Genomic DNA, 56,433 nt, shown 5'->3' with positions numbered 1-56,433 from the left:
GCATGCAGCTCAAAGGTGGTCTGCGCTGCCAGTTCATTGGCCGCTGGCAAGCTATGGGCAAACACGAACGGATCATCGCTGGAGTGGATGATCAGCGTCGGCGTGCGGTTCTCACCCAGAAAATACCGGCTGGAAGCGCGCTGGTAGTAATCCTTGGCATCGCGAAAGCCATTGAGCGGTGCGGTCACCCGGCCGTCGAAATCCCAGAAAGTACGCAGATTTTCCAGCGGACCCAGGCGCTCCAGCGCGGCCAGCCCTTCGTGGTGGCCGTGATGCTGGAAGTGGCGCTGCTTGTCCTTCACATACGCGAGCATGGCGCGCATGAAATGCGCCTGGTACACCCGGGAAAAGCCCAGGCCGATGCGATCGGCGCACTGGTCCAGGCGAAACGGCACCGACACCGCCACTGCCGCCTGCAACTGGCTGGCCGAGCCGGCTTCGCCCAGGTGCTTGAGCAGCACATTGCCACCCAGCGAATAACCTACGGCATATAGCGGCGCTTGCGGGCGCTGGGCGCGCAGGTGATCAATGGCTTCGGCCAGGTCTTCGCTGGCACCGGAATGGTAGCTGCGTGGCAGCAGGTTGGGTTCGCCCGAGCAGCCGCGCCAGTTCAGCGCCACGCTGGCCCATCCACGGTCGGCCAGGGCCTGTTGCATGCCGATGACGTACGGCGAGCTGGACGAGCCGGTGAGCCCGTGCAGTACCAGCACCACCGGGGTTGTCGCTTCATGGGGGCCGTGCCAGTCGAGGTCGAGGAAATCGCCATCAGCCAGCCACAGACGTTCGCGCTGGCGGCTCAGGGCCGCTGACTTGCGCCATAGCGGCCCCCAGAGCGTCTGCATGTGCGGATTGCCCAGCCCCAGGGCGGGTTTGAAGGGGCTGGGGGTTGAGGCAAACATCGTGGCGTACTCGCAGATATGTTTCAGACAAGTGTATGTCCGGTTACTGGCAGTTGCCCGCACCGGTCAGCCAGTCGCAGGCCCGGTCTCTGGCAAGAGGTCCTGGTCGACCGTCGGGCCGACACTGATTTGCACCAGCTTGTCGAGCTTCAGGTGTTTTTTCAACGCGACTTTCAGCTGATCCAGAGTCAGCGCCTGTACCTTGTCGAGAAACGCCTGGCGGCTGTCCAGCGGCAACTGGTTGACCCCGGTGTGGATCAGGATATCGCTGATCTGCTGGTTGCTCACTGAACCCAACAGGTAGCTGCCGTGCAGCTTGTGCTTCGCGTCTTCGACCTCCTGCGCGGTCGGGCCCTGTGCCGCGTAGTCTGCAAGCAATTGCTCGAACAACGCCATGCTGGCATCGCGGTACCTGGCCTCGACCTCAGTGGTAAAGGTCCACAGGCCGCTGGCAGGGTGCTGGATCAGCTTTGATCTGGCGCCATAGGTCAAACCACGTTGGCTGCGCAGTTCATCGAACAGGCGCGAAGTCGCGCCAGGGCCGCCCAGTATCAGATTGGCCAGGGTCAGCGCCGGCGCATCGGCATGGTGCACGCTGATGCCGGGTATGGCAAACAACAACAGCGCCTGGCTGCCCGAATGCTCAAGGTGATAGATCTCCGGCTCGAAAGCAGCGGGCGCTGGTAAAGGTGAGAGTGCCGGCCCCTCGGGCAGTGCTGACGATACTTGAAGCGCAATGGCTTGAGCCTGCTCAAGCGAAAGGTCACCGACCAGGGTGATCAGTGCATTGCCCGCAGCGAACGCTTGCTGGTGGAATGCGCGGATATCGGCAATGGTCAGCGATTTAATTGTCTGCCTGGTGCCGGTGCTGTTCGTCGCATAGGGGTGATTGGCGTAAGCATGCTGGTAAAGCAGGTCGGTGGCCCTGTAGTCCTGGAACTCCTGGCGTTGTATGAGCAGGCTGGTGAGCTGGTCCTTGATCTCTTGCAGCTTGTCATCGGCAAGTTGTGGTTTGCCGAGCACATCTGTCAGCAAGCCGACAGCTTTGCTGCTGTGCTTCTGGCTGCTGAGGCTGCGCAAAGTTACGGCCAGGCTGTCTCGCCCGGCCTGCTTGTGAAATTGTGCGCCGACCGCATCGAAACCTTCGGCAATCTGCAGGGCATCGTACTGGCCTGCGCCCTCATCGAGCATGCCCAGGGTGAGTTGTGCCAGGCCTGCTGCGCCATCATCGCGGGCGCTGCCGGCAGCGAATACAACTTGCAGGTCAAACATCGGCAAATGGTTGTTCTGCACAAACAACACCTGGCTGCCCTGAGGCGTGTGCCACGATTCGATCGGCAATTGAGGGATGCTTGTAAGGGGGGCGGTGGATTTCAGGGACTCCAGCTCAGATGCAGCGCTCTGGGCGTATGCAATGACAGATGTTAGGAGCAGGACGATAGGTAAAAGGTTTCGCGTGAACTTATTCATCATCGGCCTCCTTGGCCTGCAGATAAGCGACCGTGAGCCGTTCGCGGGTGAAGTAGGTGTTGGCGGCCTGCAGTACTTGTTCAGGCGTTATTCGCGCCAGGTCGTCGGCATCATTGTCCAGTTGAGCGGCTGGCAAGCCACTGCCGAGCAGGGCAGCCAAGTCGCCGGCCTGATAGTCGAGGGTGTCGCGGGCGAAGGTGTTTTCTGCCAGCAGCAGTGTTCGCGCCCGGGCAAGTTCGTCAGGTTCGGGAGGCGTCTTTTTCAGAGCCTGCAGTTGTGCCCAGATCGCCGCTTGCAGTTCGTCCAGTGGCCTGGGCTGAACGGTGTTGATTGAAGCCTGGATCTCGAACAGGTTATCGCCCCTGGCCACCGGGTCGTAGCTGACTTCAGGGCGTGATAGCAGTGTTTGCTGGCGCTCCAGCCGGGTGCTGAGGCGGGCGCTCAAGCCTTTGCCCAGCAGGGCCGAAAGCAGGCGCAAGGCATGTACGTCGGTTGCCGACTCTGCACTGGCATAGGTCGGGACGTTGAAGGCCATGACCAGGGTTGGCGTACTGAAATCTTCGTAGACCGTAACCTGACGGGGTCCGGGTGCAGCGGTCTGAAGAGGCTTTTTAATGAACGGCAGGTCTTGGCGGGGGAAACCGGCAAAATACTTTTCAACCTGGAGTTTCACCGCATCACGCCGCACATCGCCAACGATGATCAGCGTGGCATTGTTGGGCGCGTACCAGGTGCGATACCAGGCGCGCAGTTCATCATTGTGCATGCGCTGCAGATCGCTCATCCAGCCGATCACCGGGGTGTGATAGCTGCTTTGCGGGTAGGCAATGGCCTGCAGTTGCCCGAAGAGCCTTCGCAATGGATGGCTATCGACTTTCTCTCGCCGCTCAGCCTTGACCGCTTCGATTTCGCGCGCGAACTCGTGTTCGCTCAGCACTGCGCCTTTGAGCAGGTCGGCATTGAGCTCCAGCGCTACAGCCAGCCGATTACTGGGTAGCGTCTGATGATGCACGGTGAAGTCACGGAGGGTGTAGGCGTTGTCCTGGCCCCCCATGCGTTCGATGATCTGCGAGAACTGATCCGCGGCAGTCTTTGCGCTGCCTCGGTAGAGCAGGTGTTCGAGGGCGTGGGACAAACCGGACTGCCCGGGGTATTCGTGACTCGACCCCACCTTGACCAGCATGTGTGTGGTGACCACGGGCGCCCGGCGGTCTTCGCTGATGACTACGTGCAGGCCGTTGTCGAGGGTGAACTCATGGCGAATGGAGGGTTCGGCCAGGGCCAGGCCTGATAGCAGAAACAGGCCGAGCAGGCCGCTCCAGAGGGAGGTGCGTCGATCCATGACAGTGATCCTTGTGGTTGAAAACAAGGCGCACGATCAGGCAAGCGCAAAGGTGAAAGGCGTTAGATATTTATCGGGCACGACCCGGATGCAGCCGGGTCGTGAATATTGCTCAGCCGCGCTGCCAGAGTGCGTAGTACACCTGGCCGGCCTTTTTCTCGCGGTGCAGGCGCCAGTTGCCGGGCAGTTGCAGGGTCGATGGCGGGGTTTCGCTCTCGGTGTAGATCCAGGCGTTTTCAGCCAGCCACTGACGCTCTTCAAGCAGGGCGCAGGTGGTCGGCAGCAGGCCCTGGTTGAACGGCGGATCGAGGAACACCAGGTCGAAGGCCAGCTTCGGCTCGCCTTGCAAGTAGCGCTGGGCGTCAGTCTGGATCACCTGGCCGCGGGGGCAGCGCAGGGTTTCGAGGTTCTGCCGCAGGCTGGCGATGGCCGCCGGGTTGCTGTCCAGGGCCACGGAATCGCCCGCGCCACGGGACAGCGCTTCGAGGTACAGGGCGCCGCTGCCGGTGTAGGCGTCGAGCACCTTGGCCCCTTCAATGTACGGGGCAAGCCAGTTGAACAGGGTCTCGCGGACCCGGTCCGGGGTCGGGCGCAGGCCCGGCGCGTCAGGGAAACCCAGGCGCCGGCTGCGCCATTCGCCGGCAATGATGCGCAGCTGGCCCTGGCCGTGGTGCGGCTTGGCCGATTTTGCGGATGGACTGGCCATTAATGCTCCGGTACGCCAAGCGGCTGCTCGGCGGGTTTGTCAGTGGGCGGCGGCAAGGGTTTTTGCGGCACGCTTGGCCCGGCGGTGACGATGACCATCTTGTCAGCGGCCAGGTGTTTGTTCAGCGCCGCCTTGACCTGTTCAGTGGTCAGTTGCTGGGACTGCTGCATGTAGTCTTCCAGCCAGGTCAGTGGCAGGTTGTAGAAGCCAATGGCACCCAGTTGGCCGACGATGCTGGCGTTGCTGGCATTGGACAGCGGGAAGCTGCCGGCCAGTTCACGCTTGGCGTCGTCCAGTTCCGCCTGGGTCGGACCGCTCTTGAGGTAGTCGGCGAGAATGTCCTGGACCAGCTTGAGGGTGCCTTCGCTGAGCTCGGCACGGGTCTGCAGGTTGATCATGAACGGGCCACGCACCTGCATCGGGCTGAATACCGAGTATACGCCGTAGGTCAGGCCGCGTTTCTCACGCACTTCGCTCATCAGGCGGGTGCCGAAGGTGCCGCCACCGAGGATCTGGTTGCCCAGCGACAGCGCAGGGTAGTCCGGGTCGTTACGGTCGATGCCCAGTTGGGCGAGCATCAGGTGGGTCTGCTTGGACGGGAAGTCGATGTGGGTTGCGCCAGCCTTGGGTTCGCTTGGCTGGGCCACTTTGGCCAGGGCCGGGCCTTTGGGCAGGGCCGAGGACACCTGCGCGGCAATGGCTTCGGCTTCGCTGCGGCTCAGGTCGCCGACCAGGGCGATCACCGTATTGCCAGCGGCGTAGGCCTTGGCGTGGAAGGCGCGCAGTTGCTCCAGGGTGATCGGCGCAATGCTCTTGGCGGTGCCGTCACTCGGGTGGGCATAGGGGTGGCTGCCGTACAGGCGCTCGAACAGCTCGATGCTGGCCAGCTTGCCCGGATTCTGCTTCTGGTATTCGAAGCCGGCCTGCATCTGGTTCTTGATGCGCGCCAGGGCGTCCTGCGGGAAGGTCGGCTTGCCGACCACTTCGGCGAACAGCTTGAGCGCAGGTTCACGCTTGTCGGCCGCGCTCAGGCTGCGTAGCGAGGCCACGGCCATGTCGCGGTAGGCGCCGTTGCCAAAGTCGGCGCCCAGGCCCTCGAAGCCTTCGGCGATGGCGGTAACGTCCTTGCCGGCCACGCCCTCGTTGAGCATGGCGTTGGTCAGGGTAGCCAGGCCCTGGGCATCGCCGTCCTGGCTGCTGCCGGCGGCGAAAGTCAGGCGCAGGTCGAACATCGGTAGCTCGCGGGCTTCGACGAACAGTACGCGGGCGCCTTCGGCGGTGTTCCAGGTCTGGATGTTAAGCTGCCGGCGGCTCGGCGCCTTGCCATCCAGTTCGGCCAGCGATTGCAGGGTGTTGGCTGCCTTGGCTTCGGTGACCGCAGCCGGTTGCGCGGCGTTATCCGATTGCGCAGGTTTGGCCAGAAAGAACGCCAGCAAGCCAATCAGCAACAATAGGCCCAGGCCGATCAGGGTATAGCGGGGTGCGCTGCGTTCACTCATGAGCGTTCTCCTCGGGCAGTACATGGGCAACGCTCAGGCGTTCACGGGTGAAATAGGTGCGGGCGGCGTTCTGGATGTCGGCCGGGGTCACGCTTTTGAGCTCGTCCAGCTCGCTGTCGATCAGTTTCCACGACAGGCCGACGGTTTCCAGTTGGCCGATGGCGGTGGCCTGGCTGCTGATCGAGTCACGGTCGTAGACCAGCCCGGCGATGACCTGGGCACGTACGCGCTCAAGCTCTTCAGCCGACGGCGGGGTGGTTTTCAGCTCGTCGAGCAGCTTCCAGATACCGGTTTCGACGTCGGCCAGGGTCTTGTGCTTTTGCAGGTTCGGCATGGCCGAGATCACGAACAGGCTGTCGCCGCGGGTGAACGGGTTGTAGCTCGACGAAGCCCCGGTCACCAGCTCCTGGCCACGCTCCAGGCGGCTTGGCAGGCGTGCGCTGTAGCCGCCGTCGAGCAATGCCGAGATCAGCCGCAGGGCGTGCACGCTGCGCGGGTCCTTGGCGGTGGCCAGGCCCGGGGTGTTGAAACCGTAGATCAGGCTCGGCAGCTGGGTTTGCACATGCAAGGTGGTTTCCCGCAGGCCCGGCTCGGCCAGTTCGAGTGGCAGTTTGGCCGGTGGCACCGCGCGTTTCGGGATGGCGCCGAAGAAGCGCTGGGCCAGGCCCTTGACCTCATCGGCGGTGACATCGCCAACCACCACCAGGGTGGCGTTGTTCGGCACGTACCAGGATTCGTACCAGTGACGCAGCTCTTCGACCTTCATGCGGTCAAGGTCTGCCATCCAGCCGATGGTCGGCGTGCGGTAGCTGCTGGCCGGAAAAGCCATGGCGCTGAACAGCTCGAAGGCCTTGGCATTGGGCTGGTCGTCGGTGCGCAGGCGGCGCTCTTCCTTGATGACCTCGATCTCGCGGCTGAACTCGTCGGCCGGCAGGCGCAGGCTGGCCATGCGGTCGGCTTCAAGCTCCAGGGCCACCGGCAGGCGGTCGCGGGCTAGTACCTGGTAATAAGCGGTGTAGTCGTCGCTGGTGAAAGCGTTCTCTTCGGCGCCCAGGTCGCGCAGGATGCGCGAGGCTTCGCCGGGGCCGAGCTTCTCGCTGCCCTTGAACATCATGTGTTCCAGGGCATGGGAAAGGCCGGTCTGGCCCGGGGACTCGTAGGTCGAACCGACCTTGTACCAGATCTGCGAAACCACCACCGGCGCCCGGTGATCCTCGCGCACGACCACTTTCAGGCCGTTGTCGAGAATGAATTCGTGGGTGGGTTGCGTATCGGCGGCGAGGGCCGCGAACGGCAGACAAACTGTGCTGAGCAACAGGCCAGCGGCGCGGCGGGCTAGAGCATTCATACGTTGTTTAACCTGTAGGACTGCCCGCTTGGTCTTAGCGTCGGCGGGCTTGGAGGTGCTAGGATACTGATCCGGTTGCCTGAGGACCATGCCTGTCATGGAACCAGCCCGAAGGCTTGGTGACAAAATGCTGCGCAAGAACGAGCCGGATTAAAAGTAGACTGTTCTGCGTTAAAAGAATTTAAGAAGCGCCGCAGTGGCGCATCGCTACCCTGAGATAGCCGTCTTCCATGTTTGGTTCCAACGACGACAAAAAGACGCCGGCCGCGGCTGGTGAAAAGAAAGGCCTGTTCGGCTGGTTGCGCAAAAAACCGCAGCAACCTGTAGCCGAACAGCCGCAAAACCCCATTCCGGCTGAAGCGGAGCAAGCGGCTGCGTTGCCGGTTGAAACGCCGGCTGCCGTTGCCCCGGTCGAGGTGGCTGCAGCACCTGTTGCTGCGCCTGCACCGGTTGCTGTTCCAGAGCCCGCTGCCGTTGCGCCCGTTGCGGCGCCGGTCGAGGTCCAGCCCGCAGCACCCGTCGGCCTGGTGCTGCCCGTGCCAGAAGAGCCGGTTGCCCTGGTCGCCGACCTTGAGCCACACACACCGCCGCCGATTCCGCCGCGTCAGGAGCCTGCTCCCGCGCCAGCGGTTGAGCCAGTGTTCATCGCGCCTGAGCCGGTGGTAGTTGAATCTGAACCGGTCGTCGCGCCTGCACCAGTGGTTGTGCCCGAGCCCGAGCCTGTACCCGTTGCCGCTGCTATCGAAGCGCCAGCCCCGGTTACCGAGCCCGCCCCGGCCGAGCCTGCCGCACCCGTGCGCAGCGAAGATAACAAGGGCGGCTTCTTTGCCCGCCTCAAGCAGGGCCTGTCGAAGACCAGCGCCAGTATCGGCGAAGGCATGGCCAGCCTGTTCCTCGGCAAGAAGGCCATCGATGACGACCTGCTCGATGAAATCGAAACCCGCCTGTTGACCGCCGACGTTGGCGTCGAAGCCACCTCGGTGATTGTCCAGAGCCTGACCCAGAAGGTCGCGCGCAAGCAGCTGGCCGACAGCGATGCCTTGTACAAGTCGCTGCAAGGCGAGCTGGCCGACCTGCTCAAGCCGGTCGAGCAGCCGCTGCGCATCCATAACCAGGCCAAGCCGTTCGTGATTCTTGTGGTCGGCGTCAACGGCGCCGGCAAGACCACCACCATCGGCAAGCTGGCGAAGAAGCTGCAACTTGAAGGCAAGAAAGTCATGCTCGCCGCCGGCGACACCTTCCGCGCCGCAGCGGTCGAGCAGCTGCAGGTCTGGGGCGAACGCAACCAGATCCCGGTCATCGCCCAGCACACCGGCGCCGACTCGGCTTCGGTTATCTTCGATGCCGTGCAAGCTGCCAAGGCCCGCAATATCGATGTGCTGATCGCCGACACCGCCGGTCGCCTGCACACCAAAGACAACCTGATGGAAGAGCTGAAGAAGGTCCGTCGGGTAATCGGCAAGCTCGATGCCGACGCGCCTCATGAGGTGCTGCTGGTGCTCGACGCCGGTACCGGCCAGAACGCCATCAATCAGGCCAAGCACTTCAACCAGAGCGTTGAACTGACCGGCCTGGCCCTGACCAAGCTCGACGGCACCGCCAAGGGTGGGGTGATCTTTGCCCTGGCCAAGCAGTTCGGCTTGCCGATCCGCTATATTGGCGTGGGCGAAGGGATTGACGATCTGCGCACCTTCGAAGCCGAACCCTTCGTGAAAGCACTGTTTGCCGAGCGGGAGCATCCATGATTCGATTCGAACAGGTCGCCAAGCGCTACCCCAATGGTCACGTTGGCCTGCATGAGTTGAGTTTTCGGGTGCGTCGGGGCGAATTCCTGTTCGTTACCGGCCATTCCGGCGCCGGCAAAAGTACTCTGCTGCGCCTGCTGCTGGCCATGGAACGTCCTACCAGCGGCAAGCTGCTGCTGGCCGGGCAGGACCTGGGGCAGATCAGCAACGCGCAGATCCCGTTCCTGCGCCGGCAGATCGGCGTGGTGTTCCAGAATCACCAGTTGCTGTTCGACCGTACCGTATTCAACAACGTCGCCCTGCCGCTGCAGATTCTCGGCCTGTCCAAGGCCGAAGTGGCCAAGCGGGTCGACTCGGCGCTCGAGCGCGTGGCCCTGTCGGACAAGGCCGAGCTGTACCCGGGCGACCTGTCCACCGGCCAGCAGCAACGCGTCGGCATTGCCCGCGCCATCGTCCACCGCCCGGCCTTGCTGCTGGCGGACGAACCCACCGGTAACCTCGACCCGCGCCTGGCCGCGGAAATCATGGGTGTTTTCGAAGATATCAACCGCCTGGGCACCAGCGTGCTGATCGCCAGTCACGACCTGGCGCTGATCGCGCGGATGCGCCATCGCATGCTGACTCTGCAGCGCGGCCGCTTGATCGGCGATGGGGAGGCCGGGCAATGAGTGCGACACGCAGTCCCAAGGTTTCCGAGCGAGTAGCGCCAAAAGCCGCTGACCCTGCGCCGGAAAAGAAAAAGCCCGGTGGCGGTCACGACGATGACGGCCCGGATTTCCGTACCCTGTTGCACGCCTGGCTTGAAAGCCACCGCTCGAGCCTGCTCGACAGCCTGCGGCGCCTGGGCAAGCAGCCGATCGGCAGCTTCTTTACCTGCCTGGTGATGGCTGTGGCCCTGAGCTTGCCCATGGGGCTGTCGTTGCTGCTGAGCAACGTCGAGCGCCTCGGCGGCTCGTGGCAGCGCGCGGCGCAGATTTCCCTGTACTTGAAGCTCGATGCCAGCAGCCATGACGGCGAAGCCCTGCGCGAGCAGATAAAAGCCCTGCCGGGTGTTGCCGAGGCCGAGTATGTCAGCCGCGAGCAGGCCCTCAACGAGTTCCAGCAGCAGTCCGGCCTGGGCGAAGCCCTGCGCGAACTGCCGGAGAACCCGTTGCCTGGCGTAGTGGTTGTGACTCCGGCAGAGGTCGACAAGCCGGCGCTGGAAGCCCTGCGTCAGCGCCTTGCCGAGCTTCCCAAGGTCGAAGCTGCGCAGCTGGACCTGGTGTGGGTCGAGCGCCTGGCGGCGATCCTCAAACTGGGCGACCGCTTTGTCTTCGGCCTGACCGTCTTGCTGGTCTCGGCGCTGCTTTTGGTAATTGGTAACACAATTCGCCTACACATCGAAAACCGTCGTACCGAGATCGAGGTAATCAAGCTGGTCGGTGGTACCGACAACTATGTGCGCCGGCCTTTCCTGTACATGGGCGCCTTGTATGGCCTGGGCGCGGGGGTATTGGCCTGGGGCGTGCTGGCGTTTGGCCTGAACTGGCTGAACGACGCGGTAATCGGGCTTTCCGGGCTGTATGGCAGTGATTTTGCCTTGGCCGGGGTTCCATCAGCCGATGGTCTATCCCTCTTGCTTGGGGCGGTGTTGTTAGGGTATATCGGTGCTTGGATTGCGGTCGCCCGCCACTTGAGCGAGCTTGCACCGCGATAGTGTCTTTTTGCTGGTATTGACTCTTTTTCATTTTTAGGGAACTTGTTTCGCGGTTCCCGGTCAATGTTGGCAGTGCCTATGGCACGAGTTTAGTGAGTCGGAGGTTTTTTCGTATGACCACTTCGTTGCAACCTGCCTATGCCCTGGTTCCCGGCGCAAACCTGGAAGCCTATGTGCACACGGTCAACAGCATTCCATTGCTGACGCCCGAGCAGGAGCGTGAACTGGCCGAGAGTCTCTACTATGAGCAGGATCTTGGGGCGGCTCGGCAGATGGTGCTCGCCCACCTGCGTTTTGTTGTACACATCGCTCGCAGCTATTCCGGCTACGGGCTGGCCCAGGCCGACCTGATTCAGGAAGGCAACGTTGGGCTGATGAAAGCGGTCAAGCGCTTCAACCCGGAAATGGGCGTGCGCCTGGTGTCCTTTGCGGTGCACTGGATCAAGGCCGAGATTCACGAGTTCATCCTGCGTAACTGGCGGATCGTCAAAGTGGCGACCACCAAGGCCCAGCGCAAGCTGTTCTTCAACCTGCGCAGCCAGAAAAAACGCCTGGCCTGGCTGAACAACGATGAAGTTCATCGTGTCGCCGAAAGCCTGGGTGTCGAGCCGCGTGAAGTGCGTGAAATGGAGAGCCGCCTGACCGGTCAGGACATGGCCTTCGACCCGGCCAGTGAAGCCGACGACGACAGTGCATTCCAGTCGCCGGCCAACTACCTGGAAGACCACCGTTACGACCCTGCGCGTCAACTGGAGGATGCCGACTGGAGTGACAACTCCACCAGCAACCTGCACGAAGCCCTGCAAGGCCTGGATGACCGCAGCCGCGATATCCTCTACCAGCGCTGGCTGGCTGAGGAAAAGGCCACCTTGCATGACCTGGCCGAGAAATACAGCGTGTCCGCCGAGCGGATTCGCCAGCTGGAAAAGAATGCGATGAACAAGGTCAAAGCCTTGATCGCAGTCTGATTCGCAAAACGGCAATAACCAAAAAGCCCCGACGTGTCGGGGCTTTTTCATGATTCTCCGCCACCCCTGTCGAGACTGCTATGACCATTTCCTTGTACGCCGCTTCTGTTCCTGTCTTCAAGCAAATGCTCAACGCCCTGAGTGATGTGCTGAACAAGGCCGAAGCTCACGCTACGGCGAAAAACATCGATCCGAGCGTTTTCCTTCAGGCTCGCCTGTATCCGGATATGTTCCCGTTGGTTCGCCAGGTGCAGATCGCTGTTGATTTCGCCAAGGGCGTTTCGGCGCGCCTGGCTGAGGTCGAGCTGCCGAAATACGATGACAGCGAAACCACCTTTGCTGAACTGCAAGCGCTGATCAGCAAGGTTCTGGCTTTCCTGGACGGCATTGCGCCAGCGCAGATCGACGGCAAGGAAGGCATCGAAATCGTCACCCGTCCAGGCACGCCGAAAGAGAAGCGCTTCAGTGGCCAGGCTTATTTGCTGACCTACGGCCTGCCGCAGTTCTTCTTTCACGTCACCACCACCTACGCAATCCTGCGTCACAACGGTGTAGAGGTGGGCAAGCGTGACTACATGGGCGCGTTCTAAAGCGTTTACCCAGTAGCAGGCAAGCAGTAAAAAACCGGCAAGGCGTGCGCTTTGCCGGTTTTTTTATTGGCTCCAGGGCGCCCGACGCGGGCTGTCCAGCTGCGCCAGGTAGCTGTTGCCACCGAGCTGGCGCATCTGCTGACGAATCCAGCCGGCACGTCGCGCCACATAAGTACTGGGCCGGCTGGCGCTCCAGTTCAACGGGCTGGGCAGCACCGCAGCCAGCAGGCTGGCCTGTTGGCGCGAAAGCTGGCTGGCGTCGACGCCGAAGTGGTGCCGGGCAGCCGCCTGGGCGCCAAATACCCCTTCACCCCACTCGGCGCTGTTGAGATAGACCTCAAGAATTCGTTCTTTCGACCACAGCAACTCGATCAGCGCAGTGAACCAGGCTTCCAGGCCTTTGCGCAACCAGCTACGGCCGGCCCAGAGAAACTGGTTCTTGGCCACTTGCTGGCTGAGGGTACTGGCGCCGCGGATGCTGCCGCCGCGTTCGTTATGGGCCAGCGCCGCTTGAATGGCGTTGAGGTCAAAACCCCAGTGGTAGGCAAACTTCTGGTCTTCGCCGGCGATCACCGCCAGCTTGAGCTCATCGGAGATCTGCTCCCACGGCTCCCAGTCCCGTTGCAGGTCGATAGGCTGGCCACCGAACCAGGACTCGACCTTGCGCTCGACCATCAGTGCGGTGCCGGGCGGTGGCACCCAGCGAAACACCAGCACCAGCAGGGCGCTGCCTGCAGCAAACCATAGCAGGGCACGGGTGAGGCGACGGAAAATGGAAGACAGCATAGGCGATGGCTTGGCCGAACCGATGGAGCGGGCCATTATACAGACCCTGTGCTGACTAGGAGGTCTTCCCAATGCTTCGTAGCTTTCTGCTGCTTTCGGCGTTTTTCGGCTTTACCGGCGTAGCCCTGGGCGCCTTTGCTGCCCATGGCCTCAAGGGCCGCTTGAGCAGCGAATACCTGGCAATCTTTCATACCGGCGTGACCTACCAGTTGGTGCATGCCTTGGCCCTGCTCGCGGTAGCGGTGCTGTCGGTGCACCTGCCCGGGCGCCTGATCGGGTGGGCCGGTGGTCTGTTCACCCTGGGGATCCTGCTGTTTTCCGGTAGCCTGTATGTGCTGACCCTGAGCGGCATCGGCAAGCTCGGTATCATCACCCCTTTCGGCGGCCTGGCATTTCTCGGCGGATGGCTGTGCCTGGGCCTTGCAGCCTGGCGCCTGAGCTGACCCGCGAGTCCGGATCGAGACGAATGGCGCGGCCCGGCCTTGGGTTTGCGCCCTGATCAGGGCTAGAATGCGGGCCCCTAAAAATAATGGCGGCCGTGCGCATGCGCATTCAACTGAACGGTGAACCTTTCGAATTGCCCGATGGCGAAAGCGTCGCGGCCCTGCTCAACCGGCTTGACCTGGCGGGTCGCCGGGTGGCGGTCGAACTCAACCTGGATATCGTGCCACGCAGCCAGCACGACGTCACCGCGCTGAATGAAGGCGACCAGGTTGAAGTGGTGCACGCCATTGGCGGTGGCTAGGCCTTCGCGCTTCACCTGCAAGTCCCTCAACCTTCAAGAGGATTACCGATGAGCAACGTTCGTAGCGACAAGCCCTTCACCCTGGCCGGTCGTACCTTCCAGTCGCGCCTGCTGGTCGGCACCGGCAAGTACCGTGACCTGGAAGAAACCCGCCTGGCCATTGAGGCCTCGGGCGCCGAGATCGTCACGGTTGCCGTGCGCCGCACCAACATCGGCCAGAACCCGGGCGAACCGAACCTGCTCGACGTGCTGCCGCCCGATCGCTACACCATCCTGCCGAACACCGCTGGCTGCTATGACGCGGTTGAAGCCGTGCGCACCTGCCGCCTGGCACGTGAACTGCTCGATGGCCATAACCTGGTCAAGCTCGAAGTGCTGGCTGACCAGAAAACCCTGTTCCCCAACGTGATCGAGACCCTCAAGGCCGCCGAGGTACTGGTCAAGGATGGTTTCGACGTGATGGTCTACACCAGCGATGACCCGATCATCGCCCGTCAGCTGGCCGAAGCCGGCTGCATCGCGGTAATGCCGCTGGCCGGCCTGATCGGTACGGGCCTGGGGATCTGCAACCCGTATAACCTGCAGATCATCCTCGAGGAATCGAAAGTCCCGGTACTGGTTGACGCCGGTGTCGGTACTGCTTCGGACGCCACCATCGCCATGGAAATGGGCTGTGAGGCGGTGCTGATGAACTCGGCGATCGCGCACGCACAGCAGCCGATCATGATGGCCGAAGCCATGAAACACGCCATTGTCGCTGGCCGCCTGGCTTACCTTGCCGGGCGTATGCCGAAAAAACTCTATGCCAGCGCCTCGTCGCCGCTGGATGGTCTGATCAAGTAAGAGCCCCTGATGACTGAATCGCAAGAAACGCCGATCACCACCGAAGGCGAAGAGCGCCAACACCGCCGCATCAAGAGTTTCGTGATGCGCGCCGGGCGCATGACTGAAGGCCAGCAGCGCGGCCTGGACCAGGGTGGGCCGCTGTTCATCCTGCCCCTGGCCGAGAGCCCGGTGGACTACGACCAGGTCTTCGGCCGCTCGGCGCCGCGTACCCTGGAGATCGGCTTCGGCATGGGCCACTCCCTGCTGGAAATGGCTGCTGCCGCGCCGGAGCAGGACTTCATCGGTGTTGAAGTGCACCGTCCGGGTGTGGGTGCGCTGCTCAACGGCGTGCTGACCCAGGGCCTGAAGAACCTGCGGGTGTATGACTGCGATGCCATCGAAGTGCTGAACAAGTGCGTGGCTGACAACAGCCTCGACCGGCTGATGCTGTTCTTCCCTGATCCTTGGCACAAAAGCCGTCACCACAAGCGCCGCATCGTCCAGCCGGAGTTCGCGCAGCTTGTGCGCAGCAAGCTCAAGGTGGGCGGCGTGTTCCATATGGCTACCGACTGGGAACCCTATGCCGAATACATGCTGGAAGTGATGAACGTCGCCCCGGGTTATCGCAACCTGGCCGCCGACGGCAAGTGCGTGCCGCGCCCGGCCGAGCGCCCGATCACCAAGTTCGAACGCCGCGGCGAGCGGCTTGGGCATGGGGTGTGGGATCTGAAGTTCGAAAAGCTCGTTTAACAACTCACCGCGCTGGGAGGCCATTGCTGGCCTCCCATTTGGCTCACTGGTTGATCATCATGACATTGTCGATCATCGTGGTACTGCTGACCTGCACTTCAAAGTATTTGATGAAACGCCCAGGGGCACTGTCAAACGTCAGCCACTGATCTGCCAGTGGTACGGCTCTTTCCGCCAGCAATTGGCCACTGTTGTCATACACCCAGACTTTGGTATTTTCGGTTGCACGCGTCAGCGAGAACTTCAGACTGGCACAGATTTCTTTCAAGGTAATACGCGCACGCTGTGGTGTGGGCGCAGGGACGGATTGGTAATGGTAGAGGCAAATGCACTGACCGCTGCGCATATCCCCCAAAGGCTCGTCACCATGAATTTGCGCCATTCCAGGTTGCCCGGCGGGTAAATGAACATCCATATGCGGAGTCCGAATCGTACCTCCGGCGGTTATGGTCGAACTACTGGGTAACGTATTGAACGTTTCAGTAATACTGGGGACTTGTACAACGCTGGTGCTGTCCAGGTAGAAAGCGTTGGTTTTATTCCAGCCCGAGGTACCGATGGTCAACGTGTGAATCGATTGCCTGGCGATAAAATAATGATGTACCTGAACGAAATGCCCATTGCCCACCGCCGCTGAAGTCCCTGAGGGAAGACCCTCCACCCCCAACTGAACCAATGTCGGCCCACTGGTGTGTTGGTGATTTCGTACCAGGGTTGCCATTTTATACGTCGCACCGATAGTGAAGCCACCGACTCTCTTGCGTAGCAGTGCACCAGGCAAATGCTGCGTGACGCCTTGTCGCGGCCCCACGATGTGACCAGCTTCGGGGAAGGCGCCTTCAAGTATCTCCAAGTCGATACCTGCCGCGGTTTTTTCCCAGTTGTTCCAGTTGTCGGTATTAAAAGGTGTGGATTCCAGTGCCTTGATATCCATGGTTATCTCCTCAGAGCGACCTGCCTGGCTGTTTATCAATCCGAAAAAAAGTCAAAATGATCGACCGATGTACGGTTGCGCGTGATGAGCTCGAATCGGCTAATCAGCGCATCACGCGGGGCATTCAGCCGAACCTTGGCATTCAAGGTATTGCTGCCTGGGTCGAAGTTTTCAGAGGCGAGCAGGTTGCCGGCGGCATCATAGGCATTGGCCTGGGCAGGCTGGCGGATATCTGCCCAATCGAACGTCAGTGTTTGGCAGACCCTGGGCAGGTCGAACCGGGTGGTTTGCGGGGGGTAGATATTGCCGGTGTTGTGGCCCAGACAAAGTACCTGACGCTGTGCATAACCGGGATCCTCTTCCCTGGCCTGGTGCAGGGCAATGCTGCCGGGCTGGTCGGAGGCGAGGCTGATACTCATGTGCTCCGTTGAAAAGCCTTCGCCGGGCCAGACGTGTGTGTCTGGATAACTGTCGAAGTTTTCCGTTACAGGGCCGGGTTCGAAAACGCGAATTTGATCGAGGCTGTAGTCAGCGGAGACCGCGTCCGGCGGCGCACTGGACGTTGCCGTCTCGGGGGAGCAGGCATTCAGGTAAGGTGGGCGGTCGTACGTGGATATGGTCAGCGTGTGGGTGGTGTCGGTGGCCACGAAATCAAACGAGAAGGTGACCCAATGCGGTTCGACTATGGCTTGTTCGGGAGCGCGGCCAATCCCCGAAACTTCCAATTCAACACCCGGTCGCCAATAGTCCTCTTCCATGTTTCTGCGAAAGTCGACGCTGAAGCGGTACAGGTTACCGGGAATGAACCCGGAGACTGTCTTGTGCAAAATTCGGCCGGTAATATGGCCATGCGGATTCTCAAAGCGCAGGTAGTAATTACCGTCTTCGTTGAACATTTTGAGTTGCTGGCCATTAGGGCCTAATTCCCAGCCCTGCCAGTCTTCGTCTGCAAACGGAGAAAAGTCCAGATAAGGTAGTAGTGACATATTCTGGTCCCTCAAGAGGCTTGCCTGAAAGTCGAGATCCGCGCGACGCAACAGCTTTATGGCATGGCGCAGGGGGCGTTCGCAGCGGCACAGTTGCCGCTACGAAACTCGAGATCATCTAAGCACTGCTTGAGACCGGGGCGATACTGACAAAAATATCAGGTGCCGACGGGTGGTCAGCGCCGATCAGCAACCACGCCGATGAGCACCAGCACAATCAGCAACACCGGCGCCAACGCATAGTTGTTGAACTGCGCTAGCCCCTTCACCACCCACGGGGTTGCATAGATCAGCGCGGCACCGCTGCCGATCATCACCAGCAAGGCCATGAACGGTACGCGCAAGGCGCCTGCAAGGCCGCCCAGGCGTTGTTCGACCCAGCCTTTGATGTCGGTGCCAAACAGCACCAGCAAACAGCCCACCAAGGCCAGGGAAATCTCCGACAGGTTGCTGCGACTCCAGCGGGAAACGGTCGAGAGCAGGTCGAGTACCAGGTCCATTCGCAATCCTTAGGTCAAGAAATACTGCAGCAGGTCGTTGAGGAACAACTGGCCGCGCGCGGTAGCGACCAGTCGCGTCGGTTCGACCTGCAAAAGCCCTTTTTGTTCGGCTTCACGCCGCGCCGCCGTCAGTTGCTCCAGGGGCAGGCCGGTGCGCTGGCTGAACAGCTCGATGTCTACGCCCTGGGTCAGGCGCAGGGCGTTCATCAGGAACTCGAAGGGCAGTTCGTCCACCGGCAGCAGCTTCTCGCCGGCCTTGAAGGGCTTGGCCGGGTTCAGGTAGTCCTTGGGCAGGCGGGTTTTCCAGGTGCGCAGGATGCGCCCGTCGGGGTGGCTGAGCTTGCCGTGGGCGCCGGCACCGATGCCGATGAAGTCGCCAAAGCTCCAGTAGTTGAGATTGTGCCGCGCGGCGCGACCCGGCTGGGCGTAGGCCGAGACTTCGTACTGGGCGTAGCCGTGGCTGGCCAGCAGGGCCTGGCCGGCTTCCTGGATGTCCCAGAGGATGTCGTCTTCGGGTAGCAGCGGCGGCTGGTTCCAGAACACTGTGTTCGGTTCCAGGGTTAACTGGTACCAGGACAGGTGCGTGGGGTTCAGCGCAATCGCCTGGCGCAGGTCGCCCAGGGCGTCGTCCAGCGACTGGTCGGGCAGGCCATGCATCAGGTCGAGGTTGAAGTTGTCGAAGCCGGCATTGCGCGCCATGTCGGCGGCGCGAATCGCCTCGTCACCGTTGTGGATGCGCCCCAGGGCTTCGAGCTTGGCCTGCTGGAAGCTCTGGATGCCGATCGACAGGCGATTGATGCCCAGTTGCCGGTAGGCCTTGAACTTCTCTTGCTCGAAGGTCCCGGGGTTGGCTTCGAGGGTGATCTCGATGTCGCTGGCAAAGCGGATGCGTTGCTCCACACCCACCAGCAAGCGGCCCAGAGCGCGGGCGCTGAACAGGCTCGGGGTGCCGCCGCCAAAGAAGATCGAGCTGATCGGGCGGCCGTAGACGTTGCCCAGCTCCTGGTCGAGGTCGGCCAGCAGGGCGTCGACGTAGGCTTCTTCCGGCAGCTCGGGGGTGGCGGCGTGGGAGTTGAAGTCGCAGTACGGGCATTTGCGCACGCACCAGGGGATATGGATGTACAGCGCCAGGGGCGGCAGCTGTGGCAGGGCCGCCCGCGGTGCTTGGGAAGTAAAGCCAGCCTCGCCCAGGTGCAGTGGCTGTGCCGGCGAACGATCGGTCATGCCAGGCCCAGACGTTGACGCAACAGGCTCATGGCGCGGGCACGGTGGCTGATCTGGTTCTTGTCGGCAGGGCTCAGTTCGGCGCTCGAGCAATCGCGCTCCGGCACCCAGAACAGCGGGTCATAGCCAAAGCCGTGTTCACCGCTGGCCTGGGTCAGGATGCGCCCGTGCCACAGGCCTTCACAGAGGATTGGCAGCGGGTCGTCGGCATGGCGAACCAAGGCCAGCACGCAGACGAATTGGGCGCCGCGTTGCTCCTGCGGGACGTCCTTGAGTACATCGAGCAACTTGGCATTGTTCGCGGCATCGCCTTTGCCATCGGCATAACGGGCCGAATAGATGCCCGGCGCGCCGCCGAGGAAGTCCACCGCCAGGCCCGAATCGTCGGCCAGCGCCGGCATGCCGGAAATACGCGCGGCATTGCGTGCCTTGAGGATGGCGTTCTCGACGAACGACAGGCCGGTTTCTTCCGGCTCGATGCTGCTGAATTCGCCAATCGAACGCAGTTGCACGGTGTCACCGAGCATGGCCTGCAGTTCCTTGAGTTTGCCGGCGTTATGGCTGGCCAATACGATTTGCTGAAAAGTCATCATTCGCCTGGAAAAAGCTCTTGGTTGAAGCTGATGGTTTCGGTTTTGCCGTCAACTCCAATCTGGATGTTGAAGGTGCGGGTTTCCTGTTGTTCAACAGGGAACTGGGCGATGTAGTAAATCGCGCCTTGTTCGTTGATCTGCTTGAACTTCAGCGGCACCGAGTTGCTGGTCAGGTCCTTGACGGTGCCACTGACCCGGGTGACCAGCGGCTTGCCAGCCTTGATCACCGAGACGTTGATCACGCCCTGGTTCTTGCTGCGCACCAGTTGCGCAGCCTTGGCGATATCCGGTTGCAGGAAGGTCGAGTTGAAGGTGCTGTAGTGCACTGTGGTATCACCGAACACTTCCTGGCGTTCGCCCTTGATGGCATCGGCGGCGACCGCCGTCACACTCAGACAGGCAGTCAGTAAAAAACTCAACAAGCGACCCATGATCGTTCTCCTCCGGTGTGCGGGTTAAACCGCGACCTTGTGTTCGGTAAGGCCGGGGCTGCTGACACGGTAAATGCCGATCTCACCTAGAAGATTAGGCCATAGCTTGCTCGCCCACCCGTGGCGGTGCAAATGGTCGACCGCCAGGCGGTCGAGGACCTGGGCGCGGCGTTCGCTGCACAAGGCCTCGAAGTCTTCGAAGGTACAGAAGTGGATGTTCGGCGTGTTGTACCAGGTATACGGCATGAAGTCGGAAACCGGCATGCGACCTTTGGTCGCCAGGTACCAGCGGCAGCGCCAGTGGCCGAAGTTGGGAAAGGTGATGATGCACTGGCGGCCGACGCGCAGCATTTCGTCGAGAATGCGGTCGGGGTATTCCACGGCCTGCAGGGCCTGGGTCATGACCACCACGTCGAAACTGTTGCTGGCAAAGTTGCCCAGGCCCTTGTCAAGGTCCTGCTCGATGACGTTGACACCCTTGGCCACGCACTGGGCGATGTTGTCGGGGTCGATTTCCAGGCCGTAGCCGGCCACCTGCTTGTGGTCGCGCAGCGACGCCAGCAGTTCACCGGTACCGCAACCGAGGTCGAGTACCCGGCTGCCGGCGGGGATCCAGTCTTGGATGATTTCCAGGTCGGCTCTCATAGGCTCCTCAGCAGACGATGCGGTTCATGTAGTTCGTGAATCCCGTGATGTAGCGCGGGGTCGGGATCAGGAAGGCATCGTGGCCATAGGGCGAGTCGATATCCAGATAGCAGACGTTCTTGCGTGCGGCAATCAGCGCATCGACGATCTCCCGCGAGCGCGCTGGCGAGAAACGCCAGTCGGTGGTGAACGACATCACGCAGTAGTCCGCGGTGACATGCGCCAGAGTCGCCGCCAGATCGCCGCCGTGGCTGGCGGCCGGGTCGAAGTAGTCCAGCGCCTTGGTCATCAGCAGGTAGGTGTTGGCGTCGAAACGCCCGGAGAATTCCTCTCCCTGATAGCGCAGGTAGCTTTCGACCTGGAACTCGACGCTGTGGAAGTCGTAGTTGAGCTTGTCGCTTTTCAGCTCGCGGCCGAATTTCTCGCCCATGGAGTCATCGGACAGGTAGGTGATGTGCCCGACCATGCGCGCCAGCATCAGGCCGCGCTTGGGGATCACGCCCTGATCCTGGAACGAGCCGCCGTGGAATTCCGGGTCGGTGAGGATGGCCTGGCGCGCCACCTCGTTGAAGGCGATGTTCTGCGCCGAGAGCTTGGGTGCCGAGGCGATGTCCAGGCAATGACGCACGCGATCAGGGTAGGTGATGGTCCACTGCAGCGCCTGCATGCCACCCAGGCTGCCACCGACGACCGCGGCCCATTGCTGGATGCCCAGGCGGTCGGCCAGGCGCGCCTGGCTGTGCACCCAGTCTTCCACGGTCAGTACCGGGAAGTCGGCGCCGTAGGGCTTGCCGGTGAGCGGGTTGATGCTGCTGGGGCCGGTGCTGCCGTTGCAACCGCCAAGGTTGTTGAGGCTGACTACGAAGAAACGATTGGTATCGATTGGCTTGCCGGGGCCGATGCAGCTGTCCCACCAGCCCGGCTTGCGATCGTCGGGGCTGTGGTAGCCGGCGGCATGGTGATGGCCGGACAGCGCATGACAGATCAGCACGGCGTTGCTGGCGCTGCTATTGAGCGTGCCGTAGGTTTCGTAGATCAGTTCATAGGTGGCCAGCGAGCGACCGCAGGCCAGCGCCAGCGGCTCGCTGAACTGTGCCAGTTGCGGTGTTACCAGACCGACCGAATCTTCGGGAAAGACAGTGGACATCGACCCTGCTCACGCTTGAATGAGGCGTAAGTCTAAAGACCACTGCGGAGTGCGGCAAGGAAAGCATCGCGGGTCAAGCCCGCTCCTACAGAAGTGCTGTGGGAGCGGGCTTGCCCCGCGAGAGATCAGACCAGCAGTCGCAGAATCTCCGGCATCCCGCTCATTGCCGCCAGGTTGTTGATCACCAGCATGTCGATCAGCTTCAGCGCCATGAACGCCAGGATCGGCGAGATATCCAGGCCGCCGAGGTTCGGCAGGATGCGGCGAAACGGCGCGAGGAACGGATCGCAGATCTGGTTGATCAGCTCGGCGCCCGGGTTGTGGCTACCCGGCGCGACCCACGAGAGGATCACGCTGATGATCAGGGCGAAGAAGAATATCTTCAGAAACAGCGCGGTCACGCCAATGATCGACCAGACCAGCAGTTGCAGTGGGTTGCCGGTGGTGCCGTAGGCCAGCAGCAGGGTCAGGCCCATCACCAGCAGCTGGATGATGATCGCCAGCAGCAGCGACGACATGTCCAGGCCGAACAGGCTCGGGATCACCCGGCGCATCGGCTTGAGCAGCGGTTGGGTGGCGCGTACGGCGAACTGGCTGAGCGGGTTGTAGAAGTCCGCGCGGACCAGTTGCAGGACAAAGCGCAGCACCACGATCAGCAGGTACAGGCTGCCGAGGGTCTGCAGCACATAGATTGCAGCGGTGTTCAATCCGATCATCTTCGGCTCCTTAGTTGCCCAGTTGTTCGGCCATTTCGGCCGAGCGGTGCGCAGCGGCACCCAGCGCCTGTTCCACCAGCGCTTCGAATCCATTGGCCTGGAACGACTTGATCGCCGCTTCCGTGGTGCCGGCCGGGGAGGTCACCCGGCGGCGCAGCTCGGCGGCGTCGACATCGCTGCTGACCGCCATGTGCGCTGCGCCCAGGGCGGTTTGCAGGGTCAGCTTGGCGGCGGTTTCCCGTGGCAGGCCGAGTTTCTCGCCGGCGGCGGTCATTGCCTCGATCAGCAGGAAGAAATATGCCGGGCCACTGCCGGATACCGCAGTCACCGCATCCAGCTGTTGTTCGCTGTCCAGCCACAGGGCGATGCCCACGGCCGACAGCAGCTGCTCGGCCTGCTGGCGCTGGGCCGGCGAAACCTGGGCGGTGGCGAACAGGCCGCTGACGCCCTGGCGCAGCAGCGCCGGGGTGTTGGGCATGCAGCGCACGATTGGCTGGGCGCCGAGCCAGTTGTTCATGCTCGCGCAAGTGATCCCGGCGGCAATCGAAACGACCAGCTGCTCGGGCTTGAGCTTGGGCTTGAGCGCTTCGCACACGGCTTTCATCGCCTGTGGCTTGACCGCCAATACCACCACGTCGGCGCCTTCGATGGCCTGGGCGTTGTCGGCGAACATCTCGATGCCGTGCTCGGCATGGATTTTCGCCCGCTGCTCGGCGCCCGGATCGCTGGCGCGGATCTGCGAAGCTTCCAGGCCCTGGGCGCGCAGGCCGCCGATCAGGCTGGCAGCCATGTTGCCGGCGCCGATAAAGGCAATACGAGTCTTGCTCATGTCAGGTCCTTGATAGGGAAAGAGGGAAAAAGCATGGGTCAGGGCTGGCCGTAGTCGCGGGCACCGAACAGCGCGGTGCCGATACGCACCCAGGTCGCGCCCTGGGCAATCGCGGCTTCCAGGTCATGGCTCATGCCCATGGACAGGGTGTCGAGGGGTAACTTCAGGCTCGCCTGCAACTCGCGAACCCGGGCGAAGGCAGCTTGCTGGGCGGCCTCGTCGTCGGTCGGCTCGGGAATCGCCATCAGGCCGCGCAGGCGCAGGCGTGGCAGCGCGGCGATGGCGCTGGCCAGGGCCGGCAGCTCCTCGGGCGTGCAACCGGACTTGCTGGCTTCGCCACTGACGTTGACCTGCAGGCAGATGTTCAGCGCTGCAAGGTTGTCAGGGCGTTGCTCGGACAGGCGTTGGGCAATTTTCAGGCGGTCCACGGAATGTACCCAGTCAAAGTGCTCGGCAATCGCACGAGTCTTGTTCGACTGAATGGGGCCGATGAAGTGCCAGGTCAAGGGCAGGTCGGTCAATTCGCCCTGTTTGTTCAGGGCTTCCTGCAGGTAGTTCTCACCGACATCGCGCACTCCGGCGGCGAAGGCTTCGCGCACGGCAGCGGCGGGTTTGGTCTTGCTCACGGCCAGCAGCTGGACGGCTGACGGCTCGCGCCCGGCGGCCAGTGCGGCGGCACGGATGCGTGCGGCGAGCGTGGAAAGGTTGTCTGCTATGGTGGACATTGATCGATGCCAGCGGCTCTTTGGGTCTGCGGCATTCTACCTGCTTGGCGGGCTTTGGGGAGTCTCATGGATGTGACTGAACTGCTGGCGCTGGCAGTGCGGGCCGGTGCCTCCGACCTGCACCTGGCGGCGGGCGAGGTGCCGGCGCTGCGTCTTGAAGGGCGTTTGCGGCCGCTGGAGCTGCCGGTGCTGACGCCGCAGCATATGGGCGAAATGCTCGGGCAGATGATGTCCGAGGCGCAACAAAAGGATTTTGAAACACATCTGGATATCGACTTTGCCTTTGCCGTGCCAGCATTGGCGCGCTTTCGGGTCAACGCCTTCCAACAGCTTCAAGGTGCCGCTGCAGTGCTGCGGGTGATTCCCGCGCAGGTCAGCAGCCTGGCTGAACTCGGTCTAGGGGATGTGTTTCGGCAAATTGCCGAGCTGTCGGGCGGGCTGGTGTTGGTTGCCGGTCCCACGGGGTCGGGTAAATCGACCACCCTGGCGGCTCTGGTCGATCACCTGAACCACGAGCGTGCGCTGCATATCGTCACCCTCGAGGACCCCATCGAATTTATCCACAGCTCGCAGCGCAGCCGCATCAGCCAGCGCGAGATCGGCCGGCACACCCGGGGTTTTGCCCAGGCCCTGCGCGCAGCATTACGTCAGGACCCGGATGTGATCATGCTCGGTGAACTGCGCGATCCGCAGAGCATTCGCCTGGCCCTGACCGCAGCGGAAACCGGGCACCTGGTGCTGGCCACCGTGCATACCGGTTCAGCGGCGAAAACCATCGACCGCCTGGTGGATGTGTTTGCCGCCGAAGAGAAGCCACTGGTACGCGCCATGCTCGCCGAGTCGCTGCAGGCGGTGGTCTCGCAGGTGCTGGTGGAGAAGCTTGGCGGCGGCCGGCTGGCCGCCCACGAGATACTTCTGGCTACGCCTGCGGTGCGTAACCTGGTGCGCGAGGGCAAGGTGGCGCAGATTTATTCGGCGATACAGACAGGTGGGGCGCAAGGGATGCAGACCCTCGACGCGTGTCTGCAGGGCCTGGTGCGCCGAGGGCTGGTCAGCCCTGAAAGCGCCCGGGAGCGGGCGCCGGGGCGTTTCTAGCGCTTGGCCAGGGCCAGTTGCTGGCTTTTTGGCAAGACACGTTTGGCAACCACGTAACGGCTATTCCAGTACGGCTTGTTCAGGGTGTCGATGCTTACCCGTTTGCCAGTGCGCGGCGCGTGGATGAAGCGGTCGTTGCCCAGGTAGATGGCGACGTGGTTGACCCGGCGGCTCTTGATATTGAAGAAGATCAGGTCGCCGGGCTTGAGGTCGTTGCGATCGACCTTGATGCCGTGGCCGCTGGCCATGGCGTTGGAGGTACGGGGCAGGTCGACTTCATCGATGTCGTTGAAGGCGTACTTGACCAGGCCGCTGCAGTCAAAGCCCTTGCTCGGGCTGCTGCCACCCCAGCGGTACGGGGTGCCGAGCACGTTGACCGCACGGCTGAGCACATCGCTACTTTGCTGCGGCGACATGGCTGCGGCAACCGGCAGCGGCTTGCCCGGGCGAGCGCTGCGCTTGGGGCTGTGCTGGACTTTACTGCTGCTGACGTTCTTGTGTGGACGCGCAGCGGTGGAATTGGAGGTGTACCCGGAGAAACCGTTGGGTAACCGTTGCTCACGATTGGTGGCGTGGGCAGCCAGTGGCAATAATAGGCAGATGGTCAGCCATGTCTTGAAAAAAGGACGCATAGGCAGGGCTCTGGTTGGTTAGCGCGCAACTTTATAACAGCTTTTTGATCAAATTCTGATCCGTTGGTCGATTCCAGGGGTTGGCAAAAACCGGCAAAAGCGGCGATTGGCCTGCATTCGAAAGGCGCGGGCCAGACAGGATAGGGGTTTGCGGCGGGTAGGGTGGCAAATGACCACACGTCGGGATGCCACAGAAAAGTCACATTTTTCTTTAGAAAATTTATCGATAACCCACAGGGGCTATGAATGAACAGTTATCAACAGGGCGGTCAGCTACACGACACCCACAGCAAAGTGATCGGTTATCTGCTGTGGATTTTCGGTTTCACCGGTTCGCATCGTTTCTACTATGGCAAGCCGGTCACCGGCACGATCTGGTTCTGCACCCTGGGGCTGCTTGGCATCGGCTGGTTGATCGACCTGTTCCTGATCCCGGCGATGGACCGCGAAGCCGACCTGCGCTTTCAGCCTGGTCCTGTGGACTACAGCCTGGCGTGGATCCTGCTGACCTTCCTTGGGGTGTTCGGCGTGCACCGCATGTACCAGGGCAAGTGGATCACGGGCCTGATCTACCTGTGCACCGGCGGGCTGTTTCTGGTGGGTGTGCTGTATGACTTCTGGACACTCAATACCCAGGTGTCACTGACCAACGCCCAGCGGCGTTAAGGCCTGAAGCCTTGTCGCAGTGAGTGCGACAAGGCCTTTAGGGCGGATTTACTGGCGGGTCTGGCGCTGCTGCAACAGCAGGTTGCTGAAGCCGCTGCCGGCCAGTTGCTTCTGCGCCACGGTCAGCTGTTCACGGTTGCTGAACGGGCCAACCAGCACGCGGTACCAGGTTTCTTCCTTCACCGTACCGGACTCCACCTTGACCGCCTGACCGAGCAGGATGATCTGCGCACGGACCTTGTCGGCATCGGCCTGTTTGCGGAATGAACCGGCTTGCAGGAAAAACTGCGTGGTAGCCGCCGGCTTGATCACCGGTGGTGCTGGCGGAGGCGTCTGCCCCATCAGTGCAGCCTGGGCGCGAGCGGTGTCGATCTTCGCCGCTTCCGCCGGGGTGACCGGAGGTTGCGCCGGCACCGGCGGGGTTTTCTCCGGTACGGCCTCAGGCGGCACGATCACTTCCGACTCCGGCAGCAAGGTATAGAAGTCGTACTTCGGCTTCACCGGCTGCTGCGGGCTTGGCGCGGTCTTGTTGGCTTCGGCGACCTTCTCGGCCTTCTGCTGCTCGGGCTTGGTGCGCTTGACCTCGCCGTTGCCAGGCTCGAGCTTCATCAGGAACACGACAAAGGCGCCCACCGACAAGCCGATTGCCAGCCATAGCCAGCCCGGGATCGGCTGCTTGGCAGGTGCCTGATAGCGACTGGCGCCGCGCTTGGGTGCGGGTTTTTTCTTGGCAGCCAACTTACATGCGCTCCAGGGTTTCCAGGCCGAGCAGTTCCAGACCTTGCTTGAGGGTACGACCGGTCAGGGCGGCCAGACGCAGGCGGCTCTGCTGCTGTTCAGGGGTGTCGGCGGCGAGGATTGGGCAGTTCTCGTAGAAGCTCGAGAACAGGCCGGCAACGTCGTACAGGTAGGCGCACAGCACGTGTGGCGTGCCTTTTTCAGCGACGTTGTTGAGGATCTCGCCAAACTGCGCCAGGCGCGCGGCCAGGTCCTGCTCCTGCGGTGCTTGCAGGATGATCTGGCCGTCGACTTCTTCGAAGCTCTTGCCCAGCTTGCGGAAAACGCCGGCGACGCGGGTGTAGGCGTACAGCAGGTAAGGCGCGGTGTTGCCTTCGAAGTTGAGCATCAGTTCGAAGTTGAAGCTGTAGTCGCTGGTGCGGTGCTTGGACAGGTCGGCGTATTTCACCGCACCAATCCCGACCACTTCGCCGATGGCGCGCAGGTCGGCTTCGGCCAGTTCCGGGTTCTTCTCCTTGACCAGGGCGTAGGCACGCTCCTTGGCTTCGGTGAGCAGGTCGATCAGTTTTACCGTGCCGCCGTCGCGGGTCTTGAACGGACGGCCGTCGGCGCCGTTCATGGTGCCGAAGCCCATGTGCTCCATCTGCATCGGGTGGCCGACGAAACCGGCGCGGCGGGCCACTTCGAACACCTGGTTGAAGTGCAAGGCCTGACGCTGGTCGACGAAATACAGGGCGCGGTCGGCCTTGAGCACGTTGCTGCGGTAGCGCACGGCAGCCAGGTCGGTGGTGGCATACAGGTAGCCGCCGTCGGCTTTCTGCACGATCACCGGCAGCGGCTCGCCTTCAGCGGTCTTGAATTCTTCGAGGAATACGCACTGGGCGCCCTTGCTCTCGACCAGCAGGCCCTTGGCCTTGAGGTCGCTGACGACATTGGCCAGGTCGTCGTTGTAGGCGCTTTCGCCCTTGACGTCGGCCATGGTCAGTTTGACGTTGAGCAGTTCGTAGGTCTTCTGGCAGTGCGACAGCGAGATGTCCTTGAAGCGGGTCCACAGCTTCAGGCATTCCGGGTCGCCGGCTTGCAGCTTGACCACCAGGCCCCGGGCGCGGTCGGCGAACTCTTCGGACTCGTCGAAGCGTTTTTTCGCCGCCCGGTAGAAGTTCTCCAGGTCCGACAGCTCGTCGCTGGTGATCGGGTTTTCCTGCAGGTAGGCCATCAGCATGCCGAACTGGGTGCCCCAGTCGCCGACGTGGTTCTGGCGGATCACGTCATCGCCGAGGAACTCCAGCACGCGGGATACGGCGTCACCGATGATGGTCGAGCGCAGGTGGCCAACGTGCATCTCTTTGGCCAGGTTAGGGGCCGACAGGTCGACCACCACCTTCTGCTGCGGGCCGGCTTTCTTCACGCCAAGCTTGGCGTCGGCCAGGGCCGCATCCAGGCGCGAGGCCAGGGCCTGGGTGTTCTGGAAGAAGTTGAGAAAGCCTGGGCCTGCGATCTCGACCTTGCTCACCTGCTCGTCGGCAGGCAGGGCGGCGATGATCTTCTCGGCCAGGTCGCGCGGTTTCATGCCGGCAGGCTTGGCCAGCATCATCGCGATGTTGCTGGCGAAGTCGCCGTGGGTCTTGTCCCGGGCGTTCTCCACCTGGATCGCCGGCGTCAGCCCTTCAGGCAGCACACCGTCGGTGACGAGTTGGGTGAGGGCTTGCTGGATCAGCTGGCGAATGGTGTCTTTCATGGGCTTCTCTTTCGACCGCAAGCGCGGCGGCGCTTCGATGCGCAGGTGGAAAAACTGGACATTATCCGTTGCCGGGGCGAGGTTGCCAACCTTTGGGGCGCTATCGCGGGGCAAGCCCGCTCCTACCGGGGTGTGTAGGAGCGGGCTTGCCCCGCGATGGATCAGTACAAATCCACCGGATCGACATCCAGCGACCAACGCACCTGGCGCCCGGAAGGCATCTGCTCCAACACTAGCAACCAGGCGCTGATCAGTCGATGCAAAGGTGCCCGGGCATTGGCCTGGAGCAACAATTGCGCACGAAACCGTCCGGCACGGCGTTCCATCGGCGCCGGCACCGGGCCGAGCAGCTCGATGCCGTGCAGGTTTTGTTCGGCTAGCAATTGCTCGGCGGCGCTGCAGGCTTCATCAAGAAACCCTTCGGCCTGCCCCGGCTTGTGCGCTTCGGCGCGCAGCAGCGCCAGGTGCGCGAAAGGCGGCAGGCCGGCGGCGCGGCGCTCGCTCAGGGCCTGTTCGGCAAAGGCGAAGTAGCCCTGCTCGGTCAGTTGCACCAATAAAGGATGGTCGGCCAGGTGGGTCTGGATGATCACCTTGCCCGGCTCTTCGGCGCGTCCGGCCCGGCCGGCGACCTGGACGATCATCTGCGCCATGCGCTCGCTGGCGCGAAAATCCCCCGAGAACAGGCCGCCGTCGGCATCAAGGATCGACACCAGGGTCACCCGCGGAAAGTGGTGACCCTTGGCGAGCATCTGGGTGCCAACGAGGATGCATGGATGGCCGCGCTGGATCGTGGCGAACAACTGGTTCATCGCATCCTTGCGCGAGGTGCTGTCGCGGTCGACGCGCAGCACCGGGTAATCCGGAAAAAGAATGCTCAGTCGTTCTTCGGCGCGCTCGGTGCCGGCGCCGACCGGGCGCAGGTCGACCTTGTTGCACTGCGGGCACTGGCGCGGCACCCGCTCATCATAGCCGCAGTGGTGGCAGCGCAACTCGTTGGAGCGCTGGTGCACGGTCATGCGCGCATCGCAGCGCGGGCATTCGGACATCCAGCCGCAGTCATGGCACAGCAGCGTCGGCGCAAAGCCGCGGCGGTTGAGGAACACCAGCACTTGCTGGCCGGCCGCCAGGGTCTGGCCGATGGCTTGCTGCATCGGCCCGCTAATACCGCTGTCCAATGGCCGGCTCTTCACATCCAGGCGCAGGAAGCGCGGCTGCTGGGCGCCGCCGGCGCGTTGGTTGAGGCGCAGCAGGCCATAGCGGCCGCTGTGGGCGTTGTGTAGGCTCTCCAGCGACGGCGTGGCCGAGCCCAGCAGGATCGGGATGTTCTCCTGGCGTGCGCGTACCAGCGCCAGGTCGCGGGCATGGTAGCGCAGGCCTTCCTGCTGTTTATAAGAGCCGTCGTGCTCTTCGTCGATGATGATCAAACCGGGGTTTTTCATCGGTGTGAACAATGCCGAGCGGGTGCCGATGATGATGTCGGCCTCGCCGTCACGGGCGGCCAGCCAGGCATCCAGGCGCTCGCGGTCATTGACCGCCGAGTGCAGCAGGGCGATGCGCGCGTTAAAACGCTGCTCGAAGCGCGCCAGGGTTTGCGGCCCCAGGTTGATCTCCGGGATCAGAATCAGCGCCTGCTTGCCGGCCTCCAGGGTTTCGCGGATCAGCTGCAGGTAGACCTCGGTCTTGCCGCTGCCGGTGACCCCGGCCAACAAGAAGGCATGAAAGCTGTCGAAGCCTGAGCGTACCGCATTGAAGGCGGCGCGCTGCTCATCGTTCAGCGGCAATTCCGGCTGCGCCAGCCAGTGTTCGTGGCGCTCTTGAGGTAAGTGGCGGCGCACTTCGACCTGGACCAGTTCCTTGGCCAGCAGCAGGTCGAGGCTGTCCTTGCTCAGCATCAGTTTGCTCAGCAGGGTATGGGCAACGCCGTGGGGGTGCTGCGCCAGGGTTGCCAGGGCTTCGCGCTGACGTGGCGCGCGGGCGATGCGCGGATCGTCCAGGCGCGCCCCCGGGGCCACTTGCCAGAAGCGCTCCTGGCGCACTTCGGCCGGCTCGCCTTGGCGCAGCAGCACCGGCAGGGCCCAGCTCAGGGTGTCGCCGAGGCTGTGCTGATAATATTGCGCGGTCCACAGGCACAGCTTGAACAGCGCCGGTGGCAGCGGCGACACCGGGTCGAGCAGGGCGATTGCGGGCTTGAGCTTGTCGGCCGGCACCTCGCTGGTGTCGCAGATCTCGATCAGGATGCCGATCATCTCGCGTCGACCGAAGGGCACGCGGATGCGCATGCCCGGGGTCAGTGCCTGGCGCGCCATGCTCGCCGGTGCCCTGTAATCGAACAGCCGCCGCAGGGGCGAGGGCAGGGCAAGGCGTAGAATGACGTCGGACACGCGAAAGGTTCTCTGCAGGGGAATTCCAGGGTCCGGCGAGCCTAGCAGACGACCGCCGGTCTAAGCGACAACTTGCGTTGGCTGTTTGCTCTGGTATTATTCGGACCCTATTTTGCGTGCGGTATTCAACAATGGTGTTGAGTGGCGGCACGTCAGCACTGAGGAAACACCATGAAAGCCGATATCCATCCGGTATACGAAGCTGTAGAAGTTACCTGCAGCTGCGGTAACAAATTCGAAACTCGTTCGACTCTGGCCAAAGCCCTGCCGATCGACGTTTGCAACCTCTGCCACCCGTTCTACACCGGTAAGCAGAAGGTCCTGGACACCGGCGGCCGCGTACAGAAGTTCGCCGATCGCTTCGGCATGTTCGGTGCCAAGAAGTAAGATTGCGCGACGCTGGCCCCATGGGTTTGGCATTGCTGCTGAAAAAGGCGTCCCTCGTGGGCGCCTTTTTTATGGGCGCGATCTGGCAGTTGCCGGCCCTGGCGTTCTGCGCGGCACCGGTCTATGCGCAGGTGGTCAGCGTGCGCCAGGTGGTCGACGGCGATACCTTGCGTCTGAATGATGGTCGCAGTGTTCGCCTGATTGGCATCAATGCACCGGAAATCGGTCGCAAAGGTCGCAGCAGTGAAGCCTTCGCCGAGGCCGCACGGCAGCGCTTGCAGGCGCTGGTCAAGGCCAGTGGCGGGCAGGTGGGGCTGGTTCCCGGCGTCGAGGCGCGGGACAAGTATGGCCGTACTCTGGCGCATGTGTACGGCCGCTCTGGTGACAATTTCGAGGCACAACTGCTCAGTGAAGGCCTTGGCTACCGGGTTGCGGTGGCGCCGAATGTCTCGCTGACCGGCTGCCAGGCGCGGGCCGAGCGCGCCGCTCGTCAGGCCGGCAAAGGCCTGTGGCGGCAATCGCCATTGACCCCGGCAAGCGCCGTGCGCCAGTCCGGGTTTGCCCTGATAAGTGGCAAGGTGATGGATATCGAGCGCAATCGCGGGGGTATCTGGATCGAAATCGACGATTCTCTGGTGCTTCAGGTGCCGGCACGCCTGCAGCGCAATTTCCCTTCTTCTTTCTTTACCGATCTGAAAGGTCGATCCATCGAAGCTCGCGGTTGGGTGCTGGATCGTTCCCGCAAGGGTGGCCTGAAACCGGGCCAGCAACGCTGGTTGCTGCCACTGACCGATCCTTCGATGATGGAAAGGGTCGAAAGATAAAATATTGTCTACATTTTTAATTTCGATTGTACACATCGAAACCCTTGCAGGCTGCGGCTCTTGGCGGAAAGTCGTAGGTTAAAGCCCTTGACACAAGTGACCGGGCAGTCTTGTCGGCCCTTTGCTCTTTGCGTATCCTCGGCGGTCCGTCAGAACAGTAAATAGCGGAATGCCCACCATGTCAGATTTGAAAACTGCCGCTCTCGAATACCACGCTCAACCTCGTCCGGGGAAACTGAGCGTCGAGCTCACCAAACCTACCGCGACTGCTCGCGACCTGGCGCTGGCCTACAGCCCTGGCGTGGCTGAGCCGGTTCGCGAAATCGGTCGCGATCCGGAGCTGGCCTACAAGTACACCGGCAAGGGCAATCTGGTAGCAGTCATTTCCGACGGCACCGCCATCCTCGGCCTGGGTAACCTCGGCCCGCTGGCCTCCAAGCCGGTCATGGAAGGCAAGGGCGTTCTGTTCAAGCGTTTCGCCGGTATCGACGTGTTCGATATCGAAGTCGACTCCGAGAGCCCGCAAGCCTTCATCGACACCGTCAAGCGCATCTCCATCACCTTCGGTGGCATCAACCTGGAAGACATCAAGGCGCCAGAGTGCTTTGAAATCGAGCGCGCGCTGATCGAACAGTGCGACATCCCGGTTTTTCACGATGACCAGCACGGTACCGCGATCGTTACCGCCGCCGGCATGATCAACGCCCTGGAAATCGCTGGCAAAACCCTGGCCGACGCCAAGATCGTCTGCCTGGGTGCCGGTGCAGCCGCCATCTCCTGCATGAAACTGCTGGTGAGCATGGGCGCACAGATCGAGAACATCTTCATGGTTGACCGTACTGGCGTGATCCACGCTGGCCGTGACGACCTGAACCAGTACAAGGCGGTGTTCGCCCACGCTACCGACAAGCGCACCCTGGCAGACGCCCTGCAAGGCGCAGACGTGTTCGTCGGTCTGTCCGGCCCGAACCTGCTGAGCCCTGAAGGCCTGAAGTCGATGGCGCCGAACCCGATCGTGTTCGCCTGCTCGAACCCTGATCCAGAGATTTCCCCGGAGCTGGCCCACGCCACCCGTAACGACGTGATCATGGCTACCGGTCGTTCCGACTACCCGAACCAGGTCAACAACGTACTGGGCTTCCCGTTCATCTTCCGCGGTGCCCTGGACGTTCGCGCCAAGCGCATCAACGAAGAAATGAAGATCGCCGCCGCCAACGCCCTGAAAGACCTGGCCAAGCTGCCAGTGCCGAAGGAAGTCTGTGCAGCTTACGGCGTCGACGCCCTGGAGTTCGGCCGTGAGTACATCATTCCGAAGCCAATGGATGCTCGCCTGATCACCGTCGTTTCCGACGCCGTGGCCAAGGCTGCGATCGAGACCGGTGTGGCGACCCTGCCGTATCCGAAGAACTACCCGCTGAAAAGCGTGGATGACGTGTTCAACGGCTAAGCTGTTGTAGCGTCATAACAAAAAGCCCCGGCTCGCGAGAGTCGGGGCTTTTTTGTGGGTGACGGCTGTGGATCGCTGTTGGCTTCATCGCTGGCAAGGCCAGCTCCCACAAAGGATCTGTGGGAGCCTCTGTCATCAGAACAGATCGATCGGTGCCGCTTCGTCCGCTGGCAGCGGGCTGCCTGGTGCGCTGCCGTTGCCCAGCTCGTTGACCGATGGTGGCGTGTCTTCGGCCTTGAACAGCTCGAAGTAGGCATTCGGCGTGCTCGGGGTCGCCGCTCGGCCGCTGACCGGATCGACGCGCAGGCTGAGGATGCCTTCCGGCTCGGCCGGGGCGTGGTTGGGTTTGTCCTTGAGCGCGGCGCCCATGTAGCTCATCCAGATCGGCAGCGCCACGGTGCCGCCGTACTCGCGGCGCCCGAGGGTTTCCGGCTGGTCGAAGCCGGACCATACGGTGGTCACGTAATCGGCGTTGTAGCCGGAGAACCAGGCGTCCTTGGACTCGTTGGTGGTACCGGTCTTGCCGGCCAGGTCGGTACGGCCCAGGGCCAGGGCGCGGCGCCCGGTACCGCGCTTGATCACGTCCTGGAGCATGCTGGTGAGGATGTAGCTGGTGCGCCCGTCGATGATGCGCTCGGCCACAGCCGGCGGCTGGGTAGCCGCGGTAGTCGGGTTGCTGGCAACGGTGCTCAGGCCTTCACCCGGCAGTTGCGTGCTGATCGGCTGCTCGGGTGCGGCGATGCCGGCCTCGACCTGTTCGCTCTGCGGTACCCGCGGCGGGTTGGCGGTGAACAGGGTCTCGCCGTTGCGGCTCTCGATGCGCTCGATCAGGTACGGGCTGATCTTGTAGCCGCCGTTGGCAAAGGTGCTCCAGCCGGTGGCGATTTCCATTGGCGTCAGTGTTGCGGTACCCAGGGCCAGCGACAGGTTGGGCGGCAGGTCCTGCTTGTTGAAGCCGAACTTGCTGATGTAGTCGATGGTCGGGCCCACACCCATGGCTTGCAGCAGGCGGATCGATACCAAGTTGCGCGACTTGTACAGCGCCTCGCGCATGCGGATCGGGCCGAGGAAGGTGTTGGTATCGTTCTTCGGCCGCCAGACCTTGTCCAGGTACTCGTCGACGAACACGATCGGCGCGTCGTTGACCAGGCTGGCGGCGGTATAGCCGTTGTCCAGCGCAGCGCTGTACACGAACGGCTTGAAGCTCGAGCCCGGTTGGCGCTTGGCCTGCATGGCGCGGTTGTAGTTGCTCTGCTCGAACGAGAAGCCGCCGACCAGGGCGCGGATCGCACCGCTGTTGGGGTCCAGCGATACCAGTGCGCTCTGCGCCCCCGGCACCTGGCTGAACTTGAGGCTGCCGTCGTCCAGGCGCTGCACGCGAATCAGGTCGCCGACCTGGGCAACGTCCGCAGGCTGTTGCGGCGCGCGGCCCTGGCTATTGGTGTTGAGGAACGGGCGGGCCCATTTCATGGTGTCCCAGGCGACCGTTTCCTGGTTGCCGGCGCGGGTCAGCACCTGCAGGCCGGCCTTGCTGACCTCGGTGACAATCACCGGTTCCAGGCCGCCCAATGGGCGTTGCTTGCTCAGTTCCTGTAGCCAGGCGTCGCGGGTCTTGCCCGGGAAGCGCGACTCGGGGCCGCGGTAACCATGGCGCTCGTCGTAGGCAGTGAGGCCGTTGAGTACGGCTTTGTTGGCGATTTCCTGCAGGTCGCTCGGCACCGTGGTGGTGACGCGGAAGCCTTCGGTGTAGGCATCGCTGCCGTAGCGGCCGACCATTTCGGCGCGGGCCATTTCGGCGATGTAGGGTGCGTTAACTTCTGGAGTCGGCACGTGGTAGCTGGCGTTGATCGGCTCGGCCAATGCGGCCTGATAGCTGGCTTCGTCGATCTTGCCGAGCTTGTACATACGCCCCAGGATCCAGTCGCGCCGCTCTTTGGCGCGCACCGGGTTGGCCAGCGGGTTGAAGCGCGACGGCGCTTTCGGCAGGCCGGCGATCATCGCCATCTGCGCCAGGCTGACATCGCGGATCGACTTGCCGTAGTACACCTGCGCGGCGGCCTCGATGCCGTAGGCGCGGTTACCCAGGTAGATTTTGTTGACGTACAGCTCGAGGATCTCGTCCTTGGTCAGTTCGCGTTCGATCTGCAGGGCCAGGAGAATTTCGTTGGTCTTGCGCGAGAAGCTGCGTTCGCTGCTGAGGAAGAAGTTCTTCGCCACCTGCATGGTGATGGTGCTGCCGCCGGTCTGGATGTGCCCGGACTTGAGCAATTGTGTTGCAGCACGCATCAGGCTGCTGGGGTCGACGCCGTAGTGATTGGCGAAATTGTCGTCTTCGGCCGACAGCAAAGCCTGGATGAAATGCGGCGGAATGTCGGCAAAACGGATGGGCGAGCGGCGCATTTCGCCAAACTCGGCGATCAGCTTGCCGTCGCTGCTGTAGACCCGCAAAGGGATCTGCAACTGGATGCTTCTGAGGGCCTCTACCGAGGGCAAGCTGGGGCTAAGATACAGAAATGCGCCGCTCAGACCGAGCACGAGCGCGCAGATGACTGCGACGAAAGACCACCAGAAGAACTTCAGCAGGCGTATCAAGGCTTTTGGGCGTCCAGATAGAAGAATGGGTTGCGCGCGGGGCCAGCGGACAAAGGATAAACGCTGGGCATTATAAGCATTTTTCAACTCGCCGCGTTACGCACGCGGCTGTCGCCAGCAAGGAAAAAACCAATGCTTGGACGCTTCGGCATGGATGCCGGTTCACTCCTGGGGGTAGAAATTGCCCCGCCGTCTATCCGACTGGTGCAGTTGCACCGGCGCAAAGGCGCCTGGCGCGTGCGCGCCTGGGCGCTTGAACCGCTGCCTGCCGGGGCCATGCTCGACGGCTGGATTGCCGACCCTGAGGTGGTTGGCCAGGCCTTGAAACGTGCGCTGCAGCGCAGTGGCAGCCGCTGTCGGCAAGCTGCCGTGGCCTTGCCGGCAGCCCGAGCCATGAGCAAATTGATAATCCTGCCGGCGGGCCTTGGCGATGCTGAAGTCGCCGTGCAAGTGCAGGATGCCGCCGAGCAGTTCATCCCCTTTGACCTTGAAGACACCGCGCTGGATTACCAGGTGCTGGAGCCGGCGGCCGGCGATTGTGCGAACGTTCAGGTGGCGGCCTGCCATCGCGGGGTGCTGGATGTGCTGGAGGCCGCGCTTGAAGTCGCCGGGCTCAGCGCAAGGGTGGTGGAAATCGATAGCCAGGCGCTGCAGCGTGCTCCGGCAATAGCGCTCGACGCCGAACTGGACCATGCGGGCTCGAGCCTGAGCGTGGCCTGTGCCCTGGCCATGGGCGGCGTGCGACTTAATTTGTTGCCATGGCGCGAGGGTCGCCAGCGTCTGCGTATTCGACGGTTTCAGGCAGGCTGTGCAAGTGTTGTGCTGCTGGTTGCCGTCGCCAGTGGCTTCATCGACCAGCATTTTCGCGGCGTCATGCAGCAGCAGTCGCTCAGCCCGCCCGGCGGGCAACTGGAGCCCGAGGCTTTGCGGCAGGAGCTGAGGCAGTTGCAACGCTTGCAGGCTGGTCGGCATTTCGCTTTGGATGTCTTCGAGCAGGTTGAGCGGGCCATGCCCGATGGCGTGTTCCTGACCGCCCTGAGCCAGGAGCAGGCCGGGCTGAGGCTTGCCGGCATGGCCGGTTCAGCTGCCCTGGTTGCAGAGCTGGCAGACCGCTTGAAGTCTTCATCCTTGATCAGTACTGCCGAGCTGCAGCAGCTAAGTGCGGTCGAGGAGGGGCATGCGTTTGAGCTGGTAGCAGCCCTTGAGGTTGCACCTTGAGCTTCTGGGCTGAGCTGGCAAGGCGAGCCTGGCCAGTACAGGCGTTGATACTGACGGGTTTGCTGGCGCTTCTGGCCGGGCTGGCTTACGTCGTGCATTTGCGTCCGCTGATGACGCAGGCGGCGCTAAGGGTCGATGCCTTGGCGCACACCAACGCAGACAGCGTCGAGCCGATGCTCGAATTGCACAGCGGCTTGCAGCAAGCGCGCTGGCAATTGTCGGCAGGGGGCGCCGAGCCTGCCGTGTTCGAGCTCCTCTCCCGCCTGGCCGAGGCCCATGAAGTGGCCATCGAACAGTTGCAGGTACTCGAAGCGGCGACCGCTGAACATTACTTGGAACTGCCCCTGAAACTGCGCTTGCGTGGTGCCTATTCGGCGCTTGGCGGATTTTTCGCGGACCTGGCCGCGCAGCCGCGGCTGATTACCGTGCAGGGGCTTTCGCTGAAGCCGGCCGATGCGCAGTTGCTGCATATGGAATTGCAGGTGCGCTCATACCAGTCTCACTCGCAGCCGCAATTGGCGCAGGGCGCGCAGCCACAGACGGTGCAGCGACGGCCGGTTGCGATGCTGCGCAATCCATTCGCTCCTACTGCGCTGGCGGTGCAGGCCGATGTCTTGCAGCGCCTGGCACTGGAGCAGCTGGAAATGGTCGGCAGCCTCGCCAGTCGCGGAGTGCGCTACGCGCTGATCCAGGCCGAGGGACGCGTGCATCGGCTGCAGGTCGGTGACCGCTTGGGTCGTGACCAGGGGCAGGTGGCCGAGATCGGCGAGCGACAGGTCGATGTCGTCGAGCAGATTTTTATCGCCGGCCAAGGCTGGCAGGCGCGGCGGCGAACACTCGCCCTGCGCTGAAGGTACTGACCAGGGAGGTCATCGATGGGCAAGGGAGGTGTGTTTGCGGCGCTGATAGGTTGCTGCCTGTCTGCCGGCGCGTTTGCGGGCAAGCAACTGTACGGCGGTGAGCCGCTGTCATTGAATTTTCAGGATGTCGAGGTGCGTACGGTACTGCAGGTGCTGGCTGATTTTTCCGGGGTCAATCTGGTGGCCAGTGATGCGGTGCAGGGCAAGGTGACCTTGCGCTTGCAGGATGTGCCCTGGGACCAGGCGCTGGAACTGGTGCTGCGCAGCAAGGGCCTGGAGCAGCGCAAGGATGGCAATGTATTGCTGGTCGCACCGCTTGCCGAACTGGCCGGGTCCGCGCCGTCGCGGCGCGAGCTGATACCGATCCACCACGCCAGGGCCACCGATATCGCCGAGCTTTTCCACAGCCTGATGGCCCATGAGGCCGGCGGCGCCAGCCATGGTTCGCTGAGCGTTGATGAGCGCACCAACACCCTGGTCGCCAGCCAGTCGCCGGACCGTCTGGAAGAGCTGCGCAGGTTGATCGGCGAGCTGGATGTGCCGGTACGCCAGGTCATGATCGAGGCGCGAATCGTCGAGGCCAACGTCGATTTTGAAAAGAGCCTGGGTGTGCGCTGGGGTGGCGAGGTGCAGTTGGGCAAGGGTTTAAGCCTGGGTGGCGGCGACACCTTTGTCGACCTTGGCGCGGACCGGGCATCGTCGAGTATCGGCTTTGGCCTGGTGCGCAACAGTGCGCTGCTCGACCTGGAACTGAGCGCCATGGAGCGTACCGGCAATGGCGAGATCATCTCCCAGCCCAAGGTGGTCACCGCCGACAAGGAAACCGCGCGGATCCTCAAGGGCACCGAGGTACCGTACCAGGAAACCAGCGGCAGCGGCGCCACCTCCGTGACCTTCCGCGAGGCCTCGCTGTCCCTTGAGGTAACCCCGCAGATCACCCCGGACAATCGGGTGATCATGGCGGTCAAGGTGACCAAGGACGAGCCCGACTACCTCAACGCCCTTGATCACGTGCCGGCGATCCGTAAAAACGAGGTCAATGCCAAGGTGCGTATCAATGATGGCGAGACCATCGTTATCGGCGGCGTGTACTCGACGGTGCAAAGTAAAGTTGTCGACAAGGTGCCATTTTTCGGCGATGTGCCGTATGTTGGGCGGCTGTTTCGTCGCGATGTTCTACAAGAGAAAAAATCCGAGCTGCTGGTCTTCCTGACTCCGCGTATCATGAGTGACCAGGCGATTGCTGTGAGTCGTTGATTCTGTGCGAAATTTGATACTTGTGGGGCCGATGGGTGCTGGCAAAAGCACCATCGGCCGCCTGCTGGCCAAAGAGCTGCGCCTGCCGTTCAAGGATTCCGACAAGGAAATTGAATTGCGCACCGGCGCCAATATCCCGTGGATCTTCGATAAGGAAGGCGAGCCGGGCTTTCGTGACCGTGAGCAGGCGATGATCGCCGAGCTCTGCGCGTTCGATGGCGTGGTGCTGGCCACCGGTGGCGGCGCGGTAATGCGCGATGCCAATCGCCAGGCCCTGCATGCCGGCGGGCGGGTGGTGTACCTGCACGCCTCGGTCGAGCAGCAGGTCGGGCGTACCTCGCGTGATCGCAACCGGCCGTTGCTGCGCACGGCCAACCCGGAGGCGACCTTGCGCGCGCTGCTTGAAGTTCGCGACCCGCTTTATCGCGAGATTGCCGATCTGGTGGTGGAAACCGACGAACGGCCACCGCGGATGGTGGTGCAGGATATTCTCGAGCGCTTGCAGAAGTTGCCGCCCCGTTAAGCCAGGACTATCCTCGGCGACCAGTCATGCCGTGACAGGGCACACCGTTATCGCGCGGTTCGAGCCATCGATGCCGCGCCTAGTTCATTGTGGGGACACATGCAGACACTAAAGGTCGAATTGGGCGAACGTAGCTACCCGATCTACATTGGCGAAGGCCTGCTGGATCAACCTGAACTGCTGGCGCCGCATATCGCTGGCCGGCAGGTCGCCATCGTGTCCAACGAGACTGTCGCCCCCCTCTATCTCGAACGCCTGAGCAAGACCCTGGGTGCCTATTCGGTACTGCCGGTGGTGTTGCCCGACGGCGAGGCCTACAAGAACTGGGAAACCCTGCAACTGATCTTCGATGCGCTGCTCACCGCCCGCCACGACCGCCGCACGACGGTGGTAGCGCTTGGCGGCGGGGTGATCGGCGACATGGCCGGCTTTGCCGCCGCCTGCTACCAGCGCGGCGTGGACTTCATCCAGGTGCCGACTACCTTGTTGTCCCAGGTCGATTCGTCGGTGGGCGGCAAGACCGGCATCAACCACCCGCTGGGCAAGAACATGGTCGGTGCCTTCTATCAGCCCAACGCGGTGCTGATCGACACCCGCAGCCTCAATTCCCTGCCACCGCGCGAGTTGTCGGCGGGCCTGGCCGAAGTGATCAAGTACGGCCTGATTTGTGACGAACCCTTCCTGGGCTGGCTCGAAGAGCATATGCAGGCCTTGCGCGGCCTCGACCAGGTGGCGCTGACCGAGGCCATTCGTCGTTCCTGCGCAGCCAAGGCTGCGGTAGTGGGTGCCGACGAGCGCGAATCGGGCGTGCGTGCCACGCTGAACCTGGGCCACACCTTCGGTCACGCCATCGAGACCCACATGGGCTATGGTGTGTGGCTTCACGGTGAGGCCGTCGCAGCGGGCACTGTAATGGCCCTGGAAATGTCCATGCGCCTGGGCTGGATCAGCCAGCAGGAGCGTGACCGTGGTATCCGTCTGTTCCAGAACGCAGGCTTGCCGGTGGTGCCGCCCGCCGAGATGACTCCGGCGCAGTTCATGGAACACATGGCAGTAGATAAAAAGGTACTCGACGGTCGTCTGCGTCTGGTCCTGCTGCGCCGCATGGGCGAAGCGGTGGTCACCGACGACTATCCAAAAGAGATTCTTCAGGCCACGCTGGCCGCGGATTACCGCGCGATCGTGGCCCAGCTTTGAGGTTGATGAGCGTCCGATGACTAGTTTGCATGCCGACGAGGCCTTTCTCGGCCATTACCAGTTGAACCACGACCCCTTCGCTGCACGGGTGCCGGGTTTCAAATTCTTTCCAGCCCAGCGCAAGCCGGTACTCGGCCAATTGCACCACCTGGCCCGTTACAGCCAGTTGCTGCTGGTGGTCACCGGCCCTCAGGGCAGTGGCAAGACCCTGCTGCGCCAGGCCCTGGTAGCCAGCACCAACAAGCAATCGGTGCAGAGCGTGGTGGTTTCCGCCCGCGGCGCCAGCGATGCCGCCAGCCTGCTCGGCCAGGTGGCCCAGTCGCTGGGCGTGGCCCAGGCCGAAGTCCCGGACATCCTTGCCCAGGTGGTGCAACTGGCGCTGACCGGGCAGGAAGTCTATCTGCTGGTGGACGATGCGGAACAACTTGGCGAGTCGGCACTCCAAGCCTTGCTGGAGTTGGCGGCGGGTACCCCGGAAGGGCGTCCGCATGTCTTCCTGTTTGGCGAGCCGTCACTGATCGCCGGGCTGGAAGAGCTCAATGCCGAGCAGGAGCGCTTTCACGTCATCGAGCTTGAGCCCTACAGCGAAGAAGAAACCCGTGAATACCTTGAGCAGCGCCTTGAAGGTGCCGGGCGGGGCATCGAAGTGTTCAGCAGTGAGCAGATCGTTGATATTCACCAAAACTCTGACGGCTGGCCCGGGACTATCAACCAGGTCGCCCGCGATACCTTGATCGAAGCCATGATCGCCAGCCGGACCACGGCGAAGCGACCATCAATGGGGTTCAATATGCCGAAGAAACATGTGCTGGCGCTGTCTGCAGTTGTTGTGGTCGCCGTTGCGGCCGCCGTGCTGATGCCGAAGAAGGGTGATCAGGCGCCAACTGCCCCTGCCGAACAGGCGCAACTGCCGCTGGGCGAAGGTCAGCCAGGTAATGCCCAATCGAACAATGGCGGCCCGGCGATCGAATTCGCCGGCAATTCGCAGCCGATGCCACTGCCGCTGGTAGGCCAGTCGCAACCGGTCATGCGTGGCCCGCTGGCCGAATCCACCGGCATGGGTGAGGGCGAAGAATCGACCCCGGCCGGCGAAACCGCGCTGCAACCCTCTACTCCGCCTACCGTCACCACTATCGCGCCACCGGCAGGTGTCACGGCTGGCCCTGCGCCAACCCCGGCGCAACCGGTAGCGCCTGCACAGCAGCCGGTAGCGCCTGTTGTCAGTAAACCGGTTGCACCTGTAGCCAAGCCTGCGCCAACCCAGGTTGCAACCGCCAAGCCTGCGCCGAAGCCTGCCGAGAAGCCGGCAGCCAAGCCAGCAGCCGGTGGCAGCTGGTACGCCGGGCAGAAGCCAGGCAATTATGTCGTGCAAATCCTCGGCACCAGCTCCGAAGCGTCGGCCCAGGCCTACGTCAAGGCCCAGGGTGGCGACTATCGCTACTTCAAGAAAACCCTGCAGGGCAAGCCGCTGTACGTCATCACCTACGGCAACTTCGCCAGCCGTGATGCTGCTCTGGCTGCAATCAAGGCCTTGCCAGCCAAGGTCCAGGCTGGTAAACCTTGGCCACGTACCGTCGCCAGCGTCCAACAAGAACTGGCCTCGACCCGCTGATATAGCCTGGTGGCACTACCCCCGCCACCTGCTGAGCGACTCCTGAACATCGGTCAAGCCTGCTGCGTACTGCGCGGCAGGCTTTTCTGTCCCAGACTGCCGGCCACAAGCCGTTCTTGCAGTCCAGGCTGAAACGCTTCAGACTCAAGCCATGCCGTTACCACGGTGTACGCTTAAAAACATTCAAAAATGCGACATGGATTTGCGGAAATTCGTCGTAAATTTGTGGGCTTCCCTGTCGCTGTGCAACAATGGCTCCCCTATTGCCCCCGCAAAGCTGGCATTCGTTCGGCGTGGATGGTAAGTGGTTGTACTAAAAAAAGATTTGCCTTGGTGAGAGGCGAACCTGGTGAGAAAGTGTCTATGAAAACAGGTCTGTACCATCCCGAAGAATTCAAGGATAACTGTGGTTTCGGCCTGATCGCCCATATGACGGGCGAACCCAGCCACCACCTTTTGCAAACGGCCATCCAGGCCCTGACCTGCATGACCCACCGTGGTGGGATCAACGCCGACGGCAAGACCGGCGACGGTTGCGGTCTGCTCATGCAAAAGCCCGATCAGTTCCTGCGTGCCGTGGCCCGTGAACAGTTCGCCACTGAGCTGCCCAAGCAGTACGCGGTCGGCATGGTGTTCTTCAATCAGGACAACGCCAAGGCTGAAGCCGCGCGCGCCAACATGAACCGCGAGATCCTCGCGGCCGGCCTGCAACTGGTGGGCTGGCGCAAAGTGCCGATCGACACCAGCGTCCTTGGCCGCCTGGCCCTGGAGCGCCTGCCGCAGATCGAGCAGGTGTTCATTGGCGGTGAAGGCCTGAGCGATCAGGAATTCGCCATCAAGCTGTTCAGCTCCCGTCGTCGCTCTTCGGTGGCCAACGCCGCCGACACCGATCACTACATCTGCAGCTTTTCGCACAAGACCATCATCTACAAAGGCCTGATGATGCCGGCGGACCTCGCCGCGTTCTATCCGGACCTCAGCGACGAGCGTCTGCAAACCGCAATCTGCGTGTTCCACCAGCGCTTCTCCACCAATACCCTGCCGAAATGGCCGCTGGCGCAGCCGTTCCGCTTCCTCGCCCACAACGGCGAGATCAACACCATCACCGGTAACCGCAACTGGGCCCAGGCGCGGCGCACCAAGTTCGCTAACGACCTGATCCCGGATCTCGAAGAACTCGGCCCGCTGGTCAACCGCGTCGGTTCCGACTCCTCGAGCATGGACAACATGCTCGAACTGATGGTCACCGGCGGCATCGACCTGTTCCGCGGCGTGCGCATGATCATTCCGCCGGCGTGGCAGAACGTCGAAACCATGGACGCCGACCTGCGCGCCTTCTACGAATACAACTCCATGCACATGGAAGCGTGGGACGGCCCGGCCGGCGTGGTACTGACCGAAGGGCGCCATGCGGTGTGCCTGCTCGACCGCAACGGCCTGCGCCCGGCGCGCTGGGTCACCACCAAGAACGGCTACATCACCCTGGCGTCGGAAATCGGCGTGTGGGACTACAAGCCTGAAGACGTAATCGCCAAGGGCCGGGTCGGCCCGGGGCAGATTTTTGCCGTGGACACCGAAACCGGGCAGATCCTCGACACCGACGCCATCGACAATCGCCTCAAGTCGCGTCATCCGTACAAGCGCTGGCTGCGCCAGAATGCCCTGCGCATCCAGGCCGACCTCAGCGACGACCAGGGCGTGGCCAGCTACGACGCTGACCAGCTCAAGCAATACATGAAGATGTTCCAGGTCACCTTCGAAGAGCGTGACCAGGTGCTGCGTCCGCTCGGCGAACAAGGCCAGGAAGCGGTCGGCTCGATGGGCGACGACACGCCGATGGCGATCCTTTCGCAGCGCGTGCGTTCGACCTACGACTACTTCCGCCAGCAATTCGCCCAGGTCACCAACCCGCCGATCGACCCGCTGCGTGAAGCGATCGTCATGTCGCTGGAGATCTGCCTGGGCGCCGAGCGCAACATCTTCCAGGAATCCCCCGAGCACGCCTCGCGGGTCATCCTCAGCTCGCCGGTGATCTCGCCGGCCAAGTGGCGCTCGCTGATGAACCTCGATCGCCCCGGCTTCGAGCGTCAGTTGATCGACCTCAACTACGAAGAGAGCCTGGGCCTGGAAGCGGCGGTGCGCAACATCGCCGACCAGGCTGAAGAAGCCGTGCGCAGCGGCAAGACCCAGCTGGTGCTGAGCGACCGTCATATTGCCCCGGGCAAGCTGCCGGTGCATGCCTCGCTGGCCGTCGGTGCCGTGCATCACCGCCTGACCGAACTGGGCCTGCGCTGCGACAGCAACATCCTGGTTGAAACCGCCACCGCCCGCGACCCGCATCACTTTGCCGTGCTGATCGGTTTCGGCGCTTCGGCCGTGTACCCGTACCTGGCCTACGAAGTGCTGGCCGACCTGATCCGCACCGGCGAAGTGCTCGGTGACCTGGAAGAAGTCTTCAAGTACTACCGCAAGGGCATCTCCAAGGGCCTGTTGAAGATCCTCTCGAAGATGGGCATCTCGACCGTCGGTTCCTACCGGGGCGCGCAGCTGTTCGAAGCCGTCGGCCTCTCGGAAGAAGTGGTCAACCTGAGTTTCCGTGGCGTTGCCAGCCGCCTCAAGGGCGCGCGCTTCGTCGACATCGAGAACGAGCAGAAGCTACTCGCCGCCGAAGCCTGGAGCGCGCGCAAGCCGATCCAGCAGGGTGGCCTGTTGAAGTTCGTCCACGGTGGCGAATACCACGCCTACAACCCGGACGTGGTCAACACCTTGCAGGCCGCCGTGCAGCAGGGCGACTACGCCAAGTTCAAGGAATACACCGCACTGGTCGACAAGCGCCCGGTGTCGATGATCCGCGACCTGCTCAAGGTGAAAACCCTGGAGCAGCCGCTGGAGCTGAGCGAGATCGAACCGCTCGAAGCGATCCTCAAGCGCTTCGACTCGGCCGGTATCTCCCTCGGCGCGCTGTCGCCGGAAGCCCATGAAGCCCTGGCCGAGGCGATGAACCGCCTGGGCGCGCGCTCCAACTCCGGTGAGGGCGGCGAAGATCCAGCCCGCTACGGCACGATCAAGAGCTCGAAGATCAAGCAAGTGGCCACCGGCCGCTTCGGCGTCACCCCCGAATACCTGGTCAATGCCGAAGTGCTGCAGATCAAGGTTGCCCAGGGTGCCAAGCCGGGCGAAGGCGGCCAGCTGCCAGGCGGCAAGGTCAACGGCCTGATCGCCCGGCTGCGTTACGCCGTGCCTGGCGTGACCCTGATTTCGCCACCGCCGCACCATGACATCTACTCGATCGAAGACCTCTCGCAGCTGATCTTCGACCTCAAGCAGGTCAACCCGCAGGCGCTGGTCTCGGTCAAGCTGGTGGCAGAAGCAGGCGTCGGCACCATCGCCGCCGGCGTGGCCAAGGCCTATGCCGACCTGATCACCATCTCCGGCTACGACGGCGGCACCGGCGCTTCGCCGCTGACTTCGATCAAGTACGCCGGCGCGCCGTGGGAACTGGGCCTGGCCGAAACCCACCAGACCCTGCGCGGCAACGATCTGCGCGGCAAGGTCCGGGTGCAGACCGACGGCGGCCTGAAAACCGGCCTGGACGTGATCAAGGCGGCGATACTCGGCGCCGAAAGCTTCGGCTTCGGTACCGCACCGATGATCGCCCTGGGCTGCAAATACCTGCGTATCTGTCACCTGAACAACTGCGCCACCGGCGTTGCCACCCAGAACGACAAGCTGCGCAAGGACCATTACATCGGCACCGTCGACATGGTGGTGAACTTCTTCACCTATGTCGCCGAAGAAACCCGTGAGTGGCTGGCCAAGCTCGGCGTGCGCAGCCTCGGCGAGCTGATCGGGCGTACCGACCTGTTGGAAATGCTCCCCGGCGAAACCGAGAAGCAGAAGCACCTGGACCTCAGCCCGCTGCTGGGCAGCCCACACGTGCCGGCCGACAAGCCGCAGTTCTGTGAAGTCGACCGCAACCCGCCGTTCGACAAGGGCGTGCTGGCCGAGAAAATGGTCGACATGGCCCTGCCGGCCATTCGCGACCTGTCGGGCGCCGAGTTCGAGCTGGACATCTGCAACTGCGACCGCTCCATCGGCGCGCGGATCTCCGGCGAAATCGCCCGCCTGCACGGCAACCAGGGCATGGCCAAGGCACCGATCACCTTCCGCTTCAAGGGCACTGCCGGGCAGAGCTTCGGCGTATGGAACGCCGGTGGCTTGAACATGTACCTCGAAGGTGATGCCAACGACTACGTCGGCAAAGGCATGACCGGTGGCAAGCTGGTGATCGTGCCGCCTGCGGGCAGCCCGTTCGCCACCCAGCACAGCGCCATCATCGGCAACACCTGCCTGTACGGCGCCACCGGCGGCAAGCTGTTCGCCGCCGGTACCGCGGGCGAGCGCTTTGCCGTGCGCAACTCCGGTGCCCACGCGATTGTCGAGGGCACGGGCGATCACTGCTGTGAGTACATGACCGGCGGCTTTGTCTGCGTTCTGGGCAAGACCGGCTACAACTTCGGCTCGGGCATGACCGGTGGTTTTGCCTACGTGCTGGACATGGACAACAGCTTCGTCGACAAGCTCAACCACGAACTGGTCGAGATCCAGCGCATCAGCGGCGAGGCCATGGAGGCTTATCGCAGCCACCTGCAGCGCGTGCTGGCTGAGTACGTCGAAGAAACCAACAGCGAATGGGGTCGTGAGCTCTGGGAAAACCTGGACGATTACGTGCGGCGCTTCTGGCTGGTCAAGCCGAAGGCGGCCAACCTGAAGAACCTGCTGTCCAGCACCCGTGCCAACCCGCAGTAGCGGCAAGCGGCAAGCCTCAAGCTGCAAGTTCAAAGCAGTACGAGGTTTGCCGGCCCACGTGATCGTCTTGCAGCTTGCAGCTTGAAGCTAGCAACTGCGGTAAAGAGGTATTGAAAATGGCTGAACGTCTCAGCAATGACTTCCAGTTCATCGAGGTCGGGCGCAAGGATCCGAAGAAGAAACTGTTGCGTCAACGCAAGAAAGAGTTCGTGGAAATCTACGAACCCTTCAAACCCCAGCAGTCGGCCGAACAGGCCCACCGCTGCCTGGGTTGTGGCAACCCGTACTGCGAGTGGAAGTGCCCGGTGCACAACTTCATCCCCAACTGGTTGAAGCTGGTTTCCGAAGGCAACATCCTCGCCGCCGCGGAACTGTCGCACCAGACCAACACCCTGCCGGAAGTCTGCGGCCGGGTGTGCCCGCAAGACCGCCTGTGCGAGGGTGCCTGCACCCTTAACGACGGCTTCGGTGCGGTGACCATCGGTTCGGTGGAGAAGTACATCACCGACACCGCCTTCGCCATGGGCTGGCGCCCGGACATGTCCAAGGTCAAGCCGACCGGCAAGCGCGTCGCCATCATCGGCGCCGGGCCGGCCGGCCTGGGCTGCGCCGACGTGCTGGTACGCGGCGGGGTGACCCCGGTGGTGTTCGACCGCAACCCGGAAATCGGCGGCCTGCTGACCTTCGGCATCCCCGAGTTCAAGCTGGAAAAGACCGTGCTGAGCAATCGCCGCGAAGTCTTCACCGGTATGGGCATCGAGTTCCGCCTCAACACCGAGGTGGGCAAGGATGTCAGCATGGAGCAGCTGCTCGAGGAATACGATGCCGTGTTCATGGGTATGGGCACCTACACCTACATGAAGGGCGGCTTCCCCGGTGAAGACCTGCCCGGCGTGCACGATGCCCTGGATTTTCTGGTGGCCAACGTCAACCGCAACCTGGGCTTTGAAAAGTCGCCGGAAGATTTCGTCGACATGAAGGGCAAGAAGGTCGTGGTACTCGGTGGCGGCGACACGGCGATGGACTGCAACCGCACCTCCATCCGCCAGGGCGCCAAGGCCGTGACCTGTGCCTACCGTCGTGACGAGGCGAACATGCCTGGCTCGCGCAAAGAGGTGAAGAACGCCAAGGAAGAGGGGGTGAAATTCCTCTACAACCGTCAGCCGATTGCGATTGTCGGTGAAGACAAGGTCGAAGGTGTGAAGGTGGTCGAGACCCGTCTCGGCGAGCCGGACGCCCGTGGCCGCCGTAGCCCCGAGCCGATCCCGGGTTCCGAAGAGATCATCCCGGCCGATGCCGTGGTCATCGCCTTCGGCTTCCGCCCGAGCCCGGCGCCGTGGTTCGAGCAGTTCAGCATCCAGACCGACAGCCAGGGCCGCGTGGTGGCACCGGAGAAGAACACCTACAAGCACCAGACCAGCAACCCGAAGATCTTCGCCGGTGGCGACATGGTCCGCGGTTCTGACCTGGTGGTGACGGCGATCTTCGAGGGGCGCAATGCTGCCGAGGGGATTCTGGATTACCTGGAAGTCTGATCGCTGGCAAGGCCAGCTCCCACAGGTCCTGCATGCACCTGTGATCTTGTGGGAGCGGGCTTGACCCGCGATGAATTCAACAAAATCTATTGACCTGTCACAAGTCGATAGACAAAAGGCACGGTTGATACCGTGCCTTTTACGTTGGGCTCTGAGAAAATGCCCCCACTTTTTTTCCGGATGCCGACATGACTGCCTTGAAGAACGATCGTTTTCTGCGCGCCCTGCTCAAGCAACCCGTAGACGTCACCCCGGTGTGGATGATGCGCCAGGCCGGCCGCTATCTGCCGGAATACCGCGCCAGCCGCGCCAAGGCCGGCGACTTCATGAGCCTGTGCATGAACCCGCAGTTTGCCTGCGAGGTCACCCTGCAGCCGCTGGACCGCTACCCGCTGGACGCCGCGATCCTGTTCTCGGACATCCTCACCATCCCCGACGCCATGGGCCAGGGCCTGTACTTCGAAACCGGCGAAGGCCCGCGTTTCAAGAAGGTCGTCAGCACCCTGGCCGATATCGAAGCGTTGCCGATCCCTGATCCGCAAAAGGACCTGGGCTACGTCATGGACGCGGTCAGCACCATCCGCCGCGAGCTCAACGGTCGCGTGCCGCTGATCGGCTTCTCCGGCAGCCCCTGGACCCTGGCCACCTACATGGTCGAAGGCGGCTCGTCGAAAGACTTCCGCAAGACCAAGGCCATGCTCTACGACAACCCGCAGGCCATGCACCTGCTGCTCGACAAGCTCGCACAGTCGGTCATCAGCTACCTCAACGGGCAGATCCTCGCCGGCGCACAAGCGGTGCAGATCTTCGACACCTGGGGCGGCAACCTGTCGGCGGCGGCCTACCAGGAGTTTTCCCTGGCCTACATGCGCAAGATCGTCAGCGGCCTGATCCGCGAGCACGAAGGGCGCAAGGTGCCGGTCATCCTCTTCACCAAGAACGGCGGCCTGTGGCTGGAAAGCATCGCCGATGCCGGTGCTGATGCCCTGGGCCTGGACTGGACCTGCGACATCGGCGAAGCGCGCCAGCGCGTTGGCAGCAAGGTCGCCCTGCAGGGCAACATGGACCCGACCGTGCTGTACGCCAAGCCAGAAGCCATTCGTGCCGAAGTAGGGCGTATCCTTGCCAGCTACGGCCAGGGCAGTGGTCACGTGTTCAACCTCGGCCACGGCATCACCCCCGAGGTTGATCCGGAGCACGCCGGCGCGTTTATCAACGCCGTGCACGAGCTCTCGGCGCAGTACCACTAAGTAGGAGCGGGCTTGCCCCGCGATTGCGACCTGGCTGAACCAGCGCGATCGCGGGGCAAGCCCGCTCCCACTGCCATTAAGGTTCAATTCAGCCTGCCTGGGTAATCTGGCTCCATCGAAACCCAGACAGGATCTTCACCATGAAAACTCGTTACCTCGCTCTGCTGCTTGCCCCGCTGTTCAGCACCGCTGCCCTGGCCGCCGGCTATACCGGCCCTGGCGCCCAGTCGGTGACCACGGTTGCCGCCGCCAATGAGGCCGCTGACGACACCCCGGTTGTGCTGCAAGGCTACGTCATCAAGAAAGTGAACAACGATGACAAGTACGAGTTCAAGGACACCACCGGCACCATCACCGTCGAAATCGATGACGAAGACCTGCCGCCGGTGGCCTTCAACGACAAGACCAAGGTCAAGCTGACCGGTGAAGTCGAGAAGCACCTGATGAGCCGTGAAGTGGATGTCGACCTGGTTGAAGTGATCAACTGATCCAGTGGCAGGCCAGCTCCTGTGGGAGCCGGCCTTGCCGGCGATGGGCCGCGCAGCGGCCCTGAGCTCAAGCCTTGGCCGGCAACCGGCTCAAGTGCACTGCCACCAGCAACGCCACCACCAGCAAGCTGCCGATGAACAGGCCGATGCCGTTCCACCCTGCCTGATGCCAGAACACCCCGCCTGCCGTCCCGGCCACACTCGACCCCGCGTAGTAACTGAACAGGTACAGCGACGATGCCTGGCCCTTGGCCTTGGTCGCCCGGCGGCCGATCCAGCTGCTGGCCACCGAATGCGCGCCGAAAAAGCCGAAGGTGAACACCAGCATGCCGACGATAATCAGCGGCAAGGGGCTGAGCAGGGTCATCAGCAAACCGCTGAACATCAGCAGAATGGTTGCCCAGAACACCTTGCGCCGGCCCAGCTTGTCGGCCAGGGCGCCGATCTGCGCCGAGCTGTAGATGCCCGACAGGTACACCACCGACAGCAGCCCGACCAGCGCCTGGCTCATGTGATAGGGCTCGGCCAGCAGGCGATAGCCGATGTAGTTGAACAGGGTGACAAACGCGCCCATCAGCAGGAAGGCTTCGAGGAACAGCCACGGCAGGCCGGCATCGCGAAAGTGCAGGGTAAAGCCGTCGAGCAGGCTGCGCGGGTGCAACGAGCGCGGGCGGAAGTTGCGCGATTCGGGGAGGATCTTCCAGAACACCGCCGCAGCAATCAGCGCCAGGCTACCGATCACCAACATCGCCGTGTGCCAACTGACGAAGTCGATCAGCACCCCGGTGATCAGCCGCCCGCTCATGCCGCCGATGGCATTGCCACCGATGTACAGGCCCATGGCCAGGCCGATGTGCTGGGGGTGGATCTCTTCGCTCAGGTACGTCATGGCCACCGCCGCCAGGCCGCTGAGCGACAACCCGAGCAGCACGCGAGTCAGCAGCACGCCATGCCAGCTGGGCATCATGGCGCTGACGATGGTGCACAGCGCGGCGCAGAACAGGGCGAAGACCATCACCGGCTTGCGCCCGATGCGGTCTGAAATCGGCCCGGTGATCAGCAGCCCGAACGCCAGCATGCCGGTGGATACCGAGAGGATCAGACTGCTCTGCGCGGCACTGATGGAAAACTCCTGCGACAGCAGCGGCATCATCGGCTGCACGCAATACAACAGGGCAAAGGTGGCAAAGCCGCCGCAGAACAGCGCCAGCACGGTACGCAAAAAAGCCGGGGTGCCTTTTTCGATCCAGCTTTCGTTGAGGGTGGCGACGATTTCGTCCAGCGGAGCAGGGGGCAGTTCGTGGGCGTGTGGCGCAACAGCAGTTTTCACGGGGGACCTCGGGGGCGCTACGGCCTGTCAGGCAGTGAAAAAAGCATATAGCTGGCTAATGATCATTTCCAATATATTGTTCGACCTGTTTAAGAGGTTTTACGACCTATTGGAGCCGCCATGGAATTGCGTCACCTGCGCTACTTCATTGCCGTAGCCGAAGAGCTGCATTTTGGCCGGGCGGCGCAGAACCTGGGGATCTCCCAACCACCGTTGAGCCAGCAAATTCAGGCCCTGGAGCAGGAGCTGGGGGCGCGCCTGTTCGAGCGTACCAATCGTCGGGTCGAGCTCAGCGAGGCCGGGCGGCTGTTCCTGGAAGAGGCGCGGCTGGTGCTGGCGCAGGTCGACAAGGCCGCCGATGTCGCCCGGCGCGCGCAATTGGGCGAGCTGGGCGAGATGAAGATCGGCTTCACTTCGTCGGCGCCGTTCAATTCAAGCATCCCCAAGGCCATTCACGCCTTTCGCCAGCGCTTCCCGGCCGTGCACCTGAACCTCAAGGAAATGAGCAGCCGCGACGTGGCCGATGCCTTGCTCGACGAGTCGATCGAAGTCGGCCTGATGCGGCCGTTGGCGTTGCCCGAGAGCCTGAATGCCGTCGAGCTGTTTCGCGAGCCGCTGGTGGTGGTGATCAATGCCGCTCACCCGTTGGCCGAGGGCAGCGAAGCCGGGGTGCACATGGCCGAGCTGGCCCATGAACCCTTCGTGTTTTTTCCGCGCAGCTACGGCAGTGGCTTGCATGCGCAATTGCTGAGCCTGGCGCGTCAGGCCGGGTTCAGTCCGCATTTTGCCCAGGAGGCGGGGGAGGCGATGACCATCATCGGCCTGGTGGCTGCGGGGTTGGGGGTGTCGGTGTTGCCGGCTTCGTTCCAGCGCATGCGTATCGATGGCGTGGTGTACCGGACCTTGCTCGACGACGACGCGGTGACGGCGGTGTGGCTGGTGCAGCGCCGCGCTGCGCCGTCGGCGATGGCCAGGGCGTTTGCCGAGCTGTTGACCCGGCAAGCCCTGGAACGCAGCTGAGTTACTGGACCTTGGCCAGGTCGCCCTTCAGCGCAACGCCCGCCATGACTGCGCCGGCGTGGCATTCGTAGGTGGTGGCGTCCTTGCGCTCGTTGCGCTTGTAGTAGCTGCTGATGTTGGTCACGGCGTTGGCGCCGACCTTGCGAGCGGCGTCCTGCATGGTCAGCAGCGCCGATTGCAGGGCCCATTCGCAGGCCGCTTCGTCGCTCTTGTTGAAGGCGTTGGTCTTCTTGTTGGTGATCGCCGCCGGGCTGACCACGGTGACCTTGCCTTTTGGCTGCACGCCGGCCAGGTAGAACTTCACCGAGCCGTCGAGCTTGTTCTCGGCGGTCATCTGCGCCACGACTTTCTCGAACGGCAGGTAGTGAGTGGTGTCACGGGCCTGGCTCAGGCCGGGCAGGGCGCAGAGCAGCAGAGTGGCGGTGGCGGTCCAGGTTTTCAGACGCATTGTGTCGTTCCTTGATTATTTGACAGTGTTCGAGTGCTGTTCGTTGATGGCGCGTTGCACCATGTTTTGCGCTTCCATCCTGTTCAGCTCTTGCAGGATGCTTTTGTCGAGGTTGTTCACCCAACGGTTGTAGTTGCGGTGAATCTTGCCGTTCTTGTAGCCCAGTTCGCGACTGTCGCGGTAGTTGATGCGAAAGTTGCTGACGCTGTAGCGGATGTCGATGGCGGCATAGAAGGTATTGCGCACCAGGATGTCGGCCTGGATCAGGTTCGGGCTGACCGTGCGTGCGGTCCAGCCGCGCTCGGCGACGGCCTTGAGGATGGCCTGCTGCACTTGCTCGTGGCTGTAGTTGTGGCCGACCACCAGCTGTTCTTGCGGGGTCAGTACCTGCTTTGAGGTACAACCAGCCAGGCCCGCCAGGGCCAGGCCGAGGACAGCGGCGCGAATCAATGAAGACATTCCTTTCTCTCCAGCAGGTTCAAGTCAGGTCCAGCGACGGAAAATCAGCGAGGTGTTAACCCCGCCAAAAGCGAAGTTGTTGTTCATCACGTAGTCGTGACTCATGCTGCGAAACTCGCCGCACAGGTAGTCCAGCTCGCCGCAACGCGGGTCGATGTGCTCAAGGTTGAGGGTGTGCACATAACGGTCGCTGTTCATCATCTCGATGCTGAACCAGGACTCCAGCGCGCCGCAAGCACCGAGGGTGTGGCCGAGGAAGCTTTTTTGCGAACTGATCGCCATGCGCGGGCCGAACAGGCTGCTGGTGGCCAGGGTTTCGGCGATGTCGCCCTGCTCGGTGGCGGTGCCGTGGCCGTTGACGTAGCCGATGGCAGCGGGCGTGAGGCTTGCGTCTTCCAGCGCCAGCTCCATGGCCCGGCGCATGGTTGCCTGCTCCGGGCGGGTGGTGTGCTGGCCGTCGGCGTTGCTGCCAAAGCCGACGATCTCGGCATAAATGTGCGCGCCACGGGCCAGGGCGTGCTCGAGCTCTTCGAGCACCAGCATGCCACCGCCTTCGCCGATCACCAGGCCGTCGCGGCCGCTGTCGTAGGGGCTCGGGCTCTTGTGCGGGGTGTCGTTCTTGAGGCTGGTGGCGTACAGCGCGTCGAAGACCATCGCCTCGGTCGGGCACAGCTCTTCGGCGCCGCCGGCGAGCATCAGCGGCAGGCGGCCGAACTTGATCGCCTCGTAGGCATAGCCGATGCCTTGGCTGCCGCTGGTGCAGGCGCTGGAGGTAGGGATCAGGCGCCCGGTGAGGCCGAAGAAGATGCTGATATTGGCCGCGGTGGTGTGAGGCATCATCCGCACATAGGAGTTGGCGTTGAGGCCTTCGGCCACCGAGTTGAGCAGCATGTTGCCGAACGCCTTGATCTCGTCGGTGCTGCCGGTGGACGAGCCACAGGCCACGCCCATGCGCCCGTCGCGGATCGACGGGTCATCGAGCAGGCCGGCGTCGCGCAGGGCGTTCTCGGCCGCGGCCACGGCCAGGCGCGAGACCCGGCCCATGCTGCGCAGCTGCTTGCGGGTCCAGCCGCTCGGCACCTTGAAATCATCGATGGGGCCGGCCAGGCGCGTGTTGAGCTCCTCGAAACGGTCCCATTCGTCCATGCGGCGGATGCCGCTGCGGTTGCTGGCGAAGTTGCCAGCAATGGTCTGCCAGTCGCTGCCCAGCGAGGTGATACCGGCCATGCCGGTGACGACCACACGTTTCATCAGCACAGGCCTCCATTAACTGCCAGCACCTGGCGGGTGATGTAGGCGGCTTCGGCCGACATGAGGAAATTCACCGCGCCGGCGACTTCTTCCGGAGTGCCCATGCGCTGCGCCGGGATCATCTTCAGCAACTCTTCGACCGGCACGTGCTCGTCGAGCATGGCGGTATCGATCAACCCCGGAGCGACGCAATTGACGGTGATCTTGCGCTTGCCCAGCTCGATTGCCAGGGCCTTGGCGGCGCCGATGACGCCGGCCTTGGAGGCGCTGTAGTTGACCTGGCCGCGGTTGCCGATCATGCCCGACACCGAGGTGATGCAAACGATGCGCCCGGCTTTGCGCCGGCGGATCATCGGCATCATCAGCGGGTGCAGGACGTTGTAGAAGCCGTCGAGGTTGGTGCGCAGCACCTGGTCCCAGTCTTCTTCAGTCAGGGCCGGGAAGGCACCGTCACGGGTCAGGCCGGCGTTGCAGACCACGCCGTAGTAGGCGCCATGGGTTTCCACGTCATCAGTGAGGATGGCCGCGCAGGCGGCGCGGTCGGCGACGTCGAACTGCAGCACGCGGGCTTGCTGGC

The 56,433-nt window shown here is 62.7% G+C and carries 52 protein-coding genes and 2 pseudogenes (2 of these 54 only partly in view); 25 read left to right on the top strand and 29 right to left on the bottom strand.

Translation table 11 applies throughout. The annotated features are described in order from the left end of the window. The 6 genes from ABIE20_RS17360 to ABIE20_RS17335 form a co-directional block, all read right to left on the bottom strand. Window positions 1-899: the 5' portion of a hydrolase gene (locus ABIE20_RS17360; protein WP_429506183.1), read on the bottom strand. It extends 103 nt beyond the left edge of the window; 899 of the gene's 1,002 nt are visible here — the first part of the coding sequence; it begins with the start codon at window positions 897-899; its stop codon lies off the left edge, out of view. A 66-nt stretch (window positions 900-965) separates the two neighbouring features. Continuing rightward, window positions 966-2,192, bottom strand: a complete 1,227-nt coding sequence (locus tag ABIE20_RS17355) for a M16 family metallopeptidase (RefSeq protein ID WP_429506181.1) — start codon at window positions 2,190-2,192, stop codon at window positions 966-968. A 169-nt stretch (window positions 2,193-2,361) separates the two neighbouring features. After that, window positions 2,362-3,711 (bottom strand): M16 family metallopeptidase, encoded by a 1,350-nt coding sequence (locus tag ABIE20_RS17350; RefSeq protein ID WP_429506179.1) that lies wholly within the window; start codon window positions 3,709-3,711, stop codon window positions 2,362-2,364. A 112-nt stretch (window positions 3,712-3,823) separates the two neighbouring features. After that, complete coding sequence (gene rsmD / locus ABIE20_RS17345) at window positions 3,824-4,417, bottom strand: 16S rRNA (guanine(966)-N(2))-methyltransferase RsmD (RefSeq protein ID WP_429506178.1); 594 nt, start codon at window positions 4,415-4,417, stop codon at window positions 3,824-3,826. After that, window positions 4,417-5,916, bottom strand: a complete 1,500-nt coding sequence (locus ABIE20_RS17340) for a M16 family metallopeptidase (RefSeq protein WP_429506176.1) — start codon at window positions 5,914-5,916, stop codon at window positions 4,417-4,419. Before ABIE20_RS17340 ends, rsmD begins: the two co-directional genes overlap by 1 nt. Next, the gene (locus tag ABIE20_RS17335) at window positions 5,909-7,264 is read right to left on the bottom strand and encodes a M16 family metallopeptidase (RefSeq protein WP_429506175.1); all 1,356 of its coding nucleotides are present in this window, start codon (window positions 7,262-7,264) and stop codon (window positions 5,909-5,911) included. Before ABIE20_RS17335 ends, ABIE20_RS17340 begins: the two co-directional genes overlap by 8 nt. Window positions 7,265-7,494: 230 nt before the next feature. Between ABIE20_RS17335 and ftsY the strand changes: the two genes are divergently transcribed. The 5 genes from ftsY (at window position 7,495) to ABIE20_RS17310 (ending at window position 12,263) form a co-directional block, all read left to right on the top strand. Beyond that, window positions 7,495-9,009: a signal recognition particle-docking protein FtsY gene (gene ftsY, locus ABIE20_RS17330; protein ID WP_429506174.1), complete on the top strand. Its 1,515-nt coding sequence runs from the start codon at window positions 7,495-7,497 to the stop codon at window positions 9,007-9,009. Continuing rightward, a complete protein-coding gene (gene ftsE, locus ABIE20_RS17325; protein WP_010222191.1) occupies window positions 9,006-9,677 on the top strand; it encodes a cell division ATP-binding protein FtsE in 672 nt (223 codons plus the stop codon). The genes ftsY and ftsE overlap by 4 nt, the downstream gene beginning before the upstream one ends. Next, a complete protein-coding gene (ftsX, locus tag ABIE20_RS17320; protein WP_429506172.1) occupies window positions 9,674-10,705 on the top strand; it encodes a permease-like cell division protein FtsX in 1,032 nt (343 codons plus the stop codon). Before ftsE ends, ftsX begins: the two co-directional genes overlap by 4 nt. A gap of 113 nt (window positions 10,706-10,818) precedes the next feature. Beyond that, complete coding sequence (gene rpoH / locus ABIE20_RS17315) at window positions 10,819-11,673, top strand: RNA polymerase sigma factor RpoH (protein ID WP_010222193.1); 855 nt, start codon at window positions 10,819-10,821, stop codon at window positions 11,671-11,673. Window positions 11,674-11,753: 80 nt separating this feature from the next. Beyond that, window positions 11,754-12,263: a DUF1993 domain-containing protein gene (locus ABIE20_RS17310; RefSeq protein WP_045193971.1), complete on the top strand. Its 510-nt coding sequence runs from the start codon at window positions 11,754-11,756 to the stop codon at window positions 12,261-12,263. A gap of 63 nt (window positions 12,264-12,326) precedes the next feature. On the opposite strand, the gene mtgA is transcribed toward ABIE20_RS17310, so the two are convergent. Continuing rightward, complete coding sequence (gene mtgA / locus ABIE20_RS17305) at window positions 12,327-13,085, bottom strand: monofunctional biosynthetic peptidoglycan transglycosylase (protein ID WP_429506171.1); 759 nt, start codon at window positions 13,083-13,085, stop codon at window positions 12,327-12,329. A gap of 35 nt (window positions 13,086-13,120) precedes the next feature. Between mtgA and ABIE20_RS17300 the strand changes: the two genes are divergently transcribed. The 4 genes from ABIE20_RS17300 (at window position 13,121) to trmB (ending at window position 15,369) form a co-directional block, all read left to right on the top strand. Next, complete coding sequence (locus tag ABIE20_RS17300) at window positions 13,121-13,492, top strand: DUF423 domain-containing protein (RefSeq protein ID WP_429506169.1); 372 nt, start codon at window positions 13,121-13,123, stop codon at window positions 13,490-13,492. Window positions 13,493-13,593: 101 nt separating this feature from the next. Continuing rightward, window positions 13,594-13,794, top strand: a complete 201-nt coding sequence (gene thiS / locus ABIE20_RS17295) for a sulfur carrier protein ThiS (protein WP_429506168.1) — start codon at window positions 13,594-13,596, stop codon at window positions 13,792-13,794. Window positions 13,795-13,842: 48 nt separating this feature from the next. Next, window positions 13,843-14,637 carry a thiazole synthase gene (locus ABIE20_RS17290; RefSeq protein ID WP_045193968.1) on the top strand — a complete coding sequence of 265 codons (795 nt, stop codon included), beginning with the start codon at window positions 13,843-13,845 and terminating at the stop codon, window positions 14,635-14,637. Window positions 14,638-14,646: 9 nt separating this feature from the next. After that, window positions 14,647-15,369, top strand: coding sequence for a tRNA (guanosine(46)-N7)-methyltransferase TrmB (gene trmB / locus ABIE20_RS17285; protein WP_429506166.1), 723 nt, complete (start codon window positions 14,647-14,649; stop codon window positions 15,367-15,369). A gap of 43 nt (window positions 15,370-15,412) precedes the next feature. Here trmB and ABIE20_RS17280 read toward each other — a convergent pair whose 3' ends face one another. The 11 genes from ABIE20_RS17280 to ABIE20_RS17230 form a co-directional block, all read right to left on the bottom strand. Next, window positions 15,413-16,303 carry a hypothetical protein gene (locus ABIE20_RS17280; RefSeq protein WP_429506164.1) on the bottom strand — a complete coding sequence of 297 codons (891 nt, stop codon included), beginning with the start codon at window positions 16,301-16,303 and terminating at the stop codon, window positions 15,413-15,415. Between the two features lie 35 nt (window positions 16,304-16,338). Then, complete coding sequence (locus tag ABIE20_RS17275; RefSeq protein WP_429506163.1) at window positions 16,339-17,289, bottom strand: hypothetical protein; 951 nt, start codon at window positions 17,287-17,289, stop codon at window positions 16,339-16,341. A 176-nt stretch (window positions 17,290-17,465) separates the two neighbouring features. Beyond that, complete coding sequence (locus ABIE20_RS17270; RefSeq protein ID WP_010222202.1) at window positions 17,466-17,789, bottom strand: DUF3392 domain-containing protein; 324 nt, start codon at window positions 17,787-17,789, stop codon at window positions 17,466-17,468. Window positions 17,790-17,798: 9 nt separating this feature from the next. After that, a complete protein-coding gene (gene hemW / locus ABIE20_RS17265; protein ID WP_429506161.1) occupies window positions 17,799-19,013 on the bottom strand; it encodes a radical SAM family heme chaperone HemW in 1,215 nt (404 codons plus the stop codon). Then, window positions 19,010-19,606, bottom strand: a complete 597-nt coding sequence (gene rdgB / locus ABIE20_RS17260) for an RdgB/HAM1 family non-canonical purine NTP pyrophosphatase (protein ID WP_429506159.1) — start codon at window positions 19,604-19,606, stop codon at window positions 19,010-19,012. Before rdgB ends, hemW begins: the two co-directional genes overlap by 4 nt. Then, window positions 19,603-20,037, bottom strand: coding sequence for a DUF4426 domain-containing protein (locus ABIE20_RS17255; RefSeq protein WP_429506157.1), 435 nt, complete (start codon window positions 20,035-20,037; stop codon window positions 19,603-19,605). The genes rdgB and ABIE20_RS17255 overlap by 4 nt, the downstream gene beginning before the upstream one ends. 24 nt (window positions 20,038-20,061) lie before the next feature. Continuing rightward, window positions 20,062-20,682 carry a methionine biosynthesis protein MetW gene (gene metW / locus ABIE20_RS17250; RefSeq protein ID WP_038997652.1) on the bottom strand — a complete coding sequence of 207 codons (621 nt, stop codon included), beginning with the start codon at window positions 20,680-20,682 and terminating at the stop codon, window positions 20,062-20,064. Between the two features lie 7 nt (window positions 20,683-20,689). Further along, window positions 20,690-21,829, bottom strand: a complete 1,140-nt coding sequence (gene metX / locus ABIE20_RS17245) for a homoserine O-succinyltransferase MetX (protein ID WP_429506155.1) — start codon at window positions 21,827-21,829, stop codon at window positions 20,690-20,692. Window positions 21,830-21,954: 125 nt separating this feature from the next. Beyond that, a complete protein-coding gene (locus ABIE20_RS17240) occupies window positions 21,955-22,545 on the bottom strand; it encodes a YggT family protein (RefSeq protein WP_045193962.1) in 591 nt (196 codons plus the stop codon). A gap of 10 nt (window positions 22,546-22,555) precedes the next feature. After that, a complete protein-coding gene (gene proC / locus ABIE20_RS17235; protein ID WP_429506153.1) occupies window positions 22,556-23,374 on the bottom strand; it encodes a pyrroline-5-carboxylate reductase in 819 nt (272 codons plus the stop codon). Window positions 23,375-23,412: 38 nt separating this feature from the next. Then, complete coding sequence (locus ABIE20_RS17230; protein ID WP_429506152.1) at window positions 23,413-24,099, bottom strand: YggS family pyridoxal phosphate-dependent enzyme; 687 nt, start codon at window positions 24,097-24,099, stop codon at window positions 23,413-23,415. A gap of 66 nt (window positions 24,100-24,165) precedes the next feature. Between ABIE20_RS17230 and ABIE20_RS17225 the strand changes: the two genes are divergently transcribed. Beyond that, window positions 24,166-25,194, top strand: coding sequence for a type IV pilus twitching motility protein PilT (locus ABIE20_RS17225; protein ID WP_429506150.1), 1,029 nt, complete (start codon window positions 24,166-24,168; stop codon window positions 25,192-25,194). Here ABIE20_RS17225 and ABIE20_RS17220 read toward each other — a convergent pair. Beyond that, window positions 25,191-25,631: pseudogene (locus ABIE20_RS17220) on the bottom strand (C40 family peptidase); the annotation flags it as partial. The gene ABIE20_RS17225 and the pseudogene ABIE20_RS17220 overlap by 4 nt on opposite strands. A gap of 81 nt (window positions 25,632-25,712) precedes the next feature. Further along, window positions 25,713-25,826, bottom strand: a pseudogene (locus ABIE20_RS17215) (peptidase P60); the annotation flags it as partial. A 246-nt stretch (window positions 25,827-26,072) separates the two neighbouring features. Between ABIE20_RS17215 and ABIE20_RS17210 the strand changes: the two are divergent. Beyond that, window positions 26,073-26,492, top strand: a complete 420-nt coding sequence (locus tag ABIE20_RS17210) for an NINE protein (protein WP_429506149.1) — start codon at window positions 26,073-26,075, stop codon at window positions 26,490-26,492. A 48-nt stretch (window positions 26,493-26,540) separates the two neighbouring features. On the opposite strand, the gene ABIE20_RS17205 is transcribed toward ABIE20_RS17210, so the two are convergent. The 3 genes from ABIE20_RS17205 to ABIE20_RS17195 form a co-directional block, all read right to left on the bottom strand. Beyond that, a complete protein-coding gene (locus ABIE20_RS17205) occupies window positions 26,541-27,230 on the bottom strand; it encodes an SPOR domain-containing protein (RefSeq protein WP_038997644.1) in 690 nt (229 codons plus the stop codon). A 1-nt stretch (window position 27,231) separates the two neighbouring features. Beyond that, the gene (argS, locus tag ABIE20_RS17200; protein WP_429506147.1) at window positions 27,232-28,968 is read right to left on the bottom strand and encodes an arginine--tRNA ligase; all 1,737 of its coding nucleotides are present in this window, start codon (window positions 28,966-28,968) and stop codon (window positions 27,232-27,234) included. A gap of 161 nt (window positions 28,969-29,129) precedes the next feature. Beyond that, a complete protein-coding gene (locus ABIE20_RS17195) occupies window positions 29,130-31,349 on the bottom strand; it encodes a primosomal protein N' (protein WP_429506145.1) in 2,220 nt (739 codons plus the stop codon). Between the two features lie 171 nt (window positions 31,350-31,520). On the opposite strand from ABIE20_RS17195, the gene rpmE reads away from it, so the two are divergent. From rpmE to ABIE20_RS17180, 3 genes are all read left to right on the top strand, one after another. Beyond that, entirely contained in the window at window positions 31,521-31,736 is a 216-nt protein-coding gene (rpmE, locus tag ABIE20_RS17190; protein WP_010222223.1) for a 50S ribosomal protein L31, read from the top strand. 2 nt (window positions 31,737-31,738) lie between these two features. After that, window positions 31,739-32,560, top strand: coding sequence for a thermonuclease family protein (locus tag ABIE20_RS17185; protein ID WP_429506143.1), 822 nt, complete (start codon window positions 31,739-31,741; stop codon window positions 32,558-32,560). Window positions 32,561-32,738: 178 nt separating this feature from the next. Next, window positions 32,739-34,007, top strand: a complete 1,269-nt coding sequence (locus ABIE20_RS17180; RefSeq protein WP_045193954.1) for a malic enzyme-like NAD(P)-binding protein — start codon at window positions 32,739-32,741, stop codon at window positions 34,005-34,007. Window positions 34,008-34,142: 135 nt separating this feature from the next. Here the strand turns inward: ABIE20_RS17180 and ABIE20_RS17175 are convergent, their stop codons facing one another. Beyond that, window positions 34,143-36,596 carry a penicillin-binding protein 1A gene (locus ABIE20_RS17175; RefSeq protein ID WP_429506228.1) on the bottom strand — a complete coding sequence of 818 codons (2,454 nt, stop codon included), beginning with the start codon at window positions 36,594-36,596 and terminating at the stop codon, window positions 34,143-34,145. Between the two features lie 135 nt (window positions 36,597-36,731). Here ABIE20_RS17175 and pilM point away from each other — a divergent pair, with 135 nt between their 5' ends. The 10 genes from pilM (at window position 36,732) to ABIE20_RS17125 (ending at window position 51,348) form a co-directional block, all read left to right on the top strand. Next, window positions 36,732-37,817: a pilus assembly protein PilM gene (gene pilM, locus ABIE20_RS17170; RefSeq protein ID WP_429506141.1), complete on the top strand. Its 1,086-nt coding sequence runs from the start codon at window positions 36,732-36,734 to the stop codon at window positions 37,815-37,817. Next, complete coding sequence (locus ABIE20_RS17165; RefSeq protein ID WP_429506139.1) at window positions 37,814-38,668, top strand: pilus assembly protein PilP; 855 nt, start codon at window positions 37,814-37,816, stop codon at window positions 38,666-38,668. The genes pilM and ABIE20_RS17165 overlap by 4 nt, the downstream gene beginning before the upstream one ends. Window positions 38,669-38,692: 24 nt before the next feature. Beyond that, window positions 38,693-39,934, top strand: coding sequence for a type IV pilus secretin PilQ (locus ABIE20_RS17160; protein ID WP_429506137.1), 1,242 nt, complete (start codon window positions 38,693-38,695; stop codon window positions 39,932-39,934). A gap of 4 nt (window positions 39,935-39,938) precedes the next feature. After that, the gene (gene aroK, locus ABIE20_RS17155; RefSeq protein ID WP_010222231.1) at window positions 39,939-40,457 is read left to right on the top strand and encodes a shikimate kinase AroK; all 519 of its coding nucleotides are present in this window, start codon (window positions 39,939-39,941) and stop codon (window positions 40,455-40,457) included. A gap of 99 nt (window positions 40,458-40,556) precedes the next feature. Continuing rightward, window positions 40,557-41,654, top strand: coding sequence for a 3-dehydroquinate synthase (aroB, locus tag ABIE20_RS17150; protein WP_010222232.1), 1,098 nt, complete (start codon window positions 40,557-40,559; stop codon window positions 41,652-41,654). A 16-nt stretch (window positions 41,655-41,670) separates the two neighbouring features. Further along, complete coding sequence (locus tag ABIE20_RS17145; RefSeq protein ID WP_429506135.1) at window positions 41,671-43,266, top strand: SPOR domain-containing protein; 1,596 nt, start codon at window positions 41,671-41,673, stop codon at window positions 43,264-43,266. A 363-nt stretch (window positions 43,267-43,629) separates the two neighbouring features. Next, window positions 43,630-48,075 (top strand): glutamate synthase large subunit, encoded by a 4,446-nt coding sequence (gene gltB, locus ABIE20_RS17140; RefSeq protein ID WP_429506134.1) that lies wholly within the window; start codon window positions 43,630-43,632, stop codon window positions 48,073-48,075. Between the two features lie 116 nt (window positions 48,076-48,191). Further along, on the top strand, window positions 48,192-49,610 hold the full coding sequence (locus ABIE20_RS17135) for an FAD-dependent oxidoreductase (RefSeq protein WP_130262490.1): 1,419 nt from the start codon (window positions 48,192-48,194) through the stop codon (window positions 49,608-49,610). Between the two features lie 188 nt (window positions 49,611-49,798). Then, the gene (gene hemE / locus ABIE20_RS17130; protein ID WP_429506132.1) at window positions 49,799-50,860 is read left to right on the top strand and encodes a uroporphyrinogen decarboxylase; all 1,062 of its coding nucleotides are present in this window, start codon (window positions 49,799-49,801) and stop codon (window positions 50,858-50,860) included. 140 nt (window positions 50,861-51,000) lie between these two features. Next, window positions 51,001-51,348, top strand: coding sequence for a YgiW/YdeI family stress tolerance OB fold protein (locus tag ABIE20_RS17125; RefSeq protein ID WP_429506131.1), 348 nt, complete (start codon window positions 51,001-51,003; stop codon window positions 51,346-51,348). A 67-nt stretch (window positions 51,349-51,415) separates the two neighbouring features. On the opposite strand, the gene ABIE20_RS17120 is transcribed toward ABIE20_RS17125, so the two are convergent. Then, entirely contained in the window at window positions 51,416-52,645 is a 1,230-nt protein-coding gene (locus ABIE20_RS17120) for an MFS transporter (protein WP_429506226.1), read from the bottom strand. 153 nt (window positions 52,646-52,798) lie between these two features. Here ABIE20_RS17120 and ABIE20_RS17115 point away from each other — a divergent pair, with 153 nt between their 5' ends. Further along, complete coding sequence (locus ABIE20_RS17115; protein ID WP_429506129.1) at window positions 52,799-53,698, top strand: LysR substrate-binding domain-containing protein; 900 nt, start codon at window positions 52,799-52,801, stop codon at window positions 53,696-53,698. 1 nt (window position 53,699) lies between these two features. On the opposite strand, the gene ABIE20_RS17110 is transcribed toward ABIE20_RS17115, so the two are convergent. The 4 genes in view from ABIE20_RS17110 to fabG are tightly spaced (at most 24 nt apart) and all read right to left on the bottom strand, a layout consistent with a single transcriptional unit that may run on beyond the window. Beyond that, window positions 53,700-54,146: a hypothetical protein gene (locus ABIE20_RS17110; RefSeq protein WP_045193944.1), complete on the bottom strand. Its 447-nt coding sequence runs from the start codon at window positions 54,144-54,146 to the stop codon at window positions 53,700-53,702. A 15-nt stretch (window positions 54,147-54,161) separates the two neighbouring features. After that, window positions 54,162-54,605: a hypothetical protein gene (locus tag ABIE20_RS17105; protein WP_429506128.1), complete on the bottom strand. Its 444-nt coding sequence runs from the start codon at window positions 54,603-54,605 to the stop codon at window positions 54,162-54,164. 24 nt (window positions 54,606-54,629) lie between these two features. Continuing rightward, window positions 54,630-55,856, bottom strand: a complete 1,227-nt coding sequence (locus tag ABIE20_RS17100) for a beta-ketoacyl-ACP synthase (RefSeq protein WP_429506127.1) — start codon at window positions 55,854-55,856, stop codon at window positions 54,630-54,632. Further along, on the bottom strand, window positions 55,856-56,433 hold the 3' portion of the coding sequence (gene fabG / locus ABIE20_RS17095) for a 3-oxoacyl-ACP reductase FabG (RefSeq protein ID WP_429506125.1). Its footprint extends 151 nt past the window's final position; only the last 578 of its 729 coding nucleotides appear in the window; the start codon falls outside the window, past its right edge; its stop codon occupies window positions 55,856-55,858. The genes ABIE20_RS17100 and fabG overlap by 1 nt, the downstream gene beginning before the upstream one ends.

Origin of the sequence: Pseudomonas sp. 2835, assembly GCF_050435905.1 — a bacterium.
GTDB lineage: Bacteria > Pseudomonadota > Gammaproteobacteria > Pseudomonadales > Pseudomonadaceae > Aquipseudomonas.
Note: the sequence above shows the minus strand (reverse complement) of the source record. Positions and strands in the feature narration are given on the sequence as shown.

Excerpts from the sequence above, each read along its gene's own strand:
- ftsE (WP_010222191.1), top strand. The coding sequence starts at position 9,006 with ATGATTCGATTCGAACAGGTCGCCAAGCGCTACCCCAATGGTCACGTT.
- proC (WP_429506153.1), bottom strand. The coding sequence starts at position 23,374 with ATGAGCAAGACTCGTATTGCCTTTATCGGCGCCGGCAACATGGCTGCC.
- rsmD (WP_429506178.1), bottom strand. The coding sequence starts at position 4,417 with ATGGCCAGTCCATCCGCAAAATCGGCCAAGCCGCACCACGGCCAGGGC.
- ABIE20_RS17290 (WP_045193968.1), top strand. The coding sequence starts at position 13,843 with ATGAGCAACGTTCGTAGCGACAAGCCCTTCACCCTGGCCGGTCGTACC.
- ftsY (WP_429506174.1), top strand. The coding sequence starts at position 7,495 with ATGTTTGGTTCCAACGACGACAAAAAGACGCCGGCCGCGGCTGGTGAA.
- rpmE (WP_010222223.1), top strand. The coding sequence starts at position 31,521 with ATGAAAGCCGATATCCATCCGGTATACGAAGCTGTAGAAGTTACCTGC.
- ABIE20_RS17350 (WP_429506179.1), bottom strand. The coding sequence starts at position 3,711 with ATGGATCGACGCACCTCCCTCTGGAGCGGCCTGCTCGGCCTGTTTCTG.
- ABIE20_RS17310 (WP_045193971.1), top strand. The coding sequence starts at position 11,754 with ATGACCATTTCCTTGTACGCCGCTTCTGTTCCTGTCTTCAAGCAAATG.
- ABIE20_RS17280 (WP_429506164.1), bottom strand. The coding sequence starts at position 16,303 with ATGGATATCAAGGCACTGGAATCCACACCTTTTAATACCGACAACTGG.
- ABIE20_RS17210 (WP_429506149.1), top strand. The coding sequence starts at position 26,073 with ATGAACAGTTATCAACAGGGCGGTCAGCTACACGACACCCACAGCAAA.
- ABIE20_RS17275 (WP_429506163.1), bottom strand. The coding sequence starts at position 17,289 with ATGTCACTACTACCTTATCTGGACTTTTCTCCGTTTGCAGACGAAGAC.
- ABIE20_RS17180 (WP_045193954.1), top strand. The coding sequence starts at position 32,739 with ATGTCAGATTTGAAAACTGCCGCTCTCGAATACCACGCTCAACCTCGT.
- ABIE20_RS17225 (WP_429506150.1), top strand. The coding sequence starts at position 24,166 with ATGGATGTGACTGAACTGCTGGCGCTGGCAGTGCGGGCCGGTGCCTCC.
- hemE (WP_429506132.1), top strand. The coding sequence starts at position 49,799 with ATGACTGCCTTGAAGAACGATCGTTTTCTGCGCGCCCTGCTCAAGCAA.
- trmB (WP_429506166.1), top strand. The coding sequence starts at position 14,647 with ATGACTGAATCGCAAGAAACGCCGATCACCACCGAAGGCGAAGAGCGC.
- pilM (WP_429506141.1), top strand. The coding sequence starts at position 36,732 with ATGCTTGGACGCTTCGGCATGGATGCCGGTTCACTCCTGGGGGTAGAA.
- rdgB (WP_429506159.1), bottom strand. The coding sequence starts at position 19,606 with ATGATGACTTTTCAGCAAATCGTATTGGCCAGCCATAACGCCGGCAAA.
- gltB (WP_429506134.1), top strand. The coding sequence starts at position 43,630 with ATGAAAACAGGTCTGTACCATCCCGAAGAATTCAAGGATAACTGTGGT.
- ABIE20_RS17255 (WP_429506157.1), bottom strand. The coding sequence starts at position 20,037 with ATGGGTCGCTTGTTGAGTTTTTTACTGACTGCCTGTCTGAGTGTGACG.
- ABIE20_RS17110 (WP_045193944.1), bottom strand. The coding sequence starts at position 54,146 with ATGCGTCTGAAAACCTGGACCGCCACCGCCACTCTGCTGCTCTGCGCC.
- ABIE20_RS17105 (WP_429506128.1), bottom strand. The coding sequence starts at position 54,605 with ATGTCTTCATTGATTCGCGCCGCTGTCCTCGGCCTGGCCCTGGCGGGC.
- ABIE20_RS17100 (WP_429506127.1), bottom strand. The coding sequence starts at position 55,856 with ATGAAACGTGTGGTCGTCACCGGCATGGCCGGTATCACCTCGCTGGGC.
- hemW (WP_429506161.1), bottom strand. The coding sequence starts at position 19,013 with ATGACCGATCGTTCGCCGGCACAGCCACTGCACCTGGGCGAGGCTGGC.
- thiS (WP_429506168.1), top strand. The coding sequence starts at position 13,594 with ATGCGCATTCAACTGAACGGTGAACCTTTCGAATTGCCCGATGGCGAA.
- ABIE20_RS17270 (WP_010222202.1), bottom strand. The coding sequence starts at position 17,789 with ATGGACCTGGTACTCGACCTGCTCTCGACCGTTTCCCGCTGGAGTCGC.
- metW (WP_038997652.1), bottom strand. The coding sequence starts at position 20,682 with ATGAGAGCCGACCTGGAAATCATCCAAGACTGGATCCCCGCCGGCAGC.
- ABIE20_RS17240 (WP_045193962.1), bottom strand. The coding sequence starts at position 22,545 with ATGATCGGATTGAACACCGCTGCAATCTATGTGCTGCAGACCCTCGGC.
- argS (WP_429506147.1), bottom strand. The coding sequence starts at position 28,968 with ATGAAAGACACCATTCGCCAGCTGATCCAGCAAGCCCTCACCCAACTC.
- ABIE20_RS17340 (WP_429506176.1), bottom strand. The coding sequence starts at position 5,916 with ATGAGTGAACGCAGCGCACCCCGCTATACCCTGATCGGCCTGGGCCTA.
- mtgA (WP_429506171.1), bottom strand. The coding sequence starts at position 13,085 with ATGGCCCGCTCCATCGGTTCGGCCAAGCCATCGCCTATGCTGTCTTCC.
- metX (WP_429506155.1), bottom strand. The coding sequence starts at position 21,829 with ATGTCCACTGTCTTTCCCGAAGATTCGGTCGGTCTGGTAACACCGCAA.
- ABIE20_RS17230 (WP_429506152.1), bottom strand. The coding sequence starts at position 24,099 with ATGTCCACCATAGCAGACAACCTTTCCACGCTCGCCGCACGCATCCGT.
- ABIE20_RS17335 (WP_429506175.1), bottom strand. The coding sequence starts at position 7,264 with ATGAATGCTCTAGCCCGCCGCGCCGCTGGCCTGTTGCTCAGCACAGTT.
- ABIE20_RS17115 (WP_429506129.1), top strand. The coding sequence starts at position 52,799 with ATGGAATTGCGTCACCTGCGCTACTTCATTGCCGTAGCCGAAGAGCTG.
- rpoH (WP_010222193.1), top strand. The coding sequence starts at position 10,819 with ATGACCACTTCGTTGCAACCTGCCTATGCCCTGGTTCCCGGCGCAAAC.
- ABIE20_RS17135 (WP_130262490.1), top strand. The coding sequence starts at position 48,192 with ATGGCTGAACGTCTCAGCAATGACTTCCAGTTCATCGAGGTCGGGCGC.
- ABIE20_RS17300 (WP_429506169.1), top strand. The coding sequence starts at position 13,121 with ATGCTTCGTAGCTTTCTGCTGCTTTCGGCGTTTTTCGGCTTTACCGGC.
- ABIE20_RS17125 (WP_429506131.1), top strand. The coding sequence starts at position 51,001 with ATGAAAACTCGTTACCTCGCTCTGCTGCTTGCCCCGCTGTTCAGCACC.
- ABIE20_RS17145 (WP_429506135.1), top strand. The coding sequence starts at position 41,671 with ATGACTAGTTTGCATGCCGACGAGGCCTTTCTCGGCCATTACCAGTTG.
- ABIE20_RS17160 (WP_429506137.1), top strand. The coding sequence starts at position 38,693 with ATGGGCAAGGGAGGTGTGTTTGCGGCGCTGATAGGTTGCTGCCTGTCT.
- aroB (WP_010222232.1), top strand. The coding sequence starts at position 40,557 with ATGCAGACACTAAAGGTCGAATTGGGCGAACGTAGCTACCCGATCTAC.
- ftsX (WP_429506172.1), top strand. The coding sequence starts at position 9,674 with ATGAGTGCGACACGCAGTCCCAAGGTTTCCGAGCGAGTAGCGCCAAAA.